Annotated in this window: 52 protein-coding genes (1 of these 52 cut by a window edge); 25 read left to right on the forward strand and 27 right to left on the reverse strand. The window is 64.6% G+C overall.

The window, feature by feature from the left end:
* Positions 1-1,647: AAA family ATPase (locus ACOVRJ_RS10525; RefSeq protein WP_422043802.1), on the forward strand; the 1,647-nt coding region annotated here is incomplete at its 5' end.
* Here ACOVRJ_RS10525 and ACOVRJ_RS10530 read toward each other — a convergent pair.
* Positions 1,637-2,053 carry a VOC family protein gene (locus tag ACOVRJ_RS10530; protein ID WP_422043803.1) on the reverse strand — a complete coding sequence of 139 codons (417 nt, stop codon included), beginning with the start codon at positions 2,051-2,053 and terminating at the stop codon, positions 1,637-1,639. The genes ACOVRJ_RS10525 and ACOVRJ_RS10530 overlap by 11 nt on opposite strands.
* A 31-nt stretch (positions 2,054-2,084) precedes the next feature.
* Here ACOVRJ_RS10530 and ACOVRJ_RS10535 point away from each other — a divergent pair, with 31 nt between their 5' ends.
* The 9 genes from ACOVRJ_RS10535 (at position 2,085) to glcF (ending at position 11,498) form a co-directional block, all read left to right on the forward strand.
* Positions 2,085-2,576 carry a retropepsin-like aspartic protease family protein gene (locus tag ACOVRJ_RS10535; protein ID WP_422043804.1) on the forward strand — a complete coding sequence of 164 codons (492 nt, stop codon included), beginning with the start codon at positions 2,085-2,087 and terminating at the stop codon, positions 2,574-2,576.
* Complete coding sequence (locus tag ACOVRJ_RS10540) at positions 2,573-3,526, forward strand: TraB/GumN family protein (RefSeq protein WP_422043805.1); 954 nt, start codon at positions 2,573-2,575, stop codon at positions 3,524-3,526. Before ACOVRJ_RS10535 ends, ACOVRJ_RS10540 begins: the two co-directional genes overlap by 4 nt.
* 45 nt (positions 3,527-3,571) lie before the next feature.
* Complete coding sequence (locus tag ACOVRJ_RS10545) at positions 3,572-4,891, forward strand: anaerobic C4-dicarboxylate transporter family protein (protein WP_422043806.1); 1,320 nt, start codon at positions 3,572-3,574, stop codon at positions 4,889-4,891.
* A gap of 9 nt (positions 4,892-4,900) precedes the next feature.
* Complete coding sequence (locus ACOVRJ_RS10550; protein ID WP_422043807.1) at positions 4,901-5,971, forward strand: N-formylglutamate amidohydrolase; 1,071 nt, start codon at positions 4,901-4,903, stop codon at positions 5,969-5,971.
* Positions 5,972-6,038: 67 nt separating this feature from the next.
* The gene (locus ACOVRJ_RS10555; protein WP_422043808.1) at positions 6,039-6,833 is read left to right on the forward strand and encodes a PhaM family polyhydroxyalkanoate granule multifunctional regulatory protein; all 795 of its coding nucleotides are present in this window, start codon (positions 6,039-6,041) and stop codon (positions 6,831-6,833) included.
* A gap of 220 nt (positions 6,834-7,053) precedes the next feature.
* Complete coding sequence (locus ACOVRJ_RS10560) at positions 7,054-8,493, forward strand: FAD-linked oxidase C-terminal domain-containing protein (RefSeq protein WP_422043856.1); 1,440 nt, start codon at positions 7,054-7,056, stop codon at positions 8,491-8,493.
* Between the two features lie 2 nt (positions 8,494-8,495).
* Positions 8,496-9,575: a glycolate oxidase subunit GlcE gene (gene glcE / locus ACOVRJ_RS10565; RefSeq protein WP_422043809.1), complete on the forward strand. Its 1,080-nt coding sequence runs from the start codon at positions 8,496-8,498 to the stop codon at positions 9,573-9,575.
* A complete protein-coding gene (locus ACOVRJ_RS10570) occupies positions 9,562-10,254 on the forward strand; it encodes a class I SAM-dependent methyltransferase (protein ID WP_422043810.1) in 693 nt (230 codons plus the stop codon). The genes glcE and ACOVRJ_RS10570 overlap by 14 nt, the downstream gene beginning before the upstream one ends.
* Positions 10,254-11,498 (forward strand): glycolate oxidase subunit GlcF, encoded by a 1,245-nt coding sequence (glcF, locus tag ACOVRJ_RS10575; RefSeq protein WP_422043811.1) that lies wholly within the window; start codon positions 10,254-10,256, stop codon positions 11,496-11,498. Before ACOVRJ_RS10570 ends, glcF begins: the two co-directional genes overlap by 1 nt.
* Before the next feature lie 243 nt (positions 11,499-11,741).
* On the opposite strand, the gene pssA is transcribed toward glcF, so the two are convergent.
* The 5 genes from pssA to ACOVRJ_RS10600 form a co-directional block, all read right to left on the reverse strand.
* Positions 11,742-12,359, reverse strand: coding sequence for a CDP-diacylglycerol--serine O-phosphatidyltransferase (gene pssA, locus ACOVRJ_RS10580; protein ID WP_422043812.1), 618 nt, complete (start codon positions 12,357-12,359; stop codon positions 11,742-11,744).
* Positions 12,360-12,422: 63 nt separating this feature from the next.
* Entirely contained in the window at positions 12,423-13,511 is a 1,089-nt protein-coding gene (locus ACOVRJ_RS10585; protein WP_422043813.1) for a nucleotidyltransferase domain-containing protein, read from the reverse strand.
* Positions 13,511-14,419: an HprK-related kinase A gene (locus ACOVRJ_RS10590; RefSeq protein WP_422043814.1), complete on the reverse strand. Its 909-nt coding sequence runs from the start codon at positions 14,417-14,419 to the stop codon at positions 13,511-13,513. Before ACOVRJ_RS10590 ends, ACOVRJ_RS10585 begins: the two co-directional genes overlap by 1 nt.
* A complete protein-coding gene (locus ACOVRJ_RS10595) occupies positions 14,416-14,721 on the reverse strand; it encodes an HPr-rel-A system PqqD family peptide chaperone (RefSeq protein WP_422043815.1) in 306 nt (101 codons plus the stop codon). The genes ACOVRJ_RS10590 and ACOVRJ_RS10595 overlap by 4 nt, the downstream gene beginning before the upstream one ends.
* A gap of 26 nt (positions 14,722-14,747) precedes the next feature.
* Entirely contained in the window at positions 14,748-15,359 is a 612-nt protein-coding gene (locus ACOVRJ_RS10600) for a hypothetical protein (protein ID WP_422043816.1), read from the reverse strand.
* A 362-nt stretch (positions 15,360-15,721) separates the two neighbouring features.
* On the opposite strand from ACOVRJ_RS10600, the gene ACOVRJ_RS10605 reads away from it, so the two are divergent.
* Entirely contained in the window at positions 15,722-16,447 is a 726-nt protein-coding gene (locus tag ACOVRJ_RS10605; protein ID WP_422043817.1) for a substrate-binding periplasmic protein, read from the forward strand.
* Between the two features lie 59 nt (positions 16,448-16,506).
* Here the strand turns inward: ACOVRJ_RS10605 and ACOVRJ_RS10610 are convergent, their stop codons facing one another.
* Positions 16,507-17,400: a neutral zinc metallopeptidase gene (locus ACOVRJ_RS10610; RefSeq protein WP_422043818.1), complete on the reverse strand. Its 894-nt coding sequence runs from the start codon at positions 17,398-17,400 to the stop codon at positions 16,507-16,509.
* A 110-nt stretch (positions 17,401-17,510) separates the two neighbouring features.
* On the opposite strand from ACOVRJ_RS10610, the gene ACOVRJ_RS10615 reads away from it, so the two are divergent.
* Positions 17,511-18,434 carry a GGDEF domain-containing protein gene (locus ACOVRJ_RS10615; protein WP_422043819.1) on the forward strand — a complete coding sequence of 308 codons (924 nt, stop codon included), beginning with the start codon at positions 17,511-17,513 and terminating at the stop codon, positions 18,432-18,434.
* 7 nt (positions 18,435-18,441) lie between these two features.
* Here the strand turns inward: ACOVRJ_RS10615 and trhA are convergent, their stop codons facing one another.
* From trhA to ACOVRJ_RS10630, 3 genes are all read right to left on the reverse strand, one after another.
* On the reverse strand, positions 18,442-19,080 hold the full coding sequence (gene trhA, locus ACOVRJ_RS10620; protein WP_422043820.1) for a PAQR family membrane homeostasis protein TrhA: 639 nt from the start codon (positions 19,078-19,080) through the stop codon (positions 18,442-18,444).
* A gap of 86 nt (positions 19,081-19,166) precedes the next feature.
* Entirely contained in the window at positions 19,167-20,858 is a 1,692-nt protein-coding gene (locus ACOVRJ_RS10625; RefSeq protein WP_422043821.1) for an alkaline phosphatase family protein, read from the reverse strand.
* An 83-nt stretch (positions 20,859-20,941) separates the two neighbouring features.
* Positions 20,942-21,625 carry a diguanylate cyclase domain-containing protein gene (locus ACOVRJ_RS10630; protein WP_422043822.1) on the reverse strand — a complete coding sequence of 228 codons (684 nt, stop codon included), beginning with the start codon at positions 21,623-21,625 and terminating at the stop codon, positions 20,942-20,944.
* A 267-nt stretch (positions 21,626-21,892) separates the two neighbouring features.
* On the opposite strand from ACOVRJ_RS10630, the gene ACOVRJ_RS10635 reads away from it, so the two are divergent.
* The 6 genes from ACOVRJ_RS10635 to ACOVRJ_RS10660 all read left to right on the forward strand — a co-directional run bounded on the left by ACOVRJ_RS10635 (position 21,893) and on the right by ACOVRJ_RS10660 (position 28,993).
* Entirely contained in the window at positions 21,893-22,471 is a 579-nt protein-coding gene (locus tag ACOVRJ_RS10635; protein ID WP_422043823.1) for an ECF-type sigma factor, read from the forward strand.
* A gap of 10 nt (positions 22,472-22,481) precedes the next feature.
* Entirely contained in the window at positions 22,482-25,343 is a 2,862-nt protein-coding gene (locus ACOVRJ_RS10640; protein WP_422043824.1) for a protein kinase domain-containing protein, read from the forward strand.
* Complete coding sequence (locus ACOVRJ_RS10645) at positions 25,340-25,690, forward strand: hypothetical protein (protein ID WP_422043825.1); 351 nt, start codon at positions 25,340-25,342, stop codon at positions 25,688-25,690. Before ACOVRJ_RS10640 ends, ACOVRJ_RS10645 begins: the two co-directional genes overlap by 4 nt.
* 153 nt (positions 25,691-25,843) lie before the next feature.
* Positions 25,844-26,590 carry a PEP-CTERM sorting domain-containing protein gene (locus tag ACOVRJ_RS10650; protein WP_422043826.1) on the forward strand — a complete coding sequence of 249 codons (747 nt, stop codon included), beginning with the start codon at positions 25,844-25,846 and terminating at the stop codon, positions 26,588-26,590.
* A gap of 82 nt (positions 26,591-26,672) precedes the next feature.
* Entirely contained in the window at positions 26,673-27,548 is an 876-nt protein-coding gene (locus tag ACOVRJ_RS10655; protein ID WP_422043827.1) for an ion transporter, read from the forward strand.
* 53 nt (positions 27,549-27,601) lie between these two features.
* On the forward strand, positions 27,602-28,993 hold the full coding sequence (locus ACOVRJ_RS10660; RefSeq protein ID WP_422043828.1) for a TAXI family TRAP transporter solute-binding subunit: 1,392 nt from the start codon (positions 27,602-27,604) through the stop codon (positions 28,991-28,993).
* Here the strand turns inward: ACOVRJ_RS10660 and ACOVRJ_RS10665 are convergent.
* Positions 28,990-30,384 carry an amidohydrolase family protein gene (locus ACOVRJ_RS10665; protein WP_422043829.1) on the reverse strand — a complete coding sequence of 465 codons (1,395 nt, stop codon included), beginning with the start codon at positions 30,382-30,384 and terminating at the stop codon, positions 28,990-28,992. The two genes, ACOVRJ_RS10660 and ACOVRJ_RS10665, sit on opposite strands and share 4 nt — an antisense overlap.
* Positions 30,385-30,565: 181 nt before the next feature.
* Here ACOVRJ_RS10665 and ACOVRJ_RS10670 point away from each other — a divergent pair, with 181 nt between their 5' ends.
* A complete protein-coding gene (locus tag ACOVRJ_RS10670) occupies positions 30,566-31,609 on the forward strand; it encodes an ABC transporter substrate-binding protein (protein WP_422043830.1) in 1,044 nt (347 codons plus the stop codon).
* A gap of 8 nt (positions 31,610-31,617) precedes the next feature.
* On the forward strand, positions 31,618-33,276 hold the full coding sequence (locus ACOVRJ_RS10675; protein WP_422043831.1) for a diguanylate cyclase domain-containing protein: 1,659 nt from the start codon (positions 31,618-31,620) through the stop codon (positions 33,274-33,276).
* Positions 33,277-33,315: 39 nt separating this feature from the next.
* On the opposite strand, the gene ACOVRJ_RS10680 is transcribed toward ACOVRJ_RS10675, so the two are convergent.
* From ACOVRJ_RS10680 to ACOVRJ_RS10690, 3 genes are read right to left on the reverse strand one after another with little or no spacing between them, the layout of a single operon-like run.
* Positions 33,316-33,915 carry an NAD(P)H-dependent oxidoreductase gene (locus ACOVRJ_RS10680; protein WP_422043832.1) on the reverse strand — a complete coding sequence of 200 codons (600 nt, stop codon included), beginning with the start codon at positions 33,913-33,915 and terminating at the stop codon, positions 33,316-33,318.
* A gap of 58 nt (positions 33,916-33,973) precedes the next feature.
* Positions 33,974-34,393, reverse strand: a complete 420-nt coding sequence (locus ACOVRJ_RS10685; protein ID WP_422043833.1) for a MerR family transcriptional regulator — start codon at positions 34,391-34,393, stop codon at positions 33,974-33,976.
* On the reverse strand, positions 34,390-35,373 hold the full coding sequence (locus ACOVRJ_RS10690; protein WP_422043834.1) for an RDD family protein: 984 nt from the start codon (positions 35,371-35,373) through the stop codon (positions 34,390-34,392). Before ACOVRJ_RS10690 ends, ACOVRJ_RS10685 begins: the two co-directional genes overlap by 4 nt.
* A gap of 119 nt (positions 35,374-35,492) precedes the next feature.
* Between ACOVRJ_RS10690 and ACOVRJ_RS10695 the strand changes: the two genes are divergently transcribed.
* A complete protein-coding gene (locus ACOVRJ_RS10695) occupies positions 35,493-36,500 on the forward strand; it encodes an NAD-dependent epimerase/dehydratase family protein (RefSeq protein ID WP_422043835.1) in 1,008 nt (335 codons plus the stop codon).
* Positions 36,501-36,619: 119 nt separating this feature from the next.
* Complete coding sequence (locus tag ACOVRJ_RS10700) at positions 36,620-37,702, forward strand: patatin-like phospholipase family protein (protein ID WP_422043836.1); 1,083 nt, start codon at positions 36,620-36,622, stop codon at positions 37,700-37,702.
* Between the two features lie 20 nt (positions 37,703-37,722).
* Here ACOVRJ_RS10700 and ACOVRJ_RS10705 read toward each other — a convergent pair whose 3' ends face one another.
* The 11 genes from ACOVRJ_RS10705 to ACOVRJ_RS10755 all read right to left on the reverse strand — a co-directional run bounded on the left by ACOVRJ_RS10705 (position 37,723) and on the right by ACOVRJ_RS10755 (position 51,187).
* Positions 37,723-38,565: a hypothetical protein gene (locus tag ACOVRJ_RS10705; protein ID WP_422043837.1), complete on the reverse strand. Its 843-nt coding sequence runs from the start codon at positions 38,563-38,565 to the stop codon at positions 37,723-37,725.
* A gap of 140 nt (positions 38,566-38,705) precedes the next feature.
* Positions 38,706-39,062, reverse strand: a complete 357-nt coding sequence (locus tag ACOVRJ_RS10710) for a hypothetical protein (protein WP_422043838.1) — start codon at positions 39,060-39,062, stop codon at positions 38,706-38,708.
* A 111-nt stretch (positions 39,063-39,173) separates the two neighbouring features.
* On the reverse strand, positions 39,174-40,325 hold the full coding sequence (locus ACOVRJ_RS10715; protein WP_422043839.1) for an AraC family transcriptional regulator ligand-binding domain-containing protein: 1,152 nt from the start codon (positions 40,323-40,325) through the stop codon (positions 39,174-39,176).
* A gap of 54 nt (positions 40,326-40,379) precedes the next feature.
* Positions 40,380-41,969: an FGGY-family carbohydrate kinase gene (locus ACOVRJ_RS10720; protein ID WP_422043840.1), complete on the reverse strand. Its 1,590-nt coding sequence runs from the start codon at positions 41,967-41,969 to the stop codon at positions 40,380-40,382.
* Positions 41,966-43,564, reverse strand: a complete 1,599-nt coding sequence (locus ACOVRJ_RS10725; RefSeq protein ID WP_422043841.1) for a glycerol-3-phosphate dehydrogenase/oxidase — start codon at positions 43,562-43,564, stop codon at positions 41,966-41,968. Before ACOVRJ_RS10725 ends, ACOVRJ_RS10720 begins: the two co-directional genes overlap by 4 nt.
* The gene (locus ACOVRJ_RS10730; protein WP_422043842.1) at positions 43,561-45,186 is read right to left on the reverse strand and encodes an FAD-binding oxidoreductase; all 1,626 of its coding nucleotides are present in this window, start codon (positions 45,184-45,186) and stop codon (positions 43,561-43,563) included. The genes ACOVRJ_RS10725 and ACOVRJ_RS10730 overlap by 4 nt, the downstream gene beginning before the upstream one ends.
* Before the next feature lie 113 nt (positions 45,187-45,299).
* Entirely contained in the window at positions 45,300-45,989 is a 690-nt protein-coding gene (locus ACOVRJ_RS10735; protein ID WP_422043843.1) for a PEP-CTERM sorting domain-containing protein, read from the reverse strand.
* Positions 45,990-46,049: 60 nt separating this feature from the next.
* Positions 46,050-48,266: a phosphocholine-specific phospholipase C gene (locus tag ACOVRJ_RS10740; protein WP_422043844.1), complete on the reverse strand. Its 2,217-nt coding sequence runs from the start codon at positions 48,264-48,266 to the stop codon at positions 46,050-46,052.
* 33 nt (positions 48,267-48,299) lie between these two features.
* Positions 48,300-48,881, reverse strand: coding sequence for a PEP-CTERM sorting domain-containing protein (locus tag ACOVRJ_RS10745; protein WP_422043845.1), 582 nt, complete (start codon positions 48,879-48,881; stop codon positions 48,300-48,302).
* A 186-nt stretch (positions 48,882-49,067) separates the two neighbouring features.
* The gene (locus ACOVRJ_RS10750; protein ID WP_422043846.1) at positions 49,068-50,429 is read right to left on the reverse strand and encodes an NAD(P)/FAD-dependent oxidoreductase; all 1,362 of its coding nucleotides are present in this window, start codon (positions 50,427-50,429) and stop codon (positions 49,068-49,070) included.
* Between the two features lie 98 nt (positions 50,430-50,527).
* Positions 50,528-51,187, reverse strand: a complete 660-nt coding sequence (locus ACOVRJ_RS10755; RefSeq protein WP_422043847.1) for a GNAT family N-acetyltransferase — start codon at positions 51,185-51,187, stop codon at positions 50,528-50,530.
* Positions 51,188-51,258: 71 nt separating this feature from the next.
* Here ACOVRJ_RS10755 and ACOVRJ_RS10760 point away from each other — a divergent pair, with 71 nt between their 5' ends.
* The 3 genes from ACOVRJ_RS10760 to ACOVRJ_RS10770 all read left to right on the forward strand — a co-directional run bounded on the left by ACOVRJ_RS10760 (position 51,259) and on the right by ACOVRJ_RS10770 (position 52,838).
* Entirely contained in the window at positions 51,259-51,945 is a 687-nt protein-coding gene (locus ACOVRJ_RS10760) for a helix-turn-helix transcriptional regulator (RefSeq protein WP_422043857.1), read from the forward strand.
* A 100-nt stretch (positions 51,946-52,045) separates the two neighbouring features.
* Positions 52,046-52,240, forward strand: coding sequence for a YgaP family membrane protein (locus ACOVRJ_RS10765; protein ID WP_422043848.1), 195 nt, complete (start codon positions 52,046-52,048; stop codon positions 52,238-52,240).
* A 67-nt stretch (positions 52,241-52,307) separates the two neighbouring features.
* A complete protein-coding gene (locus ACOVRJ_RS10770; protein ID WP_422043849.1) occupies positions 52,308-52,838 on the forward strand; it encodes a lipocalin family protein in 531 nt (176 codons plus the stop codon).
* 19 nt (positions 52,839-52,857) lie between these two features.
* Here the strand turns inward: ACOVRJ_RS10770 and ACOVRJ_RS10775 are convergent, their stop codons facing one another.
* Both ACOVRJ_RS10775 and ACOVRJ_RS10780 read right to left on the reverse strand, forming a co-directional pair.
* The gene (locus ACOVRJ_RS10775; RefSeq protein ID WP_422043850.1) at positions 52,858-53,988 is read right to left on the reverse strand and encodes an acyltransferase family protein; all 1,131 of its coding nucleotides are present in this window, start codon (positions 53,986-53,988) and stop codon (positions 52,858-52,860) included.
* A gap of 254 nt (positions 53,989-54,242) precedes the next feature.
* Positions 54,243-55,285: the 3' portion of a S8 family serine peptidase gene (locus ACOVRJ_RS10780; protein WP_422043851.1), read on the reverse strand. It continues 844 nt past the right edge of the window; only the last 1,043 of its 1,887 coding nucleotides appear in the window; its start codon lies off the right edge, out of view — the gene reads right to left on this strand; it ends in the stop codon at positions 54,243-54,245.

Raw genomic sequence — 55,285 nt, forward strand, 5'->3', positions numbered from 1 at the left:
CTGGAGCGCATCGGCATGGTGGAGAACCTGATCTCCGAGCACAACATCACCGATCTGGCCGACCTGATGAAGGTCAGCGACCAACTGCCGCCGGTACTGATGCGCGAGTACAAAGGCCCGCATGATTTGATGGCCGTCTTCACCCGGCCCGCCACCAAGAGCAGCTTGTCGCGCGAGGACTTTCAGTTCGTGGCCGAAGACCTGGCGGTGTTGCAGACCCTGCTGAGCCAGGCCGTGAAGCGCCATGAGGCCGGCGTCAATGTGCTGCTGTACGGCCCCCCCGGCACCGGCAAGACCGAGTTGGCCAAGGTGGCCGCCGCCGCCGCGCAGCTCGATTTGTACGAGGTGGAATATGCCGACCGCGAGGGTAATTCACTCTCCGGCCGCGACCGCTACCGCTCGCTTCAAATCAGCCAGGTGTTTTTGAAAGCCAGCGAAAACGTCGCCCTGCTGTTCGACGAGGTGGAAGACGTGTTCCCGCCGCTGTCCAGCGACACCGCACAGCTGATTGCCCGCATGGATTCGGCGCTGGAGGCGCCCACTTCCGGCTCGGTCAGCGGCAAGGCCTGGGTCAATCAGATTTTGGAAACCAACCCGGTGCCGGTGATCTGGATCACCAACCGCATCGAACAGATCGACCCCGCTTTCAGGCGGCGCTTCCAGTACCACCTGGAGCTGAAGTCGCCGCCGCCTGGTGCCCGCCTGGGCCTGGTCACCAAGGCCTTGGCCGATGTGCAAGTCAGCGCCGAGTTCACCGCCCGCTTGGCCGACCGACGCGGGCTCACGCCGGCGCAGATCCGCACCGCGGTTCGTTTTGCCCAGTTGGCCGCAGAGGCCGGTGACTGCGAACGGATGATTGAGCGCCAGCTCGAGAACGCTGACAAAGCCCTGGGCCATCAGTCACGCGAACGCGGCGCCCGGCCGGTGGTGACGCAATATGCGCTGGACTTGCTCAACTGCGAATCGCGTTTTGAGATCCCACGCATCGTCAGCGCGCTGCAGCGGCGCGGCTGCGGCAATCTGTGTTTCTATGGCCCACCCGGCAGCGGCAAGACCGCGCTGGCCGAGCACATTGCGCAGGCCTTGGGCCGCCCGCTGATGATTCGCTTGGCCAGTGATCTGTCCAGCAAGTTCGTGGGTGAAACCGAGCAAAACATGGCCCGCATGTTCGAGGCCGCCGGCAACGAAAACGCGGTCTTGCTGCTGGATGAGGCCGACAGCTTTTTGCGCAGCCGCCGCATGGCCGAGCGCAATTACGAGGTCAGCGAGGTCAATGAGATGCTGGCCGGCATGGAGCGTTTTGCCGGCATCTTCATCTGCACCACCAATCTGTTCGAGGAGCTGGACGAAGCGGCTTTGCGCCGCTTTGCCTTCAAGATCGCCTTCAAACCGCTGAAGCCCGAGCAGCGCGAACGCATGTTTGTGCAAGAAGCGCTGGCCGGCCGCAGCGAGTTGCTCGATGCCGACCAATGCGCCCGGTTGGCGGCCCTGGATTCACTGACCCCCGGCGACTTCGCCGCCGTGCGCCAGCAAGTGGAGATCTTGGGCGAGGCACTGACTGCCGATGAGTTCTTGTCTCAGCTCGAAGCCGAGCACAAGCTCAAGCCCGATGTGCGCAGCCGCCGCTCCATCGGCTTCAAGCACTGAACACCGTGTCCAGCGAGGCAAAGCCCTTGATCTCGATCGGGTTGCCGAAGGGGTCGCAGAAGAACATGGTCCATTGCTCACCGGCTTGACCGGCAAAGCGCAGCTGCGGCTCCATCACAAACTCAACACCGGCCTGCTGCAATCGGGCCGCCAGCGCCTGCCAGTCCGGCAAGGCCAGGATCAAGCCCAGATGCGGCATCGGCACCATGTGCTCGCCAACGCGCCCGGTCAAACTGGTCGCAAAGGGCTCGCCCAAATGCAGGGAGATCTGGTGACCGAAGAAATCGAAGTCCACCCAGGTCGCGGTGCTGCGGCCCTCGGCGCAGCCCAAAAGGCGGCCATAAAAATCGCGCGCCAGATCCAGATCTCGCGCATGAAATGCCAGATGAAAAATGCTCTTGCCCATCAAGCCTCCTCTTTCATGGCATCGTAGCGGCATGAGTCAACACAAAGAACTGCCCAGCAGCCTCAAGCTGCTGACCATCTGGGCGCTGATCTTTCTGCTGGTGTTCCTGGGTTTCCAGGCCTGGGAGCGACAGCGCCAGCAAAGCCGTTTCGCCCTCAACGCCGGCGAAATCGTTCTGAAACGGGCGCCCGACGGCCACTTCCATTGGCCGGGCGAGGTCAATGGCCACGCGGTCGACTTCTTGGTGGATACCGGCGCCACCGCGACCGCCTTGCCGCAAGCCCTGGCCGAGCGGGTGGCGCTGCGGTCCGAGGGCCAGGTCAGCTCCAACACCGCCGCCGGCATCACCCAGGGCTATCGCGCCCGTGCCAGCATCCGGCTGCAAGGCGGTGTGAGCGCCGAGCAGTTGCCGGTGACGGTCTTGCCCGCCTTGAGTGCGCCGCTGCTGGGCATGGACATCTTGTCCAAGCTGGAGTTCAGCCAACAAGACGGTGAGTTGCGCATTGCGGCGGGGCGTCGATGAACTGGCTTCAAACCTTCGGTGCCGCCCTGCTGCTCTGGGGCGCTGCAATGGCCCATGCGGCCGAAGTCGCCTGCCCGCCACCGGTCTTGCCAGATGCCAATACCAAAGCGGACTCGGCAGCCGCGCAGGACTTCGGCATGCTCTGGCGTTTGCAGCGCGATGGCCGAACGTCCTACCTCTACGGCAGCATGCATATCGGCCGCCCGGCCTGGTCAAGACCTGGCCCCGCGCTGCAAGATGCCTTGCAAAAGGTGGATGTACTTGCCCTGGAGTTGGACGGCAGCGACAGCCGTACCCAGGCAGCCTTGGCCCGCAGCAGCCGTGCCGACAAGACCGCGGCGCTGCCGCCCCCACTGCAAGCCCGGCTGGATGCGCAGAGCCGCGCCGCCTGCCTACCCGCCCAGAGCCTCGCCCCTATGCATCCGATGCTGCAGCTCAGCACCTTGACCATCCTGATGGCGCGGTGGGACGGGCTGGATATGGCCTATGGACAAGAGCTGATGCTGACGCGCGAGGCGCGCGCACGCGGCCTGCCCATCGTCGGCCTGGAGCGTGCAGAAGACCAGATGAACGCCCTCATCCCCAAGGACAGAAAGTCCTTGCTGCGCAGCTTGGATGAGGGCTTGAAGCAGTTAGAACAAGGGCGTGTGCGCCCCGCCCTGCTGCGCTTGGCGAACGCCTGGGAGCGCGGCGACCTGGGCGAATTGCAGCGCTACGAACAATGGTGCGACTGCGTGCAAAGCGAAGAGGATCGCGCCTGGTTGCGGCGTCTGAACGATGCACGCAACCCGCACCTCGCTGCGGGCATTGCCTCCTTGCACGGCAGCGGGCGCAGAGTCTTGGCGGCCGTCGGCGCCCTGCATATGAGCGGCCCGCAGGCCTTGCCCCGGCTGCTGGCGGCCAAGGGTTTCACCGTTCAGCAATTGCACCCCGTGTCAAATCCTAACTAGCCAAGTCTCTGGCACACTGCGCTCAGCAAGAACGGGAGCGCAACTATGCTTTTGGTCACTTTGCAGGGCTTGATGGTCCTGGCCTTGATTGCGGTCGGCGTGCATTACAAAGGCATGGCGATCGGTCTTTTTGGCGCGGTCGGCGTCCTCTTGTTCGTCTTGTTGTTCGGGGTTACGCCGGGCGCGGTGCCGGTTTCGGCCATGTTGATCATCATGTCGGTGGTGACGGCGGCCGGCGCCATGCAGTTGGCGGGAGGGATTGATTTTCTGGTCGCCCAGGCGCAAAAACTGATCCGGCGTTTTCCCAACCAGATCACCTATGTGGCGCCGCTGACCACCTACGGCTTTTGCGCCGGGGCTGGCACCGGCAATATCTATTACTCCTTGATGCCGGTCATCTACGAGGTGGCCCATGCCAACAAGGTCCGGCCGGAGCGTCCTTTGGCCTTGTCCGCAACAGCCGGGCAGTTGGCCATCACCTCCAGTCCGGTATCGGCGGCCACGGCAGCCATGGTGGGACTGCTAGCGCCGCTGGGATTCAAGATCACGGACATCCTGTCCATCACCGTGCCCGCCTCGATTGCCGCCATCTTGGTTGGCGCCTTCGTGATGAACCGGCGCGGCAAGAATCTGGCGCAAGACGAGGAGTACCTGCGTCGCTTGGCCAGCGGCGAGTTGGCCGAGCCCAAGGCGGAGCGAGAAGCTCAGGCCGTCACCCGCGAGGGCCGATGGTCGGCCTTGATTTTTCTGACCGGCGTGCTCTTCATCATCGCGGCCGGTATTTTTGAGGAGCTGCGCCCCAGCGTGATGGCCAAAGGCCAACGGGTGGATGTGGACCTGTCGCAACTGATCCAGATCACCATGTTCAGCGCCGCAGCCGCCATCGTCGCCCTGTGCAAGGTCAAGGCAGGAGAGATCGTCAAGAGTTCGCTGTTCGACTCCGGCATGGTGGCGGTGGTGGCCTTGTTTGGCGTCGCCTGGATGGCCAATACCTTTATCGCCGCGAATGAAACACTGATCGTGGGCGGCCTGGGCGAGTTGGCCAAGCAAACACCGGTGATGATTGCGGTGGCCCTGTTTGCCGTGGCCGCCATCACCACCAGCCAGTCCAGCGCCACTTTTTCCATCATTCCGATCGGCATTGCGCTGGGCCTGTCACCGGCCACCTTGGTGGCCATGTGGCCGGCGGTCGTGGGCGTGTTTTTCCTGCCCACCAACGGGGCCCAGATCGCGACGGTGGAACTGGACGCCACCGGCACCACCCGCATCGGCGCTGCGGTGATCAACCATTCCTTTTTGCTGCCGGTGCTGATCTTTGCGACCGTCTCGGTGGCCATTGGCCTGGCCCTGGCGCAACTGCATTGAGATGCCGTGATGGACCACTTGCTTTGGATTGAATCTGGGCGGCGCTTTGCGCCAGCCGAGTTGATGCACTGGCAGGGCAGCGCCTCACTGCAGGCGCGCGCCGCCTCGGTCGACACCCTGGTCTTGGGGCCGCATGCCAGCGCCGCCTTTCCCGCGGAGTTGCGACCCTTCATCAATCCTGCGCTGACGCGTCGGCAACAGTGTGATTTTTCCGACTGCACCACCGCCGTGCTCGGCCGACTGTGGGCTCAAGCCGATGCCGGCGTGATCTATATAGAAAACCCTCACGCTCGCTTGGCCCTGGACGCGAACCGCGCCCCGCCACCCCACTGGCTGGCGGACTTGCAGGAGTTCTTTCGGCGTTTGCGGCTTCAACAGTCGGGCCAAACCCAAAGCTTCAGCGGTATTGATGCGATCCGGCCCATCAGCTTCAGCGGCATGCCGGTTCTGCTGGAGCCCCAGAACGCCGAGGAATGGACGGCGCTGGCGGACGCGCTCAGCCAGTGCATCAGCCAAGGCATTGCGGTTTACCGCCAGGCTTGTGAGCAGGTCTTGAGGACGGTCATGGCCGCGCGCCCCGGCAAGCCCGTGCGGGTGATCAGCCTGCACGACACCATGAACACGCAGATGCGCGAGGACGGCGCGCTGCTGCAGCCGCGCCCAGCCGCCGACCAGCTGCCGGCCTGGGTCAACTTCGGGACCCTGGCCGATGAGCAAGGCGAAGTCGTGGATGAGGCCCATCCCCCCAGCTATCCCGGCGCGAGTGCCCGCCAGCTGCTGAGGCTCTGGTCCGAAAACCTTGGCGCCGAGCCGAGTGACTTCAGCCTGAACCGCCCCTACAAGGGCGCCTATGAAACCCGCCACTTTGCCGAGCTCTTGAGAGCGCATGGCGCGCCCCACAGCGGCGCGATTCAAGTCGAGTTTCGGCGTGAGGCCTTGCTGGGCGAAGCCGCCACCGCGTGCTTGCAAAAAGCTGGGGAAGACTGGCCTGAGCCCGAGTTGCCGCATCTGCAGAAGATCGCACAAGCTTTGGCCGAAGCCGGACGCGAGTTGCGCCAAATGGAAGTGATGCCGGGCTAGGCAGCGCTGCGCAGCGTACAGTTCAAGCGCAGCATCAGTCCCGCCCCACAACAGATCAGGAGACCCCATGGCAGACAACGCATTCAGCAAATTCGTCCCCGGTTTCGACTTTCTGCAAGGACTGGTCAAGAACGCCGGAGCCGCCCTGCCCGGCATGGGTCAATGGGTCGCGCCGACCCTGAATCCGGAAGAGTTGAGCAAGCGCATTGAAGAGCTGCGCACGGTGCAGTTCTGGCTGGAGCAGAACGGTCGCATGTTGGGCGCCACCATTCAGGCGCTCGAAGTACAGCGCATGACGCTGTCCACATTGCAGTCCATGAATGTGCCGCTGGCTCAGCTCAGCGACGCATTGAAGATGCCCGGCGCCGATGCCAAGCCGATGGCGGCCGCCTGGCCGGGCGTGCCGCCCGAGATCATGGCGGCTGCGGCCAAATCCATGAACATGCCCGCAGCAGCGCCAAGCCCAAGTGCCGCCAAGGACGCGCCCGCAGCCAGCGCGGCGCCTTCGGCCAAAGCCAAGAAGGCCCCTGCCGCCGCCGCACCCGCCTTGGCGGTGGACCCGATGCAATGGTGGGGCGCCTTGAGTCAGCAATTCACCCAGTTGGCCGCCAATGCGATGAAGGACACGGCCACCGATGCCGCCAAGAATCTGGCCGGCAGCCTCGTCAAGCAATCCTTTGACGCCGCCGGCGAAACCCTGCGCAAGGCCGCCACCGTGCCGGGCGCGGTGGCCGGCTCCATGGTCGACACCATGAGCAAAACACTGGCCCCCAAGAGCAGCGTTTCAGCCAAGGTCACCAAGACCAGCACCAGCAAGCCGGCGCCGCGCAAGAGCACGGTGGCCGCCAAGCGCAAGAGCTGAGGTGCCCTGTTCCGCGACCCGTTCCGAATAGGCAGCTCAAAGTCAAGACAGTTTGAACCGGCGCATTCAGCTGGACGCAAGCCGGGCCGCGCTACAGTCGGCTCAGCCCAGGAGATCACGCCGATTGAAGCCTGACACCCCCAGTTTCTCAGCAGCCCCGGCGCCCAGCGCCAGCCCGGGCACCGGAGACCCAGCACAGCGCAGTCATGCGCAAGCCCGGGTGGTTCAGGCCTTGGCGCAAGCCCTGCCGGCGCATGCGCTGCTCTGGCACGGCGAGGACACCACGCCCTATGAATGCGACGGCCTGACCGCCTATCGTCAGCGCCCGCTGGTCGTGGCCCTGCCGGAGACCGAAGCGCAGGTCGCGGCGGTGCTGCGCATCTGCCGTCAGCTGCAAGTGCCGGTGGTGGCGCGCGGCGCCGGCACGGGGCTGTCCGGTGGCGCCATGCCGCATGCAATGGGCGTGACCTTGGCCCTGGCCAAGTTCAAGAAAATTCTGCAGATCAACCCGGTGGCGCGTACCGCCACGGTGCAATGCGGGGTGCGCAATCTGGCCATTTCTGAAGCGGCTGCAACGCATGGCCTGTACTACGCCCCCGACCCGAGCAGCCAAATCGCCTGCACCATTGGCGGCAATGTGGCCGAAAACTCCGGCGGCGTGCACTGCCTGAAATACGGCCTGACCCTGCATAACGTGCTGCGCGTGCGGGGCTTCACCATGGAAGGTGAGGCGGTGGAGTTTGGCTCCGAGGCGTTGGACTGCGCCGGCCTGGACCTGCTGCCGCTGATCGTGGGCAGCGAGGGCATGCTGGCCGTCATCACCGAGGTCACCGTCAAGCTGGTACCCAAGCCCGCACTGGCACGCTGCATCATGGCCAGCTTCAATGACATCCGCCAGGCCGGTGCGGCGGTGGCCAATATCATCGCGGCCGGCATCATCCCTGCGGGACTGGAGATGATGGACAAGCCGATGACGGCGGCGGTGGAGGACTTTGTCCACGCCGGCTACGACCTGGAAGCCGAGGCGATTCTGCTCTGCGAAAGCGATGGCACGCCGGAAGAGGTGGCCGAAGAGGTCGAGCGCATGTTGGCCGTGTTGAAGGACAGCGGCGCCACGCGCTGCGAGGTCTCGGCCGATGAGGCGCAGCGGCTGAAGTTCTGGAGCGGCCGCAAGAATGCCTTCCCGGCCTCGGGCCGCATCAGCCCCGACTATATGTGCATGGACTCCACCATCCCGCGCAAGCAGCTCGCCGCCCTGCTGCTGGCCATTGCCGAGATGGAAAAGAAGTACCAGCTGCGCTGCGCCAATGTCTTCCACGCGGGCGATGGCAATTTGCACCCGCTCATCATGTTCGACGCCCGCGACCCCGATCAGCTGCGCCGCTGCGAGGACTTTGGCGCGGAGATTCTGGAAACCAGCGTGGCACTCGGCGGCACGGTCACCGGCGAACACGGCGTGGGCGTGGAGAAACTGAACTCCATGTGCGTGCAGTTCTCTGCGGCCGAGTTGGCGCAGATGCACGGCGTCAAGGCCGCGTTTGACCCGGCCCAGTTGCTCAACCCCGGCAAGGCCGTGCCCACCCTGCACCGCTGCGCCGAGTACGGTCGCATGCATGTCAGTCGCGGGCTCTTGGCCCACCCTGAGTTGCCGAGGTTTTAAACGTGCAGCTGACGCAAATTCAAGACCAGATTCGCGAGGCCGCCGCACGCGGCGCCCAGTTGGAGATTCGCGGCCACGGCAGCAAGGCTTTTTATGGCCAAACACCGGTCGGCGAGCCGCTGGACCTGAGCGGCTTCAGCGGCATCAGCAGCTATGAGCCCAGCGAGCTGGTGGTGACGGTGAAGGCCGGCACGCCGATTGTGGAACTGGAAGCCGCACTGGCCGAGCAGGGCCAGCATCTGGCCTTCGAGCCGCCGCGCTTTGGCGGACGAGGCACGGTGGGCGGCATGGTGGCCAGCGGCCTGAGCGGCCCCGCCCGCGCCAGCGCCGGTTCGCTGCGCGACCATTTGCTGGGCCTGACCATGCTGAACGGGCAAGCCGAGCCGCTCAGCTTTGGCGGCACCGTCATCAAGAACGTGGCCGGCTATGACGTGGCGCGAGTGATGGCCGGGGCCATGGGTGTTCTGGGGCCGATTCTTGAGGTCTCGCTGAAAGTGCTGCCGCTGCCGGTGGCTCAGGCCACCTTGCGCTTCGAGCTGAGTCAGGCGAACGCTTTGAACCAGCTGAACCGCTGGGGCGGCATGCCCTTGCCGATCCAGGCCAGCGCCTGTTGGGATGGCGCCTTGGTCTTGCGCCTGGCCGGCGCCGAGGCGGCGGTGCATTCAGCGATTCAAACCCTGGGCGGTGAAGAGATCCCCGATGCCTTGGCCCTGCCCTTTTGGCGTGGGCTGCGCGATCACAGCGATGAGTTCTTTGTTGGCGCCGAACGCGCGGTACAGGGCGGCGCGCAGCTCTGGCGCTTGTCGCTGCCGCAGACGGCGCCGGTTTTAAATCTGCACGGCGAACAACTGGTGGAATGGGGTGGCGCTCAGCGTTGGGTCACCACCGCCTTGCCTGCGGCTCAGGTCCGCGAGCCGGCGGCCAGCCACGGCGGCCACGCCACCTTGTTCCGCAGCCGCGACAAGAGCGTTGGTGCCTTCGCGCCCCTCACTGGCCCGCTGCTCAGCATTCACCAGCGGCTGAAGGCCTCTTTCGACCCGCAAGCTCTGTTCAACCCTGGCCGACTTTATGAGCAGCTCTGACCCCATCGCCCAAGCCTCGACCGAGCAACACATGCCGCGCTATTACGCGCAGCGCGCCAGCGAGTACGAGCGGGTGTTCGACCGCCCGCATCGCCAAGCCAATATCGCCACGCTGCAAGCTTGGCTGCGCGGCCAGTTCGCCGGCCGCCAGGTTCTGGAGGTGGCCACCGGCACCGGCTTCTGGCTGCCCGCCGCCACCGCCGAGGCGCTGAGTTGGCAATGCACCGACATCAATCCCGAGGTGCTGGCCGAGGCCCAGGCCAAGCCTTTGGACTTTGAGCGGGTGAAGTTCCGGCTGGCGGACGCCTATGCCTTGGATCTGGTGGCGCCCGGCACGCCCTCGCCCTTTGATGCGGGCTTTGCAGGGCTGTGGTTCTCGCATGTGCCGGTGTCGCGGCAGGCGACGTGGCTGCTGCAGTTCCATCAGCAATTGCAAGCAGGTGCACGCGTGGTGCTGATGGACAACCGCTATGTCGAGGGCGACAGCACGCCGATCTTTCGAATCGACAGCGAAGGCAATGGCTACCAGATGCGCCAACTCTCCAACGGCAGCCAACACGAGGTGATGAAGAACTTCCCCAGTGAGGCGCGCATGCGCGAATTGCTGGGAGCGCAGGTGTCTGAGTTCGAATGGACCGAGCTCGACTATTTCTGGACCCTCAGCTACCGGCTGCGCTGATGCAAACCCAGCTCGCCCCCGAGTTCCAAGGCACGGCCGAAGGTGCGCAGGCCGAGGCCATCCTCAGCCGCTGTGTGCACTGCGGTTTTTGCACCGCGACCTGCCCCACCTACCAATTGCTCGGCGATGAACTGGACGGCCCGCGCGGGCGCATCTATCTGATCAAGCAGGTGCTGGAAGGCGCTCAACCCAGCCGCAGCACCCAATTGCATCTGGACCGCTGCCTGACCTGCCGCAATTGTGAGAGCACCTGCCCCTCTGGCGTGCAATACGGCCAACTGCTGGACATCGGTCGCGGCATTGTGGAAGCCAAGGTGGAGCGGCCGCTGGCCGAACGAAGCGTGCGCTGGCTGCTCAAAGAAGGCCTGACCTCGCCGGCCTTCAAGCCCGCCATGAAGCTAGGTCAAGCGCTGCGCCCCTTGCTCCCCGCCAGCCTCAAGGACAAGGTGCCGGCGGCCGCACCGGCCGGCGCCCATGACTGGCCGACCCGCAGCCACCCGCGCAAGATGGGTCTGCTGCTGGGCTGTGTGCAGCCCAGCATGGCACCCAATATCAACAGCGCGACGGCGCGGGTCTTGGATGCTGCGGGCATTCAAACCTTGGTGGCCGACGGGGCCGGTTGCTGCGGCGCCATCCGCAGCCATATGAACGATCACGCCGGCGGCCTGGCCGACATGCGCCGCAATATCGACGCCTGGTGGCCGCTGGTCGAAGGTTTGACTCCTGCCGGCAAGATCGAAGCCTTGGTCATGAATGCGTCCGGTTGCGGCGTCACGGTCAAGGACTACGGTCGACTCTTGGCGGATGACCCGGATTACGCGGCCAAAGCAGCGCGGATCAGCGCCATCACCCGGGACTTGAGCGAGTTGCTGCCTGACTTGCTGCCGCAGCTCAAGTCCCAGCTGAAGAACAAGCCTGACGCCAAGCTGGCCTTTCACCCCCCCTGCACGCTGCAACATGGTCAGCAGTTGCGCGGCGGCGTCGAAGCCGGGCTGCGTGAACTCGGCTTCAAGGTCAACCTGGCCAGTTGCGACAGCCATTTGTGCTGCGGCTCGGCCGGCACTTACTCGGTCTTGCAGCCGGTGCTTTCCAAGCAACTCAGAGACCGCAAGTTGGCAGCGTTGGCGCCTTTGCATGCCGATGCCATTGTTTCAGCCAATATCGGTTGCATCCAACATTTGCAAAGTGGCACACAAACGCCGGTACGACACTGGATTGAGCTGATCGACGACGCCTTGGTCTGAAGGCAGCAAACCTCGCTGGTCTTACCCAGTAATACCAGCCGCATCAGCTGTTCGCTGATCGCACAAAGCAGGGGAAACACCAGGACCACTTGGGGCATCACTCCGCAAAATGGTCAGCATAAACGATGGAGGGAAAGGGTCGAGGGGACCCTCAAGCCAGCCAACCCGAGCTTCAGCCGGGTCAGCCAGCCACGCAAAGGCCGGATTGCTCTGACGAGTGATCCGGCCTTTCTTTTTGGGGGTTCAGGGTTTAGGAATACGGATGCGGCTGATCATCAAGGAGCCCGACAGGGCGAACATCAGCACCAAGGGGTGCAGATAGAAGCCGGCAATCTCCACCCGCCCCCCCCACAGTTGTTCGCCCACAGCGCCCTGCGCCGCCGCCACCCACAAGATCAGCACCAGCACCAAAGAGGTCGGGATCGGCGTTCCCTCAAAGTACTTGACCTTGTCCCCGCCCTGACTCAGCGCCTCGGCCGTCACATTGAACCGGGCTAAACGCGAGACCCCGCAGGCCACAAAGAAGACCAGCACGATGCGGTCGTACAAGCCTTGCATGCCGCAGCCGTAGGCAATGGCCGCCGGCGCGACCCCGAAGGAAATCACATCCGCCAAGGAGTCCAACTCCCGGCCCATGATGGAGGACTGCTGGCGCCAGCGCGCCACACTGCCGTCCAGCACATCAAACACAAAGGCCAAAGGAATCAAAGCGCAGGCGTAGTAGATGTGCTTGACATCTCCGGTCTGCAAAAAGCTCATCACCGCAAACAAAGCGCCCATGCCGGCAAAGGCATTGGCCAGGGTGAACCAATCGGCGAGGTGGAACTCGCGGATCATCGAAAAAGGTTTCGGTCGGGTCATGTCGGGAGCATAAACGACGCGCCCCAGCCGTCGCCCAGGTTCACCACCCAAGCCTAGCCCGGCTCACTCGGCCTCGGGCGGCTTTCGAATCGCCTTGGTCAGCAAATGCCGCGTCAGCATCAGCATTGGCATTCGCATCCAATGGGCGCGCAGATAGAGCGCCTGCCGGGCGAGCCCCGTCCAGCGGTCGGCACAACTGGGATGGTCGGGTTGCAAGGCCCGCAAAAACAGAGCATCCATCAAGCGAAGCTGCAGGGCCGAAGGAGCCTGCGCCAACAGTTGCGGTGGCGGGCTTTCGGTACCCGGTGTCTTCAGGACCCGATGCGTATAACGCAGCGCATAAAACAAAATGCGATCCAAGCCCAGATGATGACTGCGCTGCATCAGTTGGGGCCAGAAATCGGCCTCTTGTCCGAACTCCCGCAGCAAGGCGTCCAAATCCACCAGGTCACGCAGGCCTTTATCAAATTCGCCGTCCAAAAACAGATGGCAGGCGCTGTGCAAGACCATGTCCGGTTTGGAGAGGCGATACAGCCCCGAGCCACCTGGGATGGGCTCGATGTGGGCCAGCAAAGCAGCGGCATCCACCTTGATCCGACTGGTCAAGGGCAGGATGTTGTGATGCACATCGATCACGGTTTCGCGCTGCAGATGCTGCATCGGCGGAATCTCGTGCATCCACTGCCGGTAGTAGCGCTGGTCATACTCGTCATGATGAGCGCCCTGCCAGCCTTCGGCCATCAAGGAGAACTCCACCGCGTCCAGCGACTCACGCGGCACCAGGATGTCGACATCAGCAAACAAGCGCCCCTGAGCCGCCGTCAAGCCCGACAAGGCGTAAGCCGCCCCCTTGAGCAAGACCACCGGGACCTTCAAGCCTCGCAGGGCCTGGTGAATCTGCTGCGCTTCCCACAAGACGGCGCGCTGCTGACTCTCGGTCACCCGCCGTATCGCCTCAAAATGCCGCCTGGGGCCTTCTTGCACCTGCTCCAACAGATCTGCGCGCTCAAAAGCAACGCCGACTCTTGCCAACAGATTCGCCCGACGCGCCTGTTGCAACAAGAGCTCCCACTGGGTCGAGTTCCAAGACAAGCTGCTGTCAGGCTGCAACAGCACCTGAACCAATAGGCTGACAGACTGCGGGCCGGCCATCAAACCGCCGCCAATTCGGTGAAGTAGGCGGTCGCCGCCTCCAGATCACTGTACGCAAAGCGCAAGCAATCCGCCTTTTCAATCAAATCACCCAGGCAGTCGAAACCGCGCCGCCCATGCAGGTGGTAGTTGAAGGCGTTGTCGATCAAGGCCATCATGGCCTCGCCGCGCGGCAGCGGGCTGGGCGTCAAGGCAGCCCCTTCGGTGTAACGAGGAAACACCACCCAGGCCAAGCTGGCGCTGCGGTGGGCCGCTTGAACACTTTCAACTGGCGGCTTCATATGCGCCACCGTGCCTTTCACCGTATCGCGGGTCAAAGGGCCAAACTGGGCCTGAGGCGCAAAGCGCTGAATCACCTCGATCGAGCGATTCTTCAAGCTGACCGGACGCGCCAAGGGAACAATCTGGCCCGAGACGGGATCAATCAGCGTCAACTCATCGGACAACAGCCGCCAGCCCCGATTCACCAGCCCCGCGCACAAGGTACTCTTGCCCGAACCGGGCGGCGCCGGCAGCACCATCGCCCGCCCGCCAAGCTCTACGACCGCCGCGTGAATGATGATGTACTGGTGACAATGGTTTGAAACGCACCAATTCAAGCCCCACTCCAGCATTGCCGATGCATGTGGCAAGGCCATGGGTTTGAAGGGGCTGACCCCATCCAACAAGAATTGCGCTTGCGGACGAATCCACCGACGCATCCCGTCCACCGCATCAATGCGGGTATCAAAATCACAAAAAGTGTCGGGCTCGACCACGGTATGGTCGGCATAAAGCGTCGCCAAGGCTCCGGCCACCGAGGCCAGTTGCGACCTGACTCGCGTCACCACCGGCCCGGTCCTCAAAAGCAAACCCGGCCCCCTGAGTCGCTCCCGCAACTCGCGCTCATCCAAGACGCTCAGTTTCACGAAGGCTTTTGCTCCACCAAGCCCAACTGCGCCAAGTACAGAAGGTTCTTCTCGACCTGGGCCTGCATCTCGACTTCAGCGTCGCCCAACAAGTGACAGGTCACGGCAGCACTGGAACTCCAGGCATGAACATCCTGCTGCGCAAGAAACTGCAAGATCTCAAACCCGCTGGACGACAGCAAATGCGTATCGCCACTCAGTGCATTGAAGACCAAGCCTTCAGCATCCAGGGTTTTGAAGCGCAAACCGCAACCCTGGGGGACACGCCAAAGCGATAGCTCGCCTGGCCTGGGCTCGGGCATCAACAAGGCGGAACGTTAAACGAATGTCACCAAGAGGTCTTGGGAACCGCAACACCCATGGTGTAGTTCAAATAGATGATGAACTTCGAGGTCGGCCAAGCAGCCTCGCCATTGGGTCGGTAATTGCCGCTGCAATACCCGGCCCACAACTTTCTGATGTCTTCCGCGGTAGGCACCTGGGTCGAGGCGGTGTTCAACAGGGCTGCGATCGCCAGTTTAGCGATGGCAATATCGTTGCCCGTGGCATTGGAATTCAGCACGCTTCCCAGCGTATGCTTGTCCTCAGAAAACTTCGTGGTGCCCGCAAAGAGAACGTTGAACTTGTCCGTTTTCTTGTATGGATGGGGCAGATCGTTGATCTGGGACAGCCAAGCCGCAGGATTCTTGCGGCTACCGCATGAATTCACACCGGTACCCACCATCCGGCTGATATTGGCCGATTGAAAACCTGTCGGGCCGTGGCATTGCGTCTGGGCAAGCACCGGACGGCTGGCTGCGCTCATCACCACCGGCGCGGCGGCCAATCCCCCCTTGAGCAGGCTGCGCCGAGCCGCCAGCTTTTTCGCCTGAGCATCGGCGCCGAGCTTCGCATCAGCAGCTGGATTCGAGTGATCTTGTGAATTGCTAGCGTTGTTCATGGCCTATGCCCTTAAAAATTCTGGAGGAAAAGCAAACCTGAACCCAAGCGCCCAGCTCGCTCCGAACCTAATTTGCCCGGAGTGTTCCATAGAAAGCCGGGGCCAGCCACCGGAGCCCCCCCCTTGAACAGGTGGAAACTGCAGCAAAACGGCAATTTTCCCGTGCGATCTTGATCTCGCCGTTTCTCTTTGGGCTCATCTCCCGACCGTGGACGCATTCTTCATCAAAAACAAGTCAGCTCGGCTCATGCCAAACTGGTCTGAATGCCTTATCTCAAGCCACAATCAAGCCCTGCTTCCGCTCGCCGCCACTCATGATCCAGCGACGCTCTTTGCTTCTTGCCTCCGCGGCGCCCCTTGCCATGGGCTTGGCGCCTAAACGAACACAGGCGGCGGGCACCTTGACCGTGCTCTTGGAGCAAGTCCCGCCCTTTTCCTACGCAGACTCAGAAGGCCGGGCCCAAGGCTATGCCGTGGACCTGATGCATGAGTTGTTGCGCCGCAGCGACTTGACGCCCCAAATCGAGTTCAACTCCTGGGCCGGCATTTATCAAAGAGCCTTGACCCAGCCGCGATCCTTGGTGGTCAGCATGGCCCGCCTGCCGGAACGAGAGGCGCTGTTTCATTGGATTGGGCCCACAGCGGCACGCCGCGCCTATCTCTACCGACTCAAGTCCAGACCCGATATTCAGGTCCCGCAGCTCGAAGCCGCCAAGGCCTACCGCACCGCCGTGGTCCGCGAAGATGCGGCCGAACGGGAATTGCTGGCCCAGGGCTTCGAGATCGGCAAACAGTTGGACCGCAGCCCGGACCATGCCGCCATGTTGCGAAAGCTATTCATGCAACGCAATGAGTTGATTGCGGCCAATAGCACGGTGGCGCAAGTGATGGCGGAGCGAACCGGATACGACTTCAACCAGATCGAGCCCGTTTTCAAACTCTCTGAGCAAAGTCTGTACATGGGCTTGCGGCGTTTGGAGGCCAATCAAGGCTTGGCCAAACAATTGTTGAAGCACTGGGACTTGATGCGCCGAGACGGCACTGTTGCGGCCATTGCCGCTCGCTATCCGCAGGTCACGCTGGACTGAAGGGGCCTGCGGGCGACAAGAGTTCCGCCCGCCCGCCGCCTGACTGCTGCTGTGCTGAATCAGACCGCCCCGGCCCTGAAGGTATCGCAAGCCTTCAGGTCCCCGGCTTCCAGGCCGCGCTTGAACCAAGTCATGCGTTGCTCGCTGCTGCCGTGGGTGAAGCTCTCAGGCACCACGGTGCCATGAGACTTGCGCTGCAAAGTGTCGTCGCCGATTTGAGCGGCGGCGTTCAAGCCTTCCTCGATATCGCCTTTTTCCAGCCAACCCTTGCTTTGCTGTGAGCGATTGGCCCAGACGCCGGCGTAGCAATCGGCCTGCAATTCCAGGCGCACGCTCAGCGCGTTGTATTCACGCTCCGAAACGCGCTGGCGCGCGGCGTCCATCTTGGCGGTGGTGCCTTGCAGGTTCTGCAAATGATGGCCCACCTCATGGGCGATCACATAGGCTTGCGCAAAGTCACCCGGCGCGCCGAGTTGGGTGCGCAAGGTGTCGTAAAAACCCAGATCGATATAGACCTTGCGGTCGGCCGGGCAGTAGAAGGGCCCCATGGCCGACTCGCCCATGCCGCAAGCGGTCGGGCTGCGGCCACGAAACAGCACCAGCGCCGGCGCGGCATACTTTTGCTGGCTGGCGGCGAAGTAGCTGCCCCAGACGTCCTCGGTGTCCGCCAAGACCACACTGACAAAGCGCGCCGCGGCATCTTGCGGCTTGGCGCCCGGCTGCGACTGCTGAACCGGGGCCGACACCTCGCCGCCCCCCAAGAGACCCAACACCGTCATCGGATTGATGCCCAAGGCCCAAGACGCCAGCAAGGCAATGACAATGCCGCCCAAGCTCAGGCCACGGCCGCCGCCGATGCGCAGGCCTCTGCCACCACCACCACCACCGCTGCCCGATGACGCACCACGTCGGTCTTCAACGTTATCGCTCTGCCTTTGGTCTTCCCATTTCATGATCAGCTCCCCTGCTTTGATTCATCCGCGCATGGTAGCGACTTCATCACTGGGCTTCCCCTGGCACCCGCGAATCCAGCAAAATCAAGGCTTGCCCCGGAGCCCTTCCTATGACCGAAGCCGAATCGCCGCTACCGCAGGGCTTGGCCGAAATAATGATGCGCCTGCAAGAGGACAGCCCTTTGCTGGTGGCGCTGTTTGATGAACACGACCGGCTGCGACATGCCAACCCGGCCTGGCGCAGCGCCTATTTCATCGGCCCCGGGCAAGAGCCCAGCTGGGCCGAAATCATGCGCGACAACCATGCTCACAAGCATGGCGCCGCCATCGACACCGACAATATCGAGGCCTGGATTGCCAATATCAGCACCCGGCGAGGCAAGCAGCCTTTTCGCGCCTTTGAGGCCAACCTCTGCGACGGCCGCTGGCTCTGGATGACCGAAACCGCGCAGGCCCAGGGCTGGATGCTCTGTGTCGGCAGCGAAATCACCAGCCTGCGCCAAGACAGCCGGGCCTTGCGCATGGCCCACACCCAGGCCTTGGCCGCGGCGCAAACCGACAACCTCACCGGACTCAGCAACCGTCGTCACGGCATGCAGTTGCTGCAAGACGCCTTGAACCAGACCGAGCCCTGGCCAATTTGCGTCGCGGCCTTTGACCTGGACCACTTCAAGCAAATCAACGACAGCCTGGGCCATGCGGCGGGCGACCGCGTCATCTGCGACTTCGCCAGCCAGATGCAGGCCGGCAGCCGTCGCGAAGATGGCTGCGCCCGAATCGGGGGCGAGGAGTTTTTGCTGATCTTGCCCGCAGCCGGCCTGCCGCAAGCCCAGGCCATCGTCGAGCGCCTGCTGAGCCGGGTGCGGCAGTCACGCCCCTTGCCGGAACATCCCGATCACAGCTACACCTGTTCCGCTGGCTTGGCGCAAGCCATCTGGGGAGAAACGGCCGAGGCCCTGCTGAGGCGGGCCGACAAGGCGCTGTATCGTGCCAAGGCCGAGGGCCGCAACCGCATCGCCATCGCCCCCGGCTGAAGATGCCTCAGAAGGCGTAGCCCAGCACCGCCACAAAATGGCAAGCGCTGCCGGCCAAGACAAACAGATGCCAGACAAAGTGGGCGTAGCGCACCCGATGATCCAGCAAGAAAACCGCCGCGCCAACGGTGTAGGCCACGCCGCCCGCCAACAACCAAGCCAAGCCGGCCGAAGGCATGCGCCCAACCAAGGGGCCCAGCGCGATGATGACCAGCCAACCCATGGCCACGTAAAGCCCGGTGGACCAGATCGGATGGCGCAGGCGATTGAAGAGCTTGGCCGTCACGCCGGCGATGGCCATGGTCCAGACCAGCCCAAACAGCATCCAGCCCCAGCCGCCCTGCAGCACGCCCAAGGCAAAGGGCGTGTAGCTGCCGGCGATGAACAAATAGATGGCGGCGTGATCGAGCCGGTTCATCCACAGCTTGGCGCGCCCCTCGGGCAGCGCGTGATAAAGCGTCGACACCAGATACAGCAGCATCATCGTCGCCGAAAACACCGCGGCCGCAACGACATTGCGAACCTGCCCCTGCTGCGCAGCGGTGTAGGTCAATATCGGCAGCGAAGCGACAGCCAGCAAGAAACCCAGCCCATGGCTGATGGCATTGGCGATTTCCTCGCCCAGGGTTTGCTCTCGAGATGTCATGCGCCGGATTGTGCGCTCGGCAATGCGGCGCTTGGATGACAGCCGCCCCGGACCGCGCGCATCCCGTCAGATCAAGCCCAGACCGCTCAGGGAGCCTTGGGCCACGGCAGGGGTGTGCCCTGAGATTGAGCCGGCGCCCGGACCCTCAGCATCTGCGCCAGCGAAGGCGCAATGTCCACAACCTCCACGGCCTGCTTCACCTCGCCGCGCCCCACCCACTGCGGGCCCCAGGCCAAGATCGGCACATGGGTGTCATAGGCGTGCGGCGTGCCGTGCGAGCTGCCACCCGCCCGCGAACTGAACAGCCAGTTCGGCTTGATGACGAACTGCACCGGCGCCGACACCTCCGGATGCCAAGCCTTGCGCGCCGATTTCAGGAAGGGCGTGCTCTCATCGCGGCTGCGCAACTGATCGGGCGTGAAAACGGCAATCACCCCGTTCACCTGCAGCATCAAACGCTTGGCCTCGGCGTACACCTCGGCCGGCTGCAAGCCGCGCGCGGCGATCAACTGGTGGTCGAACAAAACGCCCGCTGCCGAGAAGCCCCTCACCCAGCGGCCCTCACCGAACTTCTTCACCAAGCCCTCGTTGACCGTGGCTTGCAGCAGCGCCGGGTTCAGCAAATCGGCGTCGCGGCCTTGCGTCTTGGCCCAGGCCGGCGAGTCAGCGAAACCGTGGTCGGCGGTCAGCACGGCCACATAGTTGCCCGCGCCCACCTTCTCATCCAAGTACTTGAAAAAGCCCTGCAGATAACGGTCCAGATGCAGGAAATGGTCATGCGAGAGGCGCGACTCCGGCCCAAAAGCATGGTTGACGTAATCGTGGCTGGACAGGCTGACCGCGAGGATGTCGGTCTTGGCATCGGCGCCCAGCTGCTCGCCCTCAATAGCGGCGCGCGCAAAGGCCAGCGTCAGCTCATCGCCAAAGGGCGAGGGCAAGATATTGCCGTAAAAGCGCGGGCCGGGGCCGTCCATCTTGTCGCCCAACACGGCCGGCAGCTTGTTGCCATTGCCCGCATTGCTCTGCCAGGGCTGACCATCCGGCACCGAGCGGGCATAAGCCGCCTCAGGCAGCAGCGGCGCCCAGGTCTTGCCAAAGAAGGCATCGGCCGGCTTGGCCGCATTGAAGGCCTTCACCCACTGCGGGTGGCTGGCCATGTAATAGGTGCTGGAGGCGAACTGGCCGTCCTCGCTCATATACATATAGGCCGTGCCCTTGTGGCCGGCCGGCAGAATCGCGCCGCGGTCCTTGCCCGAGATGCCAATCACCTTGGACTCTGGCTGCACGCCGCGCAAGACATCACCCACCGTTTCGGCGCGCAGATTGCGCGGGCTGGTGCCGGCCAGCGGCTCGGTTTTGCGGTCGATGTACTGGTAGGCGGTGTCGCCGGTGTTGTAGACCGGATCGAAGCTCTTGGCATCGCGCCACTCATTGCTGATGATGCCGCTGCGCTCGGGGTAGGCGCCGGTCAACATGGTCGCGTGGCCGGCGGCGGTGACCGTGTGGCCGTGGCCGTAATGGGCGTTGGCAAACCAGGCGCCGCGCTCCAAGAAGCGCTTGAAGCCATCTGGCTGCAGCTGGTCGCGGTAGCTCAAGACCTGGCGCATCGGCAGGCCGTCCACCACCAAGAAGACGACCAGCTTGGGCACCGGCGCCGCCGTGGCCGCAGCGTTCGACTCGGCGGGCGACTTCGCAAGCGGCGCCGCCGTGGTGCCGCAGGCCGTCAAAGCGACCACACACAGGCTCAGCAGCGCAAAAGGGACAAGAGACTTCTTCATATTGGGCATCGAATCAAACGAGGCCCAAGCTTATTCGATCCCCTCAGCCGCGAGCGCGGCGAGAACGGCGAGAGCGCCACAACTCAGAAGACGGGACGCCCCCGCAAGCCCAGGACATTCGAGCCCGACGATGCGGGCGGCGGCAATGGCAGATCCAGGCCGCGGCGCGTCTCGGCCCCGGGCCAGCGCGCATCGGCAGCGCCGGAATGCAATGCCGCCTCGGCGGTCTGAATCATCTCAGTGGCGCCAACGCGCGGGCATTCACACTTGGCCGAGCCCATGGACACGACCGCATGCAAGCTCATCTGATCCAGTTCATAGTGGCCCGACAAGGCCTTGTGCAGCCGCGCCTGGATGGCCAAGACATTGGCTCGCTCCACGTTCTGCAGCACCACCGCCAAGCGGCGCTCACCCACCCGAACCGTCACGTCCGCTGCGCGCACACGGCTGCGCAGCCGACCGGCCAACAGCTCGGTCAAGCGTTCGGTCAAACCATCCGTCAAGGCCAGCGCCTGCTCGCTCCCCGTGAAGGACGCGCTCAGAGGCGCGCGCACCGCCACCTCCATCAGCATCACGGCTGGCCGAGTCCCCAGGCGTCGGGCCGCACTCAGTTCCCGGCTGAGCACATGGCTCAAGCCGGCCATGTCCGCGACCCGGCCCATTTGGGCCAGCGCAGCGCGAGGCGGAGGTCCAAACGGCGCTCCCGCGTCTTGAGCCAAAGGCTTGCCGACAGGGGCTGGATAGAAAGGCAGCTTGTGATTCACCATGTCAATCGACTGGAGTTCTTGGGTTGAGCTGATCCTTTTGGATCAGGCGTTGGCGAGGAGCACAAGGTCTCGACAGCGACCCGAAACCCATGGTTTCGGCCTCCCCGCCCCCGACGCTCCCTCATGTCCTCAATAGGTAAAACGCAATCGCCTCGACAAACCCGACATCGCAAGCAAAAAATAATTCCCCCGCTCCCCGGCTTGCCCTGTCCCGGCAGATAGAGTGATGTTTGCCTCCCCATTTTTCGGCCCCGGCCGCCCGCTTCCTTGTCGAGAAATTCGCATCAGAACAGCCGCGACATCACCCAGCTGCTGCGCGCCGCCGGCGCCGGCGATGGCGTGGCCGCTGAAAAAGTCGCCACCCTGCTGTATGAAGACCTGCAGCGCCTGGCTCGCAGCCGCATGCGCCAAAGCGGCCACCTCACCCTGCTCGACCCCACCGGCCTGGTGCACGAGTCCTGGCTGCAACTGCTGAAGGCCGGCGACCTGAGCTTTTCAGACCGCGGCCAGTTCCTCGCCTACGCTGCCCGGGTGATGCACAACATCGTCATCGACCTGGTGCGCGCCCGCGCCGCCCAGCGCCGGGGTGGTGATGCAGAGCACCTCACCCTGAACACCGCCGTGGCCGAGCTGGCGCCGCAGGGCGACGACGAAATCTTGCGCGTGCACGAAGCGCTGGAAGAACTCGCCGCCCTGGAGCCGCGCCTGGCCCAGGTGGTGGAGATGCGCTACTTCGCCGGCCTGCTGGAGTCCGAGATCGCCGAAACCTTGGGCGTGACCGAGCGCACCGTGCAGCGCGACTGGCAAAAAGCCCGGCTCTTCTTGTCCATGGCCTTGAAGACATGAGCCTCCACCCATGAGCGACGCCCGCCGCGACATCGACAAAGCCCGTTGGCCCCTGCTCAGCCCCCTGCTGGACGAACTGCTGGACCTGCCCGCAGCCCAGCGCGGCGCCCGCCTGCGCGAGCTGCATGCCCAAAGCCCCGAGGGCCCGGCCCTGGCGGCCGATCTGCAAGAACTGCTGCGCCGCCAAGACGCACTGGAAGCCGCCGACTACCTCGCCACCCCGGCCTTGCAACAGATGGAGCAGATGGAGCAGCACGCGGCCGCTGCCGCAGAAGCCGCGGTTCCCAGCAACAGCCCCGGCCAGCAAATCGGCAGCTACACGCTGGAGCGCGAAATCGGCCAGGGCGGCATGGGCACCGTCTGGCTGGCGCGCCGCACCGACGGGCGCTTTGACGGCCTGGTCGCCATCAAGTTCCTCAACGCCGGCCTCTTGGGCCATGGCGACGCTGGCCGCTTCACCCGCGAAGGCCAGATCCTCGGCAAGCTGGCCCATCCGCATATCGCACGCCTGCTCGACGCCGGCGTCAACACCGCGCTGGGCCCGGCCCAGGCCCAGCCCTATCTGGTGCTGGAATATGTAGACGGCCTGCCGCTGGACCGCTACTGCGATAGCCACTCGCTCAGCATCCGCGCCCGCGTGACGCTGTTCCTCGACGTGCTGGCCGCCGTGGCCCATGCCCACACCCGGCTGATCCTGCACCGCGACCTCAAGCCCTCCAACATCCTGGTCAACACCGCCGGCGAGGTGAAGCTGCTGGACTTTGGCATCGCCAAGCTGCTGCACCAGCCCGGCGAAGACGACGCGTCTGCCTCCTCCGGCGCCGCCACCGAGCTGACCCGCCAGGCCGGCCGCGCCTACACCCCGCGCTACGCCGCCCCCGAGCAGGTCGAAGGCGGCGAAGTCACCACCGCCACCGACGTCTATGCCCTGGGCGTCTTGCTCTATCTGCTGCTCAGCGGCGGGCAACACCCCACCCAGCAGCGCGACGACGAGCACACCACCCCGCTGGAGCGCCTGCGCACCGTCGTCGAAGTCGAGCCCAAAAAACTCTCAGAGCGCGCCCGCAGTGCCCGCCGCTCGGACAACGAGCAAGTCGCCGGCAGCAAAAACAGCAACAGCAATAAAGAAGCCCACGCCCGCGCCAAAGAGCTGCGCGGTGACCTCGACACCATCGTCGCCAAAACCCTCAAAAAAGCCCCCGCCGAGCGCTACGCCAACGCCGCCGAACTGGCCGAAGACCTGCGCCACTGGCTCAACCATGAGCCGATCAGCGCACGCCCCGACAGCGCCGCCTACATCCTGGCCAAGTTTGTGCGGCGGCACCGCGTCGCCGTGGCGGCCGGCAGCCTGGGTCTGTTGACATTGAGCGTCAGCATCGGCGTGGCGCTGCGCCAGGGCCAGGAGGCGCAAGCGCAACGCGCCCAGGCCGAAGGCCTGATCGAGTTCATGCTCGGCGATCTGCGCAAAAAGCTGGAGCCGGTGGGCCGGCTGGATGTGCTGGATGCGGTGGGCGAAAAGGCGTTGGGCTATTACGCCGCCCAACAAACCGACCGCCTGGACGCCGACGCGCTGGGCCAACGCGCCCGCGCGCTGCACCTGATGGGCCAGATTGCCCAGCAGCGCGGCAAGCTCGACGAAGCCAGCCGCATGTATGACGCGGCCGCCGGCAGCACCGCCGAACTGCTGCAGCGCGCACCCAAAGACGGCCAGCGCATTTATGACCATGCGCAAAGCGTGTTCTGGGTCGGCGATGCCGCCAGGCGGCAGGGCCAGGCGGAGCAGGCCGAAAAGCAGTTCAAGCGCTACCTGGAATTGGCCGAGCAGCTGGGGCCGCTGGCGGCGGGCAAGCCTGATTGGCAGGCCGAGCGGGCGCATGCGAGGGGCAACCTGGGTATCTTGCAGCTGCAGGCCGGTCAGGCTCAGACGGCATTGCAAAACTTCCAAGAGGCTTTGCTTGTCTATGAGGCCCTGGCCAAGACGCAAACCGATTTGCGGGGGAACCAGATTTCGACACTGGGCTGGATCTCCCGGGCGCATCAATACCTGGGAAGCTACGCCGAAGCCCTTGCGGCCGACCAGAGCAAGCTGGCGGTGCTGAGCGGCATTCCCAACCGCGATCAAGACCACAAGTTGCAGGACCAAGAGGCCAACACTCATCATGACGTCAGCCGCTCGCTGTTCTTCATGGGGAACAACGACGCTGCCCAGCAGGAATCCGAGAAGGCGGTCGCGCAATTCGAACTGCTGAGTGCGGCAGACAGGAGCAATCTTGAGGCCTTGGAAAAACTCTGCTCCTTGCGCTTAGGCTTGGCCGAAATCCGCCTGGCCCGTGGTGGGCAAGACCTGACCCCCTTGCTGAACCAGCTCAAGACCGATATTGCGCTCTTGCTGGCCACCGACGCCAAGCAGATGAAGTGGCAAGGCAATCTGCGAGGTCGCCTGCTGTGGCTTCGAGCGCAGATCGAACGCAGCGAAGCACAAGTCCACGCGCTGAGCGCCGAGATGACCAGTTACTTGGCCGATATGCAGGCACGCGCTCAAGCCGGCACGCGCATCAACAAAGAACAGCGCCTGATACTGGCCCGAGTCGAGCTGAGCTTGGGTGAGCTTTTGGGCAATAGCGAAATCACCGCAGCCCAGTTGCATTGGCAAGCGGCCGTCGAACGCTTGCGTGCAGATGTCACAAAATCAGATGCGCCGGCGCTGGCCGTGAGCGCATTGGCCCATTTCCGCTTGAATGCAATTGAAGAAGCGCGCCGATTGGCCGAAAAGCTGGAGGCCTCCAGCTATCGGCACCCGGACTACCTCCAGCTCCGAGCGCTGCTGCAAAAGGCACCAACTTCTTCAGCTCCGCCAACAGGGAAACCATGACAACACCTAGCGACAAACCGGTCTACACCTTCACCGTCCACGTCAGCGACGCCACCGACCCGCCCACGGTGACCACCGTCCCCGCCGCAATCACCGTCAGCACCAGCAACGGCCTGATCGAATTTGATCTGGCCACGCCGGGCTATAGCTTCGAACCCGTGGCGCCCATCGTCTTCAGCGAGCCGACGACCGACTTCCCCGACCTGTGGCCGGTCAGCGCGACCCAGGTCTTTATGCGCGACCGTTGCTCCAAGGCAGCCACGCTGAACTTCACCATCCATGTGCTGGAAGACGGCAGCGGCCGTCGCCTGAGCCATGATCCGCTCATCATCAACGATCCGGATTGATTTGGGTCCGCTGAGCTGACTTGCCGGGCTGCGATACTGCGCGCGCCGAACAAGCGCAAGCCTTGTGGTTTTTTTGCTTCGCGTTTTGAGTTCGGTCATCCATAGCAAAGCGAGCATGCACGCACGCAAGCTCACAGACTGGCAGCAGACCGCATGAAGCAACTCGCCCTCCTCCGCCCAGCCGCGCTGGCCCTCAGCACTGTTTTGATGAGCGCCGCGCCCGGCTGGGCCAGCGCCGCCGAGCTGTACAACAACGGCCCGGTGGTGGACGCGAACGGCTTGTCGATCAGGGCCGCCAAGGCCGCGACCTTCAGCTTCAGCTCGAAATCCGCATCCAAGAACGCACTGGCCGAGGACTTCACCGTCACAGGCGCGGGCTGGCTGATCAGCAGCATCGATTTCTTTGCGCTGCAGAACAACGCCGCAAGCTTCACACTGAAGGACGTCAGCTGGAGCATCCTGGCCGACGACGCCAACAATGGCCCGGTCGTGGCCAGCGGCATCACCGCGCTGAGCAACGGCGGCCTGCTCGGCTACCGGGTCACCGAGAGCAACTTGACCGACAAAACCCGGCCGATTTACCGCGCCAGCGCCGACATCGCCGATGTGAGCCTGAGCGCTGGCCACTACTGGTTGCGTTGGAGCATGACAGGCTCGCTCATCTCCGGCCCTTGGACGGCGCCCACCTCGGACGCCCGCGTCGGCAATGCCATGTATTCGGCGGCCGGCAGCAGCTTCGCCGCCATCCTGGATGCCGGCAGCCAAGTCGGCGTGGAACTGCCTTTTGTGCTCAACGGGGAGATGTTGGCCGCCGTGCCCGAACCGTCAAGCGCAGCCTTGGCGCTGCTCGGCGGCCTGGGCTTGGCCTGGCGCCAGCGCCGCCAAACGCAGATGCGCTGAATACCTTAGCGCCCCGACTTGGCGCTGAGCCGACGGCCACCCAAGTCCCTGGAGGCCGCTGGCGCTCGGTTACGCTTGCGGCATGAATAGCGCAAGTACACAGCCTCCCGAGTTTGGCAAACCGCTGCAAGGCTGGCGGCTGAAGGCCTACACCATCATTTTTGAAGCCGACACCCGCGCCGGGCGTAACTTCGATCTTGCGCTGATCGCTGCCGTGCTGCTGAGCCTGGTGCTGGTGATGCTGGAGAGCGTGGCGAGCTTCCGCGAATCGCACAAAGCGTGGCTGAGCTGGGCCGAAATTGCCTTCACCGCACTGTTCACCGTGGAGTACCTGCTGCGCTTGGCCTGCGTGCGCCACCCCTGGCGCTACGCCACCAGCTTCTTTGGCGTGGTGGACTTGCTGGCGGTGCTGCCGATCTATCTGGCCTTCTTCTTCCCGGAGCTGTATGCGCTGGTGGACATTCGGGTGCTGCGCCTGCTGCGGGTGTTCCGCATCTTGAAGCTGCAGGGCTATATCAACGCCTATATGAGCCTGGGGCGCGCGCTGAAGGCCAGCGCCAAGAAGATTCTGGTGTTCTTGTCAGCGGTGCTGATGATTGTTTTGATCATGGGCACCATCATGTATGTGGTGGAGGGGCCTGAGCATGGCTTCACCAGCATCCCGGTCAGCGTGTACTGGGCCATCACCACCGTCACCACGGTGGGCTTTGGCGACATCACCCCCAAGACCGACCTGGGCCGCGCCATCGCCTCGTTGATGATGCTCTTGGGCTGGGGCGTGCTGGCCGTGCCCACCGGCATCATGACGGCCGAGATGGCCGCGCAACGCATGGGCGATGAGCGGGCCGTCACCCCCACCACCCGCACCTGCCATGCCTGCCTGCGCGAAGGCCTGCAGGCCGACTCGCACTTTTGCCGCCATTGCGGCGCGCCGCTGCCGGAGTATCAAAGAGATTGAGCAAAGGGACTGACCCGATGCGGGTGGGCACTGGGCCTCGCTAGACTCAGCCCATGTCTGCCTCCCGTTCCCTGACCCGTAGTTTTCGCGACGGCCCGCGTGCCCTGCTCTGGCTGGGCCTGGTTTTGAGCTTGGGCCTGGCGGCCTACTTTGTCGTCAAGCATTTCAGCCCGGCGCCGCCCAAGTCCCTGGTCATGGTGACGGGCAGCCCCGACGGGGCTTATCACCAGTTCGGCCTCAAGTACCAGGCGCTGCTCAAGCTCAATGGCATCACGCTGACGCTGCAGCCCAGCAGCGGCTCGGTGGAAAACCTGGCGCAGCTGAACGCGGCCCAAGCCGATGTGGGCTTTGTGCAAGGCGGCCTGGGGCCCATGGCCATCGCCGCGCACAGCCAGCTGCCGGACTTTGAAGCGCTGGAGGACGATGAGCAGCCCAACACCCCGCTGCGCTCGCTGGCCACGGTGGCGCATGAGCCGGTGTGGATCTTCTCGCGCACGCTGCGGCTCTCGGACGGTTTGGGCCCGCTGAAAGGCCAGCGCGTGGCCGTGGGCGTGGCCGGCAGCGGCAACGAGAAGGTGGCGCTGGAGTTGCTGAGCAGCTATGGCGTGACCGATCATCGCCACCGCCCGCTTGAGGGCACGGTGCTGGTGGCCGAGGGCGGCATGGCGGCGGTGGACGCTTTGCTGGCGGACCAAATCGACGCCTTGATCTTGGTGGCCTCGGTGCAGTCGCCGGTGGTGCAAAAGCTCTTGGCCTCGGACGGGCTGCGCCTGGCCTCGCTGCACCAGGCCGAGGGGCTGGCGCGGCGGCTGCCCTACTTTGAAACCGTGGTGCTCAAGCGCGGCTCGGTCAGCCCCTTGCTGGACCGGCCCAACAAAGACATCACCTTGCTGGCCACCACCACCAACTTGGTGATTCAAGAAGACCTGCACCCGGCCCTGGCCTATTTGCTGCTGGAGGCGGCGCGCCAAACCCACCGCATGCCCAGCTTGCTGGCGCGGCCGGGTGAGTTCCCGAACCCGCAAGGCACCGACTTCCCGCTGGCCGAGGAGTCGGCGCGTTACTTCAAAAACGGCCGGCCGTTTCTGCAGACCTATCTGCCCTTTTGGATGGCGAATCTGGTGCAGCGAACGGTCTTGATGGTGCTGCCGGTGTTGGCCTTGCTGCTGCCGCTGATTCGCCTGCTGCCTTGGCTGCGCACGTGGCGGCAGAGCCGGCGCATCTATCGCCATTACGGCGAGCTGAAGTTTCTGGAGCAAGACCTGCTGAGCCACCAGCTCAGCCCGGAGGAGCGGGCCCAGGCCCGCGAGAGCCTGGACCGCATTGAAGCCGATGTGCTGGGCACCCGCTTCCCGATTGACTTCACCGACCGGGTCTACACCTTGCGCCAGCATGTGGAGCTGGTGCGGCGCAAACTGGATCGACCCGGCTCGATTGAACCTTAGCGCAGCGTGTTCTTGTAAACCTTGCCGTCTTTCATGATGACGAGAAAGTTCTTGGCGGCATCGGCCACCAGCTCGATATGGGCAATCGGGTCACCGTCCACCAAGATCAGGTCGGCCAATGCACCTTCTTGCACCACGCCCAGCTTGCCGGGGTAAGGGCTGCGCGGGCCGCTGAGCGCCAGCAACTCGGCGTTGCCGCTGGTGGCCATCTTCAAGACCTCCACCGGGCTGTACCAGCGCACCATCTGCGCGAGCTTTTGGCCCTGCTGGGCGGCGACCTTGGCGTCGAACAAGGTGTCGGTGCCCCAGGCGGTTTTGATCTTGTACTTCTTCGCCAGAGCGTAGGCAGCGTCGGTGCCGCTCATCATTTGCTTTTGCTTGATGCGGTTGGGCGAGCCTTCGGCAAACGCGGATTTGCCGTCATCGATGAAGGGCTGCAAGCTCCACCACACGCCTTTTTCGGCCATCAGCTTGGCGGTGGGCTCGTCCAGCAGCTGGCCATGGTCGATGCACTTGACGCCGGCTTCAATCGCTTGGCGCACCGCGCGCGGGGTGTAGGCATGGACAGTCACATAAGTGCCCCAGTTCTCGGCGGCCTCAACACCGGCGCGCAGCTCGGCGGTGGTGTACTGGGTCACGTCCAGCGGGTCGTAGTTGGAGGACACGCCGCCACCGGCCATCAACTTGATCTGCGAAGCGCCCAGGGCCAGTTGCTCGCGGGCGCGTTGGCGCACCATGTCCGGGCTGTCGGCAATGGCCGCAGCCCCCACGCGCTCGCTGTGCGTGAAGTCGCCCGGACGGGCCGGCATGTCATTGGGCAGGCGGAAATCGCCATGGCCGCCGGTCTGCGAGATGAAGGCGCCCGAAGACCAGATGCGCGGCCCAGTCGCCAGGCCCAGGTCGATGCCCTTCTTCAAGCCCAGCGAGGGGCCGCCCAGGTCGCGGATGCTGGTGAAGCCGCGCATCAAGGTGTTGTGCGCTTCCTTGACGGCCGCCACATTCACAAAGCCGACATCCGAGGTCAGGATGGCCACTTGCGGCAGGCTGGAGAACATGATGTGGGTGTGGGCGTCGATCAGGCCGGGCATCAGCGTGCGGCCGGCGCCTGCGACCTTGAGCAGATTCACATCGGCAGGCGTGGCAATCGGCGTGCGGGAAATGGCTTGGATCTGATTGCCCACCACCAAGACATGCGAGGGCGCAGACAAGTGATCGGCCGTGCCATTGAAGATGCGCACGTTCTCAAACAAGACGGCGCTGGGCTTGGCTGCAGCAGGCGCGGCAACCGGCTCGGCCGCAGGCTCAGCATGCGCCATGGCGGCAGGCAGGCCTTGGGCCAAGAGACAGGCGGCCAACAAAGTCCGAATCACGGGGCGACGACGCAGCTGCATGGGAAACCTTTGGCGGAATGGAAGCGCGAACGATTCTGCCCCATAACCGTGCAAATTGGCGTCATGCCAGAGCACCCCGCCCCGCGAAGCCCGTGGCCAAGGCCCGACAAGCTGATTCAGCCCCAAACAGCGCTTCATGCCAGAATCAAAAGTGAGGGTGTTAAAAATCAGGGACGAGATGATGGATCGCGATCAAACCCAGAGGCCAATTGCCGGGTCGGCGCCGCAGCGCCGGGCTCAAGGCTTGCGTGCGCCGAAAAGCTCAGGACTGGCCCTGCTGATCGCACTGAGCTGGGCGGTTTGCGCGCCACAGGCAAGCGCCGCCGAAACCTTGCGTCTGGCCGTCTCGGCCACGCCGCTGAGCCTGCCGATTTTTGTCGCCGACAAGCTGAATTACTTTGCCGACGAAGGCTTGAAGCTGCAGTTGCAAGAAATGGTGGGCGGGCACCGCGCCATGCAGGCGCTATTGGACGGACAGGCCGATTTGGCCACCGCCTCGGAAACGGTGCTGGTTTTCAACAGTTTCAAGTCACGGCAGTTTGCGGTGCTGGGCGGCTTCGCCAGCAGCAACAAGGACAGCAAGCTGATCGTGCGGGCCGGCGCCGGCATCGCCCAGTGGCAGGACATGCCCGGCAAGCGCATTGGCACGGTGCAGGCCGCAGCCAGCCATTACTGGCTCGACACCTCGCTCTTGGCCGCCGGCCTGGACCCACGGGCGCTGAAGGTGCAGCATGCCCAGCCAGAGCATATGGCCGAGCTGCTCAAGCGCGGCGATCTCGACGCCGTGGCCGCCTGGGAGCCCTACCCCTTCAAGATTCTGCAAACGGTGCCGGGTAGCCGGGTGCTGCCCAGCAGCATCAGCTACCGACTCAGCTTCAATCTGGTGGCAGGCCAGGCGCTGATCGGCACCAGGGACGAGGAGTTGGCACGCCTGCTGCGGGCGTTGGAACGGGCCGAGCGCTTCATCGCCGACAAGCCCGCCCAGGCCCAGGCCCTGCTGCGCGAGCGGCTCAAGCTCGACCAAGGCTTCATCGACTGGGTTTGGCCCAGCTATCAGTACCGGCTCAGCCTCGACCAGGCGCTGCTGGCCTCGCTGGAAGCGCAGGCACGCTGGGCCCAGCGGGAAGGCCATGTGACCGGCGAGCGGCCGCTCAACTACCTGAGCTTGATCTATTCCAAACCGCTGCGGCAGGTCGCGCCCGCCGCGGTGAGCCTGATCGAATAGGGCCCGCCATGCGCCTGCGTACCGCACTGGTCGGCTTTGTTTCTTCAGCACTGCTGCTGACGCTGGGCCTGGCGCTCAGTCTGGCGTATCTGGCGCGCCAATCTCACGCCATGCGTCAGCTGGAGAGCGAAGCGCATCTTGCCGTTACCCAGATCAGCGAGCTGCTGGTACTGACCCATGAGTTCGGTCTGCACGGCGAGCCACGCACGGTGCAGCAATGGCAGGCCTTGCACGGCAAGATCAGCCAGGCCTTGGCGGCCACGGCCAATTCACGCCTGCCCGCGCCGGTTGAAGCCTCCGCCGGCGTGGCGCAGCTGGGCGAGACCTTTGCCTTGTTGGCGAAGGCCGAAGCGCTGAAGGCCGCTACCGAGGCGCCCGCACCGCAAGCCTTGCAAGCCCGCCGCAATGCGCTGCTCTTGAGTCAGTTGCTGGCTGATTCGCGCGCCGTGACCGAATCGGTGCAGCGCTGGAGCCTGGCCGCCGATCAGCAGCGCCAACACCTGGACGGTCTGACCACACGACTGTCCATCGCCATCCCGGTGCTGATGCTGCTGCTGTTTGGCGCGCTGGCGGTACTCTTGTTCAAGCGGGTGCTGGACCCGCTGCGGCGCCTGAACCTGGCGGTGGAGGCCATTTCCAAGGGCGACCTGAGCGTGCGCAGCGCCACCGCCACCGATGACGAGTTCGGCGAGTTGTCGCGTCACTTCGACGCGATGGCGGTGGACCTGGTCAGCGACTTGCGCCACGAAGTGAAAGAGCGCCAACAGGCCGAGGCGCAGCTGCGGCTGGCCGCCAGCGTGTTCAGCCATGCGCGTGAGGGCATCATGATCACTGCCGCCGACGGCGCCATCATCGACGTCAACGCCACCTTCAGCGAGATCACCGGCTTCACGCGTGAGGAGGTGCTGGGGCAGAACCCGCGCCTGCTCAAGTCGGGGCGTCACGATGAGGCCTTCTACCGGGCCCTCTGGACCCGCCTGCTCGAGAAAGACTATTGGACCGGGGAGATCTGGAACCGCCGCAAATCGGGCGAGATCTATGCCGAGATGCAAACCATCAGCGCCATCCGCGATGAAGCGGGCCGCATCACCCAGTTCGTCTCGCTGTTCTCCGACATCACGACGCTGAAAGACCATGAGCTGCGCTTGCGCACCTTGGCCTATCACGATGCCTTGACGGGCTTGCCCAACCGCGTCTTGCTGCAAGACCGCCTGCAGCAGGCCATGGCCCAGGCCAAGCGACGTGGCAACCATCTGGCGCTGGCCTTTGTGGATCTGGACGCCTTCAAAGCCATCAATGACCAATACGGCCATGCCGCGGGCGACGCGCTGCTGGTGGGCGTGGCCCAGCACATCAAACAGGTGCTGCGCGAGGGCGATACCTTTGCCCGCTTGGGCGGCGACGAGTTCATCGTGCTGCTGGCGGATTTGCCCAGCGAGGCGGCTTGCGAGCCCTTGCTGGAGCGCGTTCTCGAGGCGGCCAGCCTGCCGGTGACCTGGAAGGGCCTGCGCTTGCAGGTATCCGCCAGTCTCGGTGTGGCCTGCTATCCCGGCGAACGAGAGCTGGACCCGACCCAGCTCTTGCAGCAGGCCGACCATGCCATGTACCGCGCCAAGCAAGAGGGACGCAATCGCTTTGAGATGAGCGGGCCCGGCGATCTGGACTGAGGAGGCCAAGGCCGCCCGATCAAGCCGAACCCGCCCGGCTCATCGGGCGTCGGCCCCAAGCCGAGCAACAGTCGCCAGCCAACGCTCCCTTTGGGCCGGCTGGCTGGACAAGACCGGCCCAAACTCGCTGATGCGCACCGGCTGGATGCCACAGAACTCCAGCACGGTGCGGCGCATCATGTGGTGCGCTGGGGAGCGCTGAAACCAGCGAAAGTACCAGGGCGGCGTGTCCATGCAGACCAGCAGCCGCGCGCTGCGGCCCTTCAAGAGCTTCTCGGGGATGGTCTTGCCGGCGTGGTACTTGAAGGCAAAGCCGGGCAACAAGATGCGGTCCAACGCGCCCTTCAGCAGCGCCGGCACCGAACCCCACCAGACCGGATAGACCCAGACCAGATGCTCGGCCGCTTGGATGGCTTGCTGCAGACGCTGGAGGTCGGGCTCCAGCGCTTGTTCACTTTGGTAGCCCAGTTCCAAGTTGAGCTTGAACTGCAGTTCGCTCAGATGAATCAACTCGACACTGTGGCCCGCTTGCGCGGCGGCTTGGGCGTAGCGCTCGGCCAGCGCGCGGCACAGGCTGCTTGGCTTGGGGTTGCCGTTGATGATGAGAATGCGTTGGAGCTGGGACTGAGGCTGGGGCATGCAGGCCTTGTGGTCGACAAGAAAGCCTGCAGTCTGCGGTCTGCCCCATGGGGCAGAGTCAAGCCCCGGGTGTTTGTTTCCTGCGGACTTGCACCTGAGGGCAGGCGCAGGCCAGCTCATGGGCACCGGCCAAGACCGCCGCAAACGCGGCCAGATGCCCGGCCTGCGCTTGCAAGTCAGCGATTTGCTGCGCCAGGGCTTCGCGCTTTTGCTCGACGGCCTGACGCGCAAAGCCCAGGCTGACGGCTTCCACCAAAGGCCCTTGGCTAGCCAAGCTCTGCAGCTCCTTCAGCTTGAAACCAAGCTGCTGAGCCTGACGGATCAAGGCCACGGCATCCACATGCTCTTGATCAAAGACCCGGTAGCTGCCGCGCCGCCGCGCGGGGGGCAACAAGCCCAGGCTTTCATACAGACGCACCGCCTTGGGCGTGGCGCCGGTGAGGCGACAGATCTGGCCGATCAGCACCCCGTCGCTCATGGCGGGCCCTTCGGCGCCCCAAGGGCCGGCGCGGGATCGGCGGGCGCGGTGGGCGCTGCCTGATCCGCCAAGGCCACAATCGTTCGCACGGGCCGGCGGGTGTCGATCACCACGGTGTGCGCGGTCTTGTCTTGGATGGCCTGGCGGTTCGGGTCCCAGATCAGTTGCACAAAGCCGGCGAAGCCGGTGGCCATGCCGGCGGCATAACCGCCATAACGCTTGAACAGAATCAAGGGCGTCAGGCGCTTGCCGGTCAGTTCCAAAACGCGCAAACCGAGCAGACGCTTACCCAGGGTCTGGCCGGGCCACAGCGCCGGCAGCAAGGTGAAGTACAGCGCCGGCAAGATCAGAAAACCGAACTTGTCGCGCCAGTAGCGGTACTCCTCCATCAAGGCCACGCTGCGCGGCGCCTTGGCGCGCTCCAGTTCGGCCTCCAGTTGGCGGATGCGGCGCGACTGCTGATGAAGCTCGCTGTCCTCTGCGGCCAGGGCCGCGGCGACAGCAGAGGCGGCATCCGCCGGCAAGGCTGCCGAGGAGTCGGCCCCCCCGTCTTGCGTAAGGGCAAGCTCTGGCTTGGGCGCATGGCCGTTGCGCAGCTCATCAGCCATCTCCAGCAGGCCCAGCACGCCAAACATGGCCACCAACAGCCAAGCCGCCCAATGCGGCGGTCGCCCGGGCTGGGGACGACTCGCCCCTCCCGCGGCCTGCTGCTTGCGGCGCAGGCCCAAGCCCTCGCGTGAGAACAAGTCCGGTCGCCGCCAGCGCAGCCACAACCACAGGCCCAGACCGATGGCGATCACCAGCAAGACATTGAGCACTTCGTTGAGCAGCGCCAGCAAGGCCACATCAATGCCGATGGCCAAGGTGCGCTGACGCGGCGTGGCCAAGGGCAAGCCCAAGACCTCGGGGGCCAGATTCAAGTCTTCCGGGGTGACCCAGGCACGCGGGTCGTAGGGGGGCTCGGCAGGAGTCAAGCTCATGAGCAAAGTTGACACAGGGCGCTGCATCTTAGTCCGCAGCTGGCAGGCCCCATGACGAATCGCCCGCTCTTGCATTGCTGAAACAATCAAGGCCAACCCATGCCTCTAGTCGCCCGCCCATGAAAATCCTGATCCTCGGAGGCACCCAATTCCTGGGACGCCATGTCGCCGAAGCGGCGCTGGCCGCCGGCCATGAGCTGACCCTGTTCAACCGCGGCCTGCATGGCGCGTCTCTGTTCCCCGATGTCGAGCAGTTGAAGGGCGACCGCACGCAAGACCTGACCCTGCTGCGCGGGCGCCGCTGGGATGCCGTGTTTGACGCCAGCTGCTACCTGCCCAGTGCGGCCAGACGCAGCGCCGAGCTGCTGCGTGACGCGACCGAGCATTACGGCCTGATCTCGACGATCTCGGTCTTTCCCGAGATCAGCGCGGCCACCGACGAGGACTCGCCCAAGGCTCAGCTGACGGGGCAGCAGCTTGAAGACGCCGAGCAACTGAGCTTGAGCGGCGGCTCACGCTCAGGTGGCGGCTATGGCGCGGCTTATGGCGGCCTGAAGGCCTTGTGCGAGCAGGAAGTGCAGGCCGTCTTCGGCGAACGCGCCTTGATCGTGCGGCCGGGTTTCATCGTCGGCCCCTACGACTACAGCCCGCGCCTGCCCTACTGGCTGAGCCGCATGGCCGAGGGCAGCCGCGTGCTGGCTCCGGGCCGGCCCGAGCGCAGCGTGCGCCTGATCGACGCACGTGACATCGGCGACTTTTGTCTGGCGATGGCGCTGACCCGCCGTGGCGGTGTCTTCAACACCAGCGGCCCCGATGGCCAAACCATGGGTGCGCTGCTGCACGCCTGCCAACAGGCCAGCGCAAAACCAAGCCAGCTGGTCTGGCGCAGCGAAGCCGATTTGCTGGCCGCCGGGGTGCAGCCCTTCCAAGACCTGCCTTACTGGTTGCCCGAGGCGGACAACGCGATGATGGACCTGCGCAGCCGCAAGGCCGAAGCCGCCGGCTTGCACTACCGCCCGCTGCTGCAAACCCTCGCCGACACGGCCGACTGGCTGAAGACGCAAGTCGGCGCGGCGCCGCAGGGCTTGACGCGCGAGCGAGAAATCGAACTGCTGGAAGGTAAGTGAATCTGCACATGCAGCATCGCCAAGTCCAAGACTTGCCCCCGCCCTTCATGAACTGAGCAGCGGCTCGAAGGCATACTGCGGAAGGGGGCTTGACGAACAAGTCCCGGGGAGCCTTGCCCATGCCGCGAAACCCAAGCCTCAAGACCAGCCCGGCCCGCACTCAGCCAACGCCCAAAGCCATCAATCTGGCCCTGCAAGGCGGCGGCTCGCACGGCGCCTTCACCTGGGGCGTCTTGGACGCGCTGCTGGAAGACGGGCGCTTGCAGCCGCAAGCGATCAGCGCCACCAGCGCCGGCAGCCTGAATGCGGTGGCCTTGGCCGATGGCTGGCGCAAGAGGGGCGCCGATGGCGCACGCCAGGCGCTGCAAGACCTGTGGCGTGCGGTCGCCGGCGCCGGGCGGGTGCACCCGCTGCAACCCAGCTGGTTCGATGCCTTTATGCAGGGCCTGCAGCACAGTGCGCAGCATGCCGTGCCGCTGGAATGGTCGCCCGTGCATCTGTGGGCCCAGACCATGACCCAGCTGTTCTCACCCTATCAGCTCAACCCCTTGAACTTCAACCCGCTGCGCCAGATCGTGCAGGCGCAGGTGGACTTTGAAGCGCTAAGGCAGGACTCACCGATCCAGTTGTTTCTGAGCGCCACCAATGTCGAGACCGGCAAGATCCGCGTCTTCAGCGGCGCCGATGTCAGCGTGGACGCGGTGCTGGCCAGCGCCTGCCTGCCGACGCTGTTCCAGGCGGTGGAGATCGCCGGCGAGTTCTTCTGGGACGGCGGCTATATGGGCAACCCGGCGATCTTTCCGCTGATTTATGAAAAGGTCTCGGCCGATGTCTTGATCGTGCATGTGAATCCGGTGTTACGCCCCGGCGTGCCGCGCACCTCCACCGAGATTGCCAACCGCATCAACGAGATCAGTTTTAACTCTTCGCTGATGCGCGAGATGCGCGCCATCGCCTTTGTCACCAGCCTGATCGACCGCGGCAAGCTCAATCCCGAGGACGCCCGCCGCATGCGAATCCACTCGATCCGCTGCGACGAACTGATGGCCGCGCAACGGGTAGAAAGCAAGATGGACACCGCCTGGCCTTATCTGTGCAGCCTGCGCGACGCCGGCCGCCAGCAGGCGCAGGCCTGGCTGGAGGCGCATATTGCCCAAGTGGGAAAAGAGTCGTCGGTGGATATTCGGGCGGAGTTTTTGTGAGGCCTCAAGGCCGGCAAGGCTCACTGGGTCTGGATGGCTGAATAGCTGATCACCGAGCGCTGCCATTCATCCACACGCCCCACCATCAAGTACTGCGCAAAGTCTTTCAGATAAAAATACTCTTCCTTGCTCTTCTTTTTATTCTGATCTTCGGATTCACAAACCACGGAAATGGCTTCACCCGAGAGATTCGGGTTGATTTTGCTGGCGGGCGAATACTCTGCCGCAGCCTTACACACCGAGTTGTTCTTGCGCTGAATCAGCTTGGTGCCGCTGACGAATAGGCCCGAAGTCTTGATCGTATGTTCAGCCTCATATTGAAAACTGAACTCTTGCCCCGGTTGCGGCGCACAAAGGCTCGGCGTGCTGGTATCAAAACGGGTCAGGCGAAACCGATTATTGAAATCAATGCTTGACTTCACGCCCAGCGGCAAAAACATCTTGCCCATGGGAAGAACGGCCGTCGACGAGTTGTCGGTCACCGCCTGAGATTCATTCACCAGGGGTAATAGGCCGCACATCGTCAGGCCGCGCCCCATTGATTTCGCGGCGCCACTGCGAAAAACCGTGTTGGATGCCGCGCCGATCAGCCCATTGTCCAAACGCAAGAATTCAGACTTTGAATCGACATACACCTTGGAGAAATTCGTCTTGTGATCAATTTCTTCCACCAAGGTGTAGGCGAGTAAGGAATGCGCTGGAGCAATCCCTTTCACCTGCGCATCCAGCTTTTGTTGTAAATCAGCCGGGACCGAGAACTCGGCTTCTTTGTCTTGCGCCCAGGCGGGCTTGGCGCTGTGCAGGCTGGCAGCAAGGAACAGCAGGCCGAAAAGGAGTTCAGACTTCAGCAGGCGATGTTTCATGGCAAGCATTTAAATCGTTATGCCGCCAGCATAGCCAGGGCACGCCGCCCTGGCATGAGGTGAATCCAGAACACGCCTTCAAGCCCTTGCCTGGGAATGAGCGCTGCGCTCGGTGAGCTTGAGGTCAGATCTGACGCCCATCAAGCGCAGCTCGGCACCTCCGGCTTGCCGCTGGACTTCATGCATTGCTTGTAGCCGGCCGGCAGATGATTGACCTGGCGCGTTTGGCCGACGTTGAGCTTGAACTGCTCAAACACCTGGTGGGTGCAGGTGGTGGTGGGCGTGCTGCTCTCGGCACCCACGGACTCACAGCGGCTGGTATAGAGCGCGTAATTGCACTCGCCGCTCGGGCTGGCCACGCATTCAAACTTGGCCGAGCCTGGGGTCTTGACCGAGACGCTTTCGCCGTCATTGCTGGTGCTGATGTGGATGGCGCAGCCGCTGAGAGTTGCGGCCAATGCAAACGCGGCAAAGGCGCTGAGACGGGTCTTGATCATGGAAAGAGACTCCTGAAGGTTTGTGAGCAGATGCCTGCATCCTAGGAAAGCCCGCAAAACCTGACCCTGTGCTTGCGACGAACTGCAGAGTCGCCGCGACAGGCCGTCAAATCAGCCCACTGCGCGCGAGCGCCAGGCCGCCGGTGTGCAGCCAAACCAGCCGCGAAAGGCGTGGTTGAAATTGCTTTGCTCGCTAAACCCCAGCAAAAACGCGATCTCGGTCAACGAGAGCTGCGGGTCGCGCAGCAAGACCTGCACCTGCTCGCGGCGCACCGCTTCCACCAGGGCGGTGAAGCTGGCCTCGGCCTCGGCCAGGCGGCGCTGCAGGGTGCGCACGCTCAGGCCCAGGGCCGTGGCCACCGCCGGCAACTGCGCGCGGTCATGCCGCAGTTGGGTGCGGATGCATTCGCGCACCGCTTGCACGATGGCGGGCTCGGACGCGGCCGCAGTGAGGCTGCTTTGTGCACCAACCAAGCCGGCTTCATGCAAGCGCTGAGCCAAGCGCTCCTCGGCGGCGCGCAGCAGCGGCGGGAACATGCCGACATCGGCATTCGGCAGCGGCAGGTCCAGCACCAGGGCCGGGAAGCTGGCCTCGGTGACCGAGGCGCCGAAGCGCACCGGCGCGCCAAACACGCGCTGGTACTCGGCCAGATCGGCGCCCTCCGGTGCGGCGTGAACAAAGGCCAGCGCATAAGCCGGCACGCTGGCGCCGCCGGCCAACCAGCTGACAAAGGTGTGGATGCCGGCCATCACACTCTCGCTCAGATGGCGCGCGCCCGGCTGATCCAACCAGGGCGAATGCCAGCGGTAGTGGGCCAGCGCCAAGCTGCCATCGACAGGATCTTCAACCACGATCTCCGAGCGGCCCAGATCATGGGCCAGGCCCTCGAAGCGCCGCGTCTGCTCGGCGGCGGCGCGAAAGTTGGCGCAGGTGCAGAGCACCAGGCCGTAGCTGGCAAAGGTCGAGAGGCCCATGCGCTGGCCGACATGCAGGCCGAAGAACACATCGTCCAATTGCAGCGCGGCGGCATTCAGCAAGGCGATGTAGCGCTGCACCGGAATGGCCTCCGGCAAGGCCGCGCCGGGCTGGGCAATCTCCGGCAGGCCGCAAGCCTCGGCCAGCTGCGCCATATCGGCGCCCAGTTCGCGGGCGGTGTCCACCGCCGTCTTGGCATAGGCCCCAACCACGCGGGCCTGCGCGGGCGGCGGCAGGCTGCTCAAGGACTCGTGCTGGACAGGAGTGTCAGGAGAAGAAACGGACATGGCCGGCAGTGTGCCGCAGGCCCAGTGCGGTCACCATCCTTGCTCACCCCAGGATCAGCCCTCTTTGGCTGTATTCAAGATCTCTTGCAGATCGCCATACAGTGGGCCGAGCCGCTCGTACATGCGCAAATAGACCCGTTTGTAAAGCTCGTCATACAGCCGCGCGTTGGCAGCCTTGGGCTCAAACGTGCGGCCCAGGCGCGTCATCGCCGCCACGGCCGAGGGGAAGTCGCGGTGCAGGCCCAGGCCCACCGCACCGGCGATTGCAGCGCCCAGGCCCGAGGTCTCAAAGGTGTGCGGCCGCGAGGTGGGCAGATTGAAAATGTCGGCGCTCAGCTGCATGGCGGCGTCCGACTGCGAGCCGCCACCTGATACGCGCAAGGACGTGAGCTTGACCTTGCTGCGCGCCTCGATTTTTTCTTTGCCCTCGCGCAGCGCATAGGCCAGGCCTTCCAGAATCGCTCGGTACAGATGGGCGCGGGTGTGCACATCGGAGAAGCCGATCACCGCGCCACGCGCGTCCGGGCCGGGGTGGCGGATGCCGGGGGTCCAGTAGGGTTGCAGCATCAGGCCCTCGCTGCCGGGCGGCACGGTAGACACCATGCGGTCAAACAAGGCCTCGGGCGTCACGCCCTCCAAAGGCGCGGCGGCCAGCTCGGGGTGGCCGAACTGTTCCTTGAACCAGCTGACCATCCAATAGCCACGAAAGATCTGCACCTCGGTGTTGTACTGGCCGGGCAGCACCGCCGGATAGGGCGGCACAAAAGGCGTGGCCTCCACATAGCGCGGCGTGGTGATGTCGATGGTGGCGGTGGTGCCGTAGGAGATGGCGCCGATCTCGGGGCTGATGGCGCCGGCGCCGATGATCTCGCAAGCCTTGTCGGCCGCGCCAGCAATCACCGGCAAGCCCTCGTCCAAACCGGTCGCCTCAGCGGCTTCGCGCGTCAGCCCGCCGATCAAACTGCCCACCGGCAGCAGCTCGGGCATTTGCTCGCGCCGCACCTGCAAGGCCTGCCACTTCCAGTCCCAGGCCGGGGCCCAGTCCTGGCGCTTGAAGTCAAAGGGCAGATAGCCCACTTGCGAGCCCACTGAATCGGCAAAGCGGCCGGTCAGGCGGTAGTTCAACCAACCGGACACCAAGAGCACCTTGTGCGTCAAGGCATGGCGTTCGGGCTCATGCTCGGCAATCCAGTTCAGCTCGGCCTCGCGGCCGAAATAGTCGATGGTGGCGCTGACTCCGGCAGCCTTGAAGGCCAGCGCCCACCAGGGGCTGACGCGCGGCGCACGGCTGGCGCGGCGCTGGTCCAGCCAGATGATGAAGGGCCGCAGCGCCTTGCCGGCCGCATCCACCGGCACCAAGGTGCCACGCTGGGTGGTGACCACCACGCCTTTGACGCAGGCCCGCAAGTCCGCATGCTGGGCCCACAAACCCCGGCACACCGACGCTGCGGCCTGCCAGAAGGCTTCGGCATCATGCTCCAGCCAGCCGGGCTGCAAGGAGATGTAGTCGTCCAGCGGCTGCTGGCATTTGGCGCGGATGTTCCCGTGCAAATCGACCAGCAAGGCGCGCACACTTTGGGTGCCGCAGTCGATGGCGAGCAAGAGTTCGGCTCGACGGGTGGATGGATGATGATCCGTGCTCACAGGCCCTCCTCCACAGGCACCGCGTAGCAGCGCGCCACCCGGTCCAGATAATGTGCCACTTCAGCGGCCCATTGCTCGGCCGACCAGCCCAGCTCTTCGCACACGATAGGTTCCAGCTGCGGCAGCAGCTCGGCACCACCCTGCGGCAGCAACAGGCCCAGGCGGCTGCGGCGCAAGAGCAAATCGTCCAGGTGCGCCACCGCCTCGGCGCGGCAGGCGTAGCGCAGTTCGACCCAGCAGCTCGGGCTGCGGCCGATGCGGGCCAACTCTTGCGGATGCGCTTTCGCGCAGGCCAGCAGCGCCAGCGCATCGATGCCGTAAAGCGCCTGCCAGCGGGCCCGCAAGTCGGAAGGCCAGTCGGCCGGCCAATGGGCCGACAAATCCGCTTGCGGAGCCAACACCGCCGCATCGGGCCGCACATGGGCCAGGGCCGGAACCCGGTTGGCCGCCAAACGCAAAGCCTCGACGGCGCTGGCGCGGAAGGTGGTCAGCTTGCCTCCGGTGACGGTGATCAGCCCGTCTTCGTCCTTGATGAAGTGCTCACGCGTGGCTTTGGAGGGGTCTGCGCCCTGCTGCCCCTCTTCCGCCAAGACCGGCCGCACGCCCGACCAAGTGGACAGCACATCGGCCTCGCCCAGCCCCAAGCTCGGGAACTGATGGTTCAAGGCTTGCAGCAGATAGTCGAACTCGGCGCGGCTGATGGCGGGCTCTTCACCCAAGTCGGGCGCATGGTCCAGATCGGTGGTGCCCACCAGGGTGGCGCCCTCCCAAGGCAGGGCGAACACCGGCCGGCCGTCTTTGGGGTGGAAGAAGGCCAGGGCCTGCGCCACCGGCAAGCGCCAGGCATTGAACATCAGATGGCTGCCGCGCAAAGGACGCAGCTTGGGCGCACAGCCCAGGCTGGCGCGCAGCTGATCGGCCCAGGCGCCGGTGGCGTTGATGACGCATGCCGCCTTCACATCGAAGCACTCGCCGCTGAGCGCGACTTGCAGTTGCACGCCGTCCACACCGGAGGGTCCGCGGCTCAAGGACCGCACCGCCAGATGGTTGAGCGTCAGCGCACTGAGGCTGCGCGCCTCGGCCAAGACGCGCAGGACCAGGCGGGCATCATCGGTCTGCGCGTCAAGATAGGACCAGCCGCCCAGCAGGCCCTGCAGGCCCAGAATTGGCGCCCGCTCTAACAGCGAATTCACGCTGTACCAGCAACGCGAGCGCGCCCGCGCCAAGGCGTCGTACAAGGCCAAGCCGATGCCGAGCACACGCCGGCCGGTCTTGTCGCCCACCCGCACCGGCAAGAGAAAGCGCAGCGGCGTCACCAAGCCCGGCGCATCGCGCAGCAAGGCCTCGCGTTCGCGCACCGATTCGCGTGTCAGGCCGATGCGGCCCTGGGCCAGATAGCGCAGACCGCCATGCACCAGCTTGGAGGAGCGCGAGGAGGTGCCACTGGCAAAGTCGCGTGCCTCCACCAGGGCTACCGAGGCGCCGGCCCGCGCCGCCTCCAGCGCCACGCCGGCCCCGGCGATGCCGCCGCCGATCACCAAGACATCGACACGGCCGAGCGCGCGCAGCCGCGTCAGATCTTCGGCGCGCTTCACTGCGCCTGCCCTTGGCGCGGTGCACTGGGCAGCAGATTGCCCGAGTCCAGCAAGCGCTGCGGATCAAAGTGCTGGGCCAAGGCTTGCAGCGCCGCCATGCCGGCCGCGCCCTTCTCGGCCGCCAGATACGGTGCGTGGTCCTTGCCCACGCCGTGCTGATGCGTGATGGTGCCGCCGTTCTGCACAATGGCCTCACAAACGGCGGTCTTCAGCGCCTGCCAACGCGCCAGCGCGGTTTCAAAGTCGGGCCCGATGCGGAAGACAAAGGTGCTGTAAACGCTGCTGCCCTGCGCATAGACATGTGAGAGATGAGTGTAGGCATGGCAGCGCTCGCCCTGCGCGGCCAGGGCCTCGCGGCCGGCGGACTCCATGGCGGCCATCATGGCCGGCACGCGCGGCCAGTCCACTGCTGTTTCCATGGTGTCCACCGCATAGCCTTGCGCCCACAGGGCATTGCGCAGATAGACGCCCTTGAAGCGATTGGTCTGCCACTTCTTGCCCAAGAGTGCGCCGGTGCCCACCGCGCGGTGGCGGCGCAAAACCTTGCGCGCCAGCGACTTCATCGCGCGGACCTGCGCCGCGCCGCCGGTGAAGCCCAGCATCAGCATCACCTTGGCGCCGGGCGCACAGCCGCGCAGGGCCAGATAGCGCTCCAGCCAGGCGATGGCGCTGGCGTGACCGGCCAGGGCCAGGGTGGTCAGCGTCTCCGTCGCATTGGCCAGGCGCATCATCGACAGGCCCAGCTTGGCCTGGGCCAGTTCGCGCACCGCCGCCTCGCCGGCCGCCCAGTCGGGCAGGAAAAAGGCCAAAAAGTCCTCGCGCTCGGGCAGGCGGCTGATGCGCACCGAGGCCTCGGTCAGCACGCCGAAACGCCCTTCCGAGCCCAACACTTGTTCGCGCAGATCGGGGCCGGCAGCCGAGGCCGGAAAGGTGGGCAACTCCAGCGTGCACTGCGGGGTCTCGAGTCGCCCGCCGGCAAACATCGCCTCGATGCGGCCATAGCGGGCCGACTGCTGGCCGGAGGAGCGGGTCATCACCCAGCCGCCCAGACTGGCGTATTCAAAGCTCTGCGGATAGTGGCCCAGCATCCAGCCGCGCGCGCGCAGCTGCGCCTCCAGATCGGGGCCCAAGACGCCGGCCTCAAAGCGCGCCAGCTGCGCCAGCGGGTCCAGGCTGAGCAGGCTGCGCATGCGGCCCAGCATCAGCGTCAGCACCGGGCGAGCATCACCGGCGGGCGGGGTCAGATGGCCGACCACGCTGGTGGCGCCGCCGCAGGGAATCACCAGCGCGCCGACCTGGGCCGCCCAGTCAAGCCATGCGCGCACCTGGGCCGAGCTCTCCGGCCAGACCACGCCGTCGCTGACCGGGCCGACGCGACCAAAGCGCAGGCGCAACCAGTCGCCCAGGCTCTGGCCGAAGCTGGCGCGCAAACGGGCCTCGGCGCTGGTGTCCAGGCCCGGATGCGCGGGCAGGCGGGACGGCGGAATTTGCGCCAAGGCCGCCGCCAAAGCCGCGTCTTGCGGCGCCTCGGCCACCCCGACCTGGGCATGCAAGAAGTCCAGTGCGCCCTCGTTCAGGGCGCTGGCCACCCCTTCCTCACCCCAACCATTCCAACGACGCATCACGGATCCCCGGCTCAAAAAAAGGCAAGGCCCGAGCTTATGCAGCTCGGGCCTTGCCGACTAGGGATTTTGTGACGCGGGCTTGTGCTTACGCGCCAGACTGGGGTTTGTCTTTAGGCCTTGCGGCGACGAGCAGCGGCGCCCAGGAACGCCAGGCCCAGGCCCATCAAGGCATAGGTTTGTGGCTCGGGCACGGCGCCAACATTGGTCAGCGAGAAGGCCAGGTTGTCGGCGTAGCCGTCGTTGTCATTCGAGGCCAGGCGCTCCATGGTCAGATCGAACTTGATCTGAGCGGTGCCCACTGGCACAAAGCCCTTGACTTGACGGAACAGCAGACCGGTCTGGTTGCTGCGGTCGGCTGCCTTGACCGGGCCCAGCGAGATATTGCTGATGTCGGCATTGGCAGCGTCAATGAAGGTCACCATCAGCTGGGCGTTGTCGCCTTGGTCCTTCCAGCCACCCAGAAAACCGTTCAGGTCGAAGGCGACCTTGCCGCTGGCGATGCTGGTGCTCAGATCGCTGACGTTGACAAACTGGAAGCCTGCCGAGAAAGCCGAGCTTTGGCCGGCAAACATCTTGCTGCCACGGTTCGTGGGGCCGGGCTGGGTCGGCAGCACCCAGTTGCTGCCGTAACTGACCGACTGGAACAGGTCGGTGCCGTCGTAGGCCGTCCAACCGGTCGCGCCGGCTTCGGCATCGCCGTTGATGATCAGGTTGCTGCCGAAGCTGGTGGCGTGGGCGGCCAGGCTGGCGGCCAAGAGAGTCAGGGCGGCAGCGCCGCGGATCAGGGTCTTGGTAGTCATGATGAAAAATCTCCGTGAATCAAACAAAGTGAACAGTGAGGTAAGAGCTGCAGCGGGAACTCAGACCGGCAAGCGGTACTGGTTCAGCTGAGCCGGGCCTTCCATGGCCGGGTCGGTGATCGAGGGCTCGCCGGTTTCCAGATGGCCGGCAAAGCGACGGCTGTAGTCGGCCTGGCCGACCACGCGCACGCTGAAGTCGTACCAGTAGGCGCTGTCCTTCAGCGGCAAGCGCACGGTGACGCTGGCGCGAGCCGGCAGCTTGACCGTTTGCGGGTCCACCGCGTAGTACTTGTTGGCGACCAAGGTCATGCTGCAGGCGAAGCTGCCGGTATTGCTCAGCTCGATGATGAGTTCGCCATTGACCGCGTCCGGTGTCACACGCACTTCGGGATTAGGCTGGGCGGCCGCGGCGACGCGGCGCGCATTGCCGGTGAAATGGCGGTGATAGCCGTTCGGGCCCAAGACCCACAGGTCATAAGCACCGGTGCTGCTGGGCTGCCAGGTGCCGCTCAGCTGCTTGCCGGCTTCCACCGTGTAGCGGCGCGGCAGCGCAGCCAGGTTCAGGCGGTCATAGACATGGAAGACTGCTGCGGGTGCCTCGGTCACGCCGGTGTGGGCGAATTGCAGCTCGATACGGCTGGAGCCAACACGACCGGGGTTCACCTTGACAGCTGCGGTGGTGTGCAGTTCATAAGCCAGTGCGCGTGCCGGGCGTGGGCCGCTCAGCTGCACCGGGGCTTGCAGGCTGCTCGGCGTGGGCGGCGTGCTGGTGCCGGGCAAGGCGCGGGCGCGCTTCGCCAGCTCCAGCGTCTTGGGGAACTTGTCGAAGAAGGCCGCATCGTTGGGGTCGCGGAAGTTGAAGGCCGAAGTCAAGTCGCCGGCCACGGCACGACGCCAGCCGCTGATATTGGGCTCCATCACGCCGAAACGCTTTTCGATGAACTGGATCACCGAGGTGTGGTCCGCCACTTCGGAGTTGACCCAGCCGCCCTTGCTCCAGGGCGAGATCACATACATGGGCACGCGCGGGCCAAAGCCGTAAGGCTTGTGCTGGTGGGTGGCGGGTGTGCCGTTGAGGATGTGGTGGTACTCACCGGCGGTGTCGGCGGTGGAGGCCCCGGCCAGCTCGGCCTTGGCCGGGTCGGCATCCCATTTGACATAGCTGGGCGCGGCCGGGGGCGGCATGTGGTCAAAGAAGCCGTCGTTCTCGTCGAAGTTGATGAACAAGACCGTCTTGCTCCAGACCTCGGGGTTGGCAGTCAGCGCATCCAGCACCTTGGCGGTGTAGTCCGCGCCCTGAGCGGGACTGGAGGGGCCGGGGTGCTCGGAGCCTTCGGCGGTGGCGACGATCCAGCTGACTTGCGGCAGCTTGTTAGCCAACACGTCTTCACGCAGCTTGTCCAAGTCGCGGGTGTTGATGCCGCGCTCGGCCAACTCGGCCGAGTAGCCGGGGCGCTTGTAATAGGCGTCGCGGAAGGGGCGGAAGCCGAACAGCGCGTTGTCGGTGAAGTTGTCGTTCAGGTTCTGGTAGACCTGCCAGGTGATGCCGGCGGCTTGCAGGCGCTCGGGGTAGGTGGTCCAGGTGTAGTCGTCCAGCGGGTTCGGGTTGAACCACTCGTGGCTGTTGTCTGTCGAAGGGCCATTGCCCAGACCCAGGCCGTCATTGCTGCCGCTCCAGATGAACAGGCGGTTGGTGTTGGTGCCGGTCTGGGTGGCGCAGTGGTAGTGGTCGCAGATCGTGAAGGCATTGGCCATCGCGAACTGGAAAGGCAGATCGCTTTCCTTGAAGTGACCCATCGAGTGGTTGTTCTTGGCCTTGGGCCAGGCGTTCATGCGGCCTTGGTCCCAGGCGGCTTGGGCATCGGCCCAGGCGTGCGGCGTACCCGAGACACGCATGAAGGCAAAGTTCTGCGTGGTGTTCAGGTGGAAAGGCGCAATCGCGACCGGGCCGACCGGCGGACGGCCGGGCACCGAGGCGGTGGCATTGGGCTGCACCCAGACCGTGCGGCCGGTGATGCCGGTCTTGTCGGCCACGGGCACCGGGAAGGGGTCGGCAAAACCACGCACGCCATTCAGCGTGCCGAAGTAATGGTCGAAGGAGCGGTTTTCCTGGGTCAGCACGACGATGTGCTCGACGTCCTGGATGGTGCCGCTGCGGTTATTGGCCTGGATGGCCAGGGCGCGCTGAATGGCAGGCGGGAAGCTGGCCAGGGCGGCCGAGGCGCCGGCGGCCGAGGCCACGGTGCGCAGAAAACCGCGACGATCTTGCTGAGTCATGGTGTGTGCTTTCGAAAAATTGGGGCAGGCGGCTCAGGCCGCGCTCTTGCGGCGAGCCACGCGGGCAACAACCATCAGGCCGGCCAGCAGCAAGGCATAGCTCTTGGGCTCAGGCACGGCTTGGGTGAAGCTGAAGTCATCCATCACGAACTCGCCGTGGTTCTGGCTCTTGATGCGCACGGCATCGACCTGGCCGGCATAGCCGCTGGCCAGAAAGGTCGGTGTGGCCGACGGGTCCAGCGTGGCGCTGGTGGCGACCACTTGGCCCTTCAGCAGCAGCTCAAAGCTAAGCAGAGCGCCGCCCAGGCCGGCGAAGTAGGCACCGTCGAAACGCGCCGTTTGGCCGGCCGCGCCAAAGCGGATCAGGCTGGCGGCGTCGCTGCCCAGGAAGTCATTGGTGATGCGGCCCTGGCCGGATTTGGCGGTGTAAGGCGCAACCGGGGTGGAGAAAGCGGTCCAGCCACCCACCGACCAGTCGAGGCCGCCGTAGTTGGCGCTGACAACGCCGTCGGGCAGATCATCGAAGTTCAAAACCGTCGCCATCGCGCCGGGCAATGCGGCCAGCATGGCGGCGCCGATAGCGACCTTGCCCATTGAAAACACAAATTTCCTCACCGGAATCCTCCTTGTTGTGGAATCCATTCAATCTATTGAGGAAATAGGTCGTGAAAATGACGAGCAAAGGACCAAACGGACTACGTCAGCAGATTCGCCTGGTCTCAAACAAGGGAGAGGATGCCGGGCAAGCCCGCCAAAGCCACGGTCCAACGCGGTTCGGCGTTCAGGGGCAACGCTGTGCGCTCAGCGCACGCTCTTGGGCGGGCTGTCGGCGCTGGCGGGCTCGGCCACCACACGCGCATAGCGCTGAAAACTCCAGTAAGCCCAAGCCCAGTCCATCAGCACCACCAATCGGTTGCGGAAACCGATCAAAAAGTAAACGTGGACAAAAAGCCAGAACAACCAGGCCAGATAGCCCGAGAACTGCAGGCGCCCGACATCGGCCACCGCCGCTTTGCGCCCGATGGTGGCCAGATTGCCGTAGTCGCGGTAGCGGAACTTGGGCGCGGCAGGCAAGACCTGACCCCGAGAAGCCGAGCCACGAGCCTCTGCGCGTAGTTGGACCAGGATCTGCGCCGCCGCAAACGCGCCCATCTGCTTGGCGCCCGGGCTCACGCCCGGCACCGGCCGGGTCGAGCCATCGGGCTCATGGCTGAGCGCGGCGGCCAGGTCGCCAATGACGAAAAGCTCCGGGTGCTCCGGGATGTTCAAACGCCCATCCACCTGCACGCGGCCGGCCCGGTCCAAAGGCACCGCCAGCATGCGGCCCAGCGGCGAGGCCGCCACCCCGGCGGCCCAGACGCGCGTGCGCGCTTCGATGCGCTGGCGTCCGCTCGCGCTTTCGACCTCGACGCCTTCTTCATCAATCTCCACCACCCGGCAGCCACAGCGCACTTCCACGCCCAAGTGCTGCAATTGCTCAGCCGCGCGAGCCGACAAGTCGGGCTTGAAGGCAGCCAAGACGCGCTCGCCCCCTTCCAGCAAGATCACCCGCGCCTTGGCCGGGTCGATGCGGCGGAATTCATTGCGCAAGGTGTGACGCGCGATTTCCGCCAAGGTGCCGGCCATCTCCACCCCGGTAGGCCCGGCGCCGATGACGACAAAGTTCAGCCAAGCTTGGCGCTCACTCTCTTCAGCCAGCGCTTCGGCGCGCTCAAAGGCGGTCAGCACCTGGGCGCGCAGCTTGAAGGCATCGGCCATGGTTTTCAGCCCAGGCGCATGCTCGGCCCAGTCGTCCCGGCCGAAATAACTGTGGGTGGCACCGCTGGCCACGATCAAGAAGTCATAGCTCAGGCGCTGACCGTCCGACAAGTCGACGCAGCGCGCTTGCTTGTCGATACCGCTCACTTCAGCCATCAGCACCGTGGCATTGGCCTGGCGCCGCAACATATGGCGGATGGGCGCGGCGATCGACGGTGCCGACAAACCTGCCGTGGCCACCTGATACAGCAGCGGCTGAAACAGATGGTGGTTGCTGCGGTCAATGACGATCAGATCGACCGGGGCGCCAGCCAGGGCTCGCGCGGCAGCCAAGCCGCCAAAACCACAACCGATGATGAGGACGCGCGGGCGCGGGCTTGATGAAGAACTGCGGGGCGGGTTCATGCGCCTATTCTGGCCCGCGCCAGCCGGGTTCTTTCAGCCCTGCTGATAGCCATTTGGAATGGCTGCTGCGATTCAAGGCATAGCCTACTTGCACGGCCTCAATGGCCGAGCAATTTCTCGAAAAATACGCTGAAGGGCTCGGCGCGCCGGCCCGAGAAGGGTCCGCAGCGGCCATAGCCATGGCGCTCCAGCAGGCGCTGCGCGCCGCGCTGTGAGGCCGCGACTTGCACCCGCAGCAAGGGTTGGCGCTGGCGCAAGGCCTCGCGCTCCAACTCTGCCAGCAGCGCGGCACCCAGGCCCTGGCCTCGCTGGCTGGGCGAAACCACCCAGCTGCTCAGCTCGGCGCTCTCATCAAAGAGCTGCAAACCGGCCAGGCCCAGGGCACGCTGACGTGCATCGCGCACCACGGCCAAGCGCAAATTGGGCCGATCCAGTGCATCGCGATGCCGTTGCGCCAGCGGATTGGCACAGGGGTAATGCCCAGCTTCAGCGTCATTCAGTGCGGCCAGCAAGGCGGCCAAATCGCTGCGGCTGCTTGAGTCCAAGGCTTCAATCCGGACTTGCGAATGGACAGCACCAACGCTGTCGCTGGCCCTTGCCACCCAGATCTGACCCGGGCAGCGTTGGTTCACATGCAAGGCTTGAGGGGAACCCGTGTAGGCGGTACGCATGGGCAATGCTCCCAGTCCAAGGGGTAGATAAGGGCGGGCTTCGCCCGCAGCGGGGACAGCAAAAATGGCCAAGGTGGTTCTCTTCATGGGCGCTTGGAGATGAACACGACACGCAATTGGCGTGCCATGTCTTCAAGACGGGCCGCACAATGGCGACCATGCGCCGCGCCGATCGTTTGTTTCAACTCGTCCACCTGATCCGAGGACGCCGCCTGTCCACCGCCGACTTCCTGGCCCAGCGCCTGGAGGTGTCGCCGCGCACCGTCTACCGCGATGTGGCGGCCTTGCAAGGGCAAGGCGTGCCGATCGAGGGCGAGGCCGGCGTGGGCTACCGCATGCGCGCCGGCTTCGACCTGCCGCCGCTGATGTTCACCAAGGACGAAGCCCAGGCGCTGGTGGCCGCGGTGCGCCTGGCCCAGGGCCAGCTGGACAGCGGCTTGGCGCGCCAGGCCGAGAACGCGATGCTGAAGATTCTGGGCGTGCTGCCCAGCGCCGAGCGGGCCGCCGCCGAAAGCCTGGCCCTGTTCGCCCCGCTGACCGGCTTGAGCCCCGAGATGCGCGAACGCCTGGCCCTGCTGCGCGAGGCCACCGAAAGCCGCCAGGTTTTGCAGCTGGACTATCTGGACCTCAGCGAGGCGCGCAGCCAGCGCCGGGTGCGGCCGCTGGCCTGCTTGTTCTGGGGCCAGGTCTGGACGCTGGCGGTTTGGTGCGAGCTGCGTGAAGACTTCCGCAGCTTCCGGGTTGACCGCATCCAGGCCTTGCAGGTGCTGGACGAACGCTTCCGCGATGAGCCGGGCAAGACCTTGGCCGATATGAGGCGCGCCACCGCCCTTGAACAAGGCTAGGCAAAGGAATCAACAGGCTTGATCTGGCGCAAGCCCATGCAGGAGGCGAGGTTCAAAATGAGCCTTAGAGCCAGACTCGGCTCCCTCTGAAAGGTTTGCCATGAAGATCAATGTTGGGACCACCGATCGTGTTTTGCGCATCAGCGCCGGCTTGCTGCTGATCGTGCTGGCCGCCACCGGCACCGTGGGCGTTTGGGGCTATATCGGCATCGTGCCCTTGCTGACCGGCATCTTCCGCTTCTGCCCGGCCTACCCCTTGCTGGGCATGAACACCTGCTCGATGAAAGACCAGTAAGCGCCAGGCTTTTGTCGGCTCTGCTAGGGTGCGGGTTTGCCGATCAAGGCAAGCCCCGGACCGATCCATGAACCGACACCTTCTGGCCCTGCTCTGCCTGAGCGCCTTCGTCAGCACCTCGCAAGCGGCCGAGCCCGCGCCTTTGCCGACGGTGGCTGCCGTCGATCTGCAGCGCTATGCCGGCGCTTGGTATGAGATCGCGCTATTGCCAAATCGCTTCCAAAAGCAATGCGTGGCCGACACGCAGGCGCGCTACCGGCTCGATGGCAATCGGGTGGAGGTGATCAACCGTTGCCGCACCTCCAATGGCGAGGTGGATCGCACGGCGGGCCATGCCAAGACCGTGGACAGCAGCGGCAATGCCAAGCTGCGCGTCACCTTCTTCTGGCCGTTTTATGGCAACTACTGGGTGCTCGATCTGGATGAAGACTACCGCCATGTCTTGATCGGCGAGCCCAGCCGCAAGTACGCCTGGGTCTTGTCACGCACGCCGCAGATGGACGAAGCGCAGCTGCAAAAGCTCTTGGACCGAGCTGCGGAGCTGGGCTTCAACAAGCAGGCCTTTCAGCGCACGCCGCAGACCCAGCCGCTGGAGTGAAGCGCGCAAGGCTCTGCCCTCAGGCGCGCAAGGCCTTGGACAGCAAGCGCGCCAGCAAGGGCAGGAGGCGCAGCCGACCCGCCGGCGCCTCAATCCAGCGATAAAAGGGCACAGCAGCCATATTGCTCAAGATCCACGCAGACAGCAGCGCCATCAAGGCCTGCCAACCATGCTCGGGGTCCCGATACTCGAACAAGGCATTGACCAGCAAGCAGATCGGGAAGTGCACCAGGAACAGCGCAAAGGAATGCGTGCCCAGATGCGCAATCAAGGGCGCGCTCTTGCGATCGGCCAGCAGGCAGCGGCCGATGTGATGGCGCTGCTGCAAAGCGGCCAGCACCAGCGCGGTGAACAGCGCCAGCAGCACCCGCTCACGGAAGTCGAGCACCAAAGCGATCAAGACCGCCGCACTCAGCAAAGCCAGGCCCAGGCGCTGGTGGCGGATCAGACCCAGCCAATGCACCATCGCGCCCAGGCCATAGGCGCCGAAGAAGTACAAGGCCCAGTTATCCAAGCCGGCCATGCGATTGAAGAACCACAGCGAGGCCAGCATCACCAACACCACCAAGGCCGGGCCGATCACACGGCGCCAGGCGCGTGGCAAGGCCAGCTGGCGCGCCACCCACAGCAGGGCCAGCAACAGGGCGAAGAGTTGCAGGTCGATGGCCACATACCAAGCCCCCACCGTCAGCGACTCATAGCCCAAAACACCGTGCAAAAGCGTGGCGTGGGCCAGCAGTTGCGGCAGGCTGATCGAGGCCGGCACCAACTCGGGCAGCCATGGCGCCACCAGGGCCGAGACCAGCAAGGTCATCACCACGGCCGCCATGAAGGGCAGCACCAGGCGCTGATAACGGCGCCAGAGCAAGTCCGGCACGCGCCCATCCAGCAACTGGCCTTGGGCGGACAAGGCCCGCGCACTCAAAAAGCCGCCCAGCACCAAAAAGACCTGCACCGCCATGCGGCCGTAGTGATAGAGCCAGTCCATCAGCTGCGGCAGCACCACGCTCAGGCTTTCAGAGATGGGCCCGTAGGCCGACAAATGGTGCAAGACGATCAGCTGCGCCGCCAAGCCCTTCATGGCATCGACATGCAGCAAGCGTTGTTGAATCTTGGGCGGCTTGTTCTTGGGGTGGTCGGCGGAACTCATCGAACAGGCCCCTGCAGCCTGGCTCTGCGGGGCGACTTTCTTTTTTTGAACGCTGGGAAAGAGCGGGTGAATCGATGGACTCTGCGGCACGAAGCCTCAAGGCAGAGCCATGCTTTTCATGAGCCCAAACACTAGACAGCCGCACAGCAAGGCTTGCTGTGCGGCTGTTCGAGAAGAGCGGCAATTATAGAGTTCGGGGTAACTTCCCTTAGAACCGAGCCCCTAGATCGGGCTCAGGTCGGCCCAGGCTCCAGTCAGAGCTTGATACCCGCCAGCTCCGCACTCTTGCGTGGGTTGATCAGATTGACGCGGCCGGGCTTGCCATCGGCGCCGCTCATGCGCTCGGCGCCTTGCAGGATCAAGGCCTTGACTTCGGCGGGCTTGAGTTCCGGCTTCAAGGCGATCAGCTTGGCGGCCAGATTGGCCACCTGCGGGCTGGCCATGCTGGTGCCGCTGAGCTTCATGCGCACGCCGCCGGGGATGGGTGCATCCACCTCAAAGCCATTGGCATGCACCACCACCGTTTTGCCAAAGGTCGAGAAGCTGGTCTCGCTGCCCGAGCGATCCACCGCGCCGGCGGTGATCAAGTTGGGCAAGGACAGGCCGGCGGGGATGTACTCCTCGAAGTCGGCGCTATTGTCCTCATTGCCGGACCCGGCCACGAACAAGATCTCGGGCGCGCCGGCGATGGCCGCATTCAAAGCATCGCGCTCGATCTTGAACAAGCGCAGCGCCTCGGCCTTGCGCTGCTCGGGCGTGCCGCCGAGGTTGTGATACGCCATCATCATCTCGTAAGCGCTGGGGCCATAGCGCCAGCTCATATTGACAACGCGCACCCCGGCGCTCTTGAAGCCTTGCACCAGCGTGCCGTAGTTGGCCGCCGTCAGGCGCGAGCGTGCTTCCGAGGGTTTGGACGGCTCGGTCTTGTGGCTCCACAGCATGGTGGCGGCATAGACCTGGGCGAAAGGGTTGCCGTCCACCGCAATGCCCGCCACATGGGTGCCGTGCACATAGAGGCCGGCCAAGGCCATGTCCTCACCAAAGCCCTTGGCCTGCTCGGCCTTCAAGCCGCCCAGGGTGGCGCGGAACTGGCGCGAGTCGGGGGTGTCCAGCGCGGCGCGTTGGTCCATGGCGCCCTTGATCATGCTGCGCAGCTGCGGCCAGCGCGGCTCGGCCTCACCCAGCGGGCGCAGCAGGTCTTTGGAAGGCTGACCTTCATCGGTGAAGGCCAAGCCCTTGGCCGCGCCGGTCTTGAACAAGGCCAAGTCCACGCCCGAATCCCACACGCCGATCAGCA

This window comes from Roseateles sp. (assembly GCF_049240545.1).
Classification (GTDB): Bacteria; Pseudomonadota; Gammaproteobacteria; order Burkholderiales; family Burkholderiaceae_C; genus Paucibacter_A.

Bases quoted from the DNA above. Each gene is read 5' to 3' on its own strand.
- ACOVRJ_RS10530 (WP_422043803.1), bottom strand. From the start codon at position 2,053: ATGGGCAAGAGCATTTTTCATCTGGCATTTCATGCGCGAGATCTGGAT.
- ACOVRJ_RS10535 (WP_422043804.1), top strand. From the start codon at position 2,085: ATGAGTCAACACAAAGAACTGCCCAGCAGCCTCAAGCTGCTGACCATC.
- ACOVRJ_RS10540 (WP_422043805.1), top strand. From the start codon at position 2,573: ATGAACTGGCTTCAAACCTTCGGTGCCGCCCTGCTGCTCTGGGGCGCT.
- ACOVRJ_RS10545 (WP_422043806.1), top strand. From the start codon at position 3,572: ATGCTTTTGGTCACTTTGCAGGGCTTGATGGTCCTGGCCTTGATTGCG.
- ACOVRJ_RS10550 (WP_422043807.1), top strand. From the start codon at position 4,901: ATGGACCACTTGCTTTGGATTGAATCTGGGCGGCGCTTTGCGCCAGCC.
- ACOVRJ_RS10555 (WP_422043808.1), top strand. From the start codon at position 6,039: ATGGCAGACAACGCATTCAGCAAATTCGTCCCCGGTTTCGACTTTCTG.
- ACOVRJ_RS10570 (WP_422043810.1), top strand. From the start codon at position 9,562: ATGAGCAGCTCTGACCCCATCGCCCAAGCCTCGACCGAGCAACACATG.
- glcF (WP_422043811.1), top strand. From the start codon at position 10,254: ATGCAAACCCAGCTCGCCCCCGAGTTCCAAGGCACGGCCGAAGGTGCG.
- pssA (WP_422043812.1), bottom strand. From the start codon at position 12,359: ATGACCCGACCGAAACCTTTTTCGATGATCCGCGAGTTCCACCTCGCC.
- ACOVRJ_RS10585 (WP_422043813.1), bottom strand. From the start codon at position 13,511: ATGGCCGGCCCGCAGTCTGTCAGCCTATTGGTTCAGGTGCTGTTGCAG.
- ACOVRJ_RS10595 (WP_422043815.1), bottom strand. From the start codon at position 14,721: ATGCCCGAGCCCAGGCCAGGCGAGCTATCGCTTTGGCGTGTCCCCCAG.
- ACOVRJ_RS10600 (WP_422043816.1), bottom strand. From the start codon at position 15,359: ATGAACAACGCTAGCAATTCACAAGATCACTCGAATCCAGCTGCTGAT.
- ACOVRJ_RS10605 (WP_422043817.1), top strand. From the start codon at position 15,722: ATGGGCTTGGCGCCTAAACGAACACAGGCGGCGGGCACCTTGACCGTG.
- ACOVRJ_RS10610 (WP_422043818.1), bottom strand. From the start codon at position 17,400: ATGAAATGGGAAGACCAAAGGCAGAGCGATAACGTTGAAGACCGACGT.
- ACOVRJ_RS10615 (WP_422043819.1), top strand. From the start codon at position 17,511: ATGACCGAAGCCGAATCGCCGCTACCGCAGGGCTTGGCCGAAATAATG.
- trhA (WP_422043820.1), bottom strand. From the start codon at position 19,080: ATGACATCTCGAGAGCAAACCCTGGGCGAGGAAATCGCCAATGCCATC.
- ACOVRJ_RS10625 (WP_422043821.1), bottom strand. From the start codon at position 20,858: ATGAAGAAGTCTCTTGTCCCTTTTGCGCTGCTGAGCCTGTGTGTGGTC.
- ACOVRJ_RS10630 (WP_422043822.1), bottom strand. From the start codon at position 21,625: ATGGTGAATCACAAGCTGCCTTTCTATCCAGCCCCTGTCGGCAAGCCT.
- ACOVRJ_RS10640 (WP_422043824.1), top strand. From the start codon at position 22,482: ATGAGCGACGCCCGCCGCGACATCGACAAAGCCCGTTGGCCCCTGCTC.
- ACOVRJ_RS10645 (WP_422043825.1), top strand. From the start codon at position 25,340: ATGACAACACCTAGCGACAAACCGGTCTACACCTTCACCGTCCACGTC.
- ACOVRJ_RS10650 (WP_422043826.1), top strand. From the start codon at position 25,844: ATGAAGCAACTCGCCCTCCTCCGCCCAGCCGCGCTGGCCCTCAGCACT.
- ACOVRJ_RS10655 (WP_422043827.1), top strand. From the start codon at position 26,673: ATGAATAGCGCAAGTACACAGCCTCCCGAGTTTGGCAAACCGCTGCAA.
- ACOVRJ_RS10660 (WP_422043828.1), top strand. From the start codon at position 27,602: ATGTCTGCCTCCCGTTCCCTGACCCGTAGTTTTCGCGACGGCCCGCGT.
- ACOVRJ_RS10665 (WP_422043829.1), bottom strand. From the start codon at position 30,384: ATGCAGCTGCGTCGTCGCCCCGTGATTCGGACTTTGTTGGCCGCCTGT.
- ACOVRJ_RS10670 (WP_422043830.1), top strand. From the start codon at position 30,566: ATGGATCGCGATCAAACCCAGAGGCCAATTGCCGGGTCGGCGCCGCAG.
- ACOVRJ_RS10675 (WP_422043831.1), top strand. From the start codon at position 31,618: ATGCGCCTGCGTACCGCACTGGTCGGCTTTGTTTCTTCAGCACTGCTG.
- ACOVRJ_RS10680 (WP_422043832.1), bottom strand. From the start codon at position 33,915: ATGCCCCAGCCTCAGTCCCAGCTCCAACGCATTCTCATCATCAACGGC.
- ACOVRJ_RS10685 (WP_422043833.1), bottom strand. From the start codon at position 34,393: ATGAGCGACGGGGTGCTGATCGGCCAGATCTGTCGCCTCACCGGCGCC.
- ACOVRJ_RS10690 (WP_422043834.1), bottom strand. From the start codon at position 35,373: ATGAGCTTGACTCCTGCCGAGCCCCCCTACGACCCGCGTGCCTGGGTC.
- ACOVRJ_RS10695 (WP_422043835.1), top strand. From the start codon at position 35,493: ATGAAAATCCTGATCCTCGGAGGCACCCAATTCCTGGGACGCCATGTC.
- ACOVRJ_RS10700 (WP_422043836.1), top strand. From the start codon at position 36,620: ATGCCGCGAAACCCAAGCCTCAAGACCAGCCCGGCCCGCACTCAGCCA.
- ACOVRJ_RS10705 (WP_422043837.1), bottom strand. From the start codon at position 38,565: ATGAAACATCGCCTGCTGAAGTCTGAACTCCTTTTCGGCCTGCTGTTC.
- ACOVRJ_RS10710 (WP_422043838.1), bottom strand. From the start codon at position 39,062: ATGATCAAGACCCGTCTCAGCGCCTTTGCCGCGTTTGCATTGGCCGCA.
- ACOVRJ_RS10715 (WP_422043839.1), bottom strand. From the start codon at position 40,325: ATGTCCGTTTCTTCTCCTGACACTCCTGTCCAGCACGAGTCCTTGAGC.
- ACOVRJ_RS10730 (WP_422043842.1), bottom strand. From the start codon at position 45,186: ATGCGTCGTTGGAATGGTTGGGGTGAGGAAGGGGTGGCCAGCGCCCTG.
- ACOVRJ_RS10735 (WP_422043843.1), bottom strand. From the start codon at position 45,989: ATGACTACCAAGACCCTGATCCGCGGCGCTGCCGCCCTGACTCTCTTG.
- ACOVRJ_RS10740 (WP_422043844.1), bottom strand. From the start codon at position 48,266: ATGACTCAGCAAGATCGTCGCGGTTTTCTGCGCACCGTGGCCTCGGCC.
- ACOVRJ_RS10750 (WP_422043846.1), bottom strand. From the start codon at position 50,429: ATGAACCCGCCCCGCAGTTCTTCATCAAGCCCGCGCCCGCGCGTCCTC.
- ACOVRJ_RS10755 (WP_422043847.1), bottom strand. From the start codon at position 51,187: ATGAAGAGAACCACCTTGGCCATTTTTGCTGTCCCCGCTGCGGGCGAA.
- ACOVRJ_RS10760 (WP_422043857.1), top strand. From the start codon at position 51,259: ATGCGCCGCGCCGATCGTTTGTTTCAACTCGTCCACCTGATCCGAGGA.
- ACOVRJ_RS10765 (WP_422043848.1), top strand. From the start codon at position 52,046: ATGAAGATCAATGTTGGGACCACCGATCGTGTTTTGCGCATCAGCGCC.
- ACOVRJ_RS10770 (WP_422043849.1), top strand. From the start codon at position 52,308: ATGAACCGACACCTTCTGGCCCTGCTCTGCCTGAGCGCCTTCGTCAGC.
- ACOVRJ_RS10775 (WP_422043850.1), bottom strand. From the start codon at position 53,988: ATGAGTTCCGCCGACCACCCCAAGAACAAGCCGCCCAAGATTCAACAA.